Source organism: Roseateles oligotrophus (assembly GCF_025717515.1).
In the GTDB taxonomy this organism is placed as follows: Bacteria; Pseudomonadota; Gammaproteobacteria; order Burkholderiales; family Burkholderiaceae_C; genus Paucibacter_A; species Paucibacter_A oligotrophus.
Genome location: NZ_JAJIRN010000010.1, coordinates 171567 through 228975 on the forward strand (window position 1 = coordinate 171567; position 57409 = coordinate 228975).

At 62.6% G+C, this 57409-nt stretch carries 52 protein-coding genes (1 of these 52 running past the window's edge); 31 read left to right on the forward strand and 21 right to left on the reverse strand.

Features of this window, described 5'->3' with window-relative positions; all coding sequences use genetic code 11:
• The first annotated feature begins 436 nt into the window (after window positions 1–436).
• On the forward strand, window positions 437–1198 hold the full coding sequence (locus LNV07_RS21615; RefSeq protein WP_263573269.1) for a sulfite exporter TauE/SafE family protein: 762 nt from the start codon (window positions 437–439) through the stop codon (window positions 1196–1198).
• Between the two features lie 101 nt (window positions 1199–1299).
• Window positions 1300–2118, forward strand: coding sequence for an HDOD domain-containing protein (locus LNV07_RS21620; protein WP_263573270.1), 819 nt, complete (start codon window positions 1300–1302; stop codon window positions 2116–2118).
• A gap of 3 nt (window positions 2119–2121) precedes the next feature.
• Here the strand turns inward: LNV07_RS21620 and LNV07_RS21625 are convergent, their stop codons facing one another.
• The 14 genes from LNV07_RS21625 to LNV07_RS21690 all read right to left on the reverse strand — a co-directional run bounded on the left by LNV07_RS21625 (window position 2122) and on the right by LNV07_RS21690 (window position 16279).
• Entirely contained in the window at window positions 2122–3519 is a 1398-nt protein-coding gene (locus LNV07_RS21625) for a GGDEF domain-containing protein (RefSeq protein ID WP_263573271.1), read from the reverse strand.
• A 182-nt stretch (window positions 3520–3701) separates the two neighbouring features.
• A complete protein-coding gene (locus LNV07_RS21630; protein WP_263573272.1) occupies window positions 3702–4364 on the reverse strand; it encodes an FHA domain-containing protein in 663 nt (220 codons plus the stop codon).
• A 78-nt stretch (window positions 4365–4442) separates the two neighbouring features.
• Window positions 4443–5231 carry a Stp1/IreP family PP2C-type Ser/Thr phosphatase gene (locus LNV07_RS21635; protein ID WP_263573273.1) on the reverse strand — a complete coding sequence of 263 codons (789 nt, stop codon included), beginning with the start codon at window positions 5229–5231 and terminating at the stop codon, window positions 4443–4445.
• Window positions 5228–6313, reverse strand: a complete 1086-nt coding sequence (locus LNV07_RS21640) for a serine/threonine-protein kinase (RefSeq protein ID WP_263573274.1) — start codon at window positions 6311–6313, stop codon at window positions 5228–5230. Before LNV07_RS21640 ends, LNV07_RS21635 begins: the two co-directional genes overlap by 4 nt.
• 16 nt (window positions 6314–6329) lie before the next feature.
• Window positions 6330–7061 carry a TerC family protein gene (locus LNV07_RS21645; RefSeq protein WP_263573275.1) on the reverse strand — a complete coding sequence of 244 codons (732 nt, stop codon included), beginning with the start codon at window positions 7059–7061 and terminating at the stop codon, window positions 6330–6332.
• A 178-nt stretch (window positions 7062–7239) separates the two neighbouring features.
• Window positions 7240–8133 (reverse strand): succinate--CoA ligase subunit alpha, encoded by an 894-nt coding sequence (gene sucD / locus LNV07_RS21650; protein WP_263573276.1) that lies wholly within the window; start codon window positions 8131–8133, stop codon window positions 7240–7242.
• A gap of 21 nt (window positions 8134–8154) precedes the next feature.
• Entirely contained in the window at window positions 8155–9315 is a 1161-nt protein-coding gene (gene sucC, locus LNV07_RS21655; RefSeq protein ID WP_263573277.1) for an ADP-forming succinate--CoA ligase subunit beta, read from the reverse strand.
• 22 nt (window positions 9316–9337) lie between these two features.
• Entirely contained in the window at window positions 9338–9904 is a 567-nt protein-coding gene (locus LNV07_RS21660; RefSeq protein ID WP_263573278.1) for a DUF2889 domain-containing protein, read from the reverse strand.
• Between the two features lie 207 nt (window positions 9905–10111).
• Window positions 10112–10624, reverse strand: coding sequence for a RecX family transcriptional regulator (locus LNV07_RS21665; RefSeq protein ID WP_263573279.1), 513 nt, complete (start codon window positions 10622–10624; stop codon window positions 10112–10114).
• A 67-nt stretch (window positions 10625–10691) separates the two neighbouring features.
• Entirely contained in the window at window positions 10692–11165 is a 474-nt protein-coding gene (locus tag LNV07_RS21670) for a nuclear transport factor 2-like protein (protein WP_263573280.1), read from the reverse strand.
• Window positions 11166–11171: 6 nt separating this feature from the next.
• Window positions 11172–12212, reverse strand: coding sequence for a recombinase RecA (gene recA / locus LNV07_RS21675; protein ID WP_263573281.1), 1041 nt, complete (start codon window positions 12210–12212; stop codon window positions 11172–11174).
• 374 nt (window positions 12213–12586) lie between these two features.
• Window positions 12587–14284 (reverse strand): ABC transporter ATP-binding protein, encoded by a 1698-nt coding sequence (locus LNV07_RS21680; protein ID WP_263573282.1) that lies wholly within the window; start codon window positions 14282–14284, stop codon window positions 12587–12589.
• 7 nt (window positions 14285–14291) lie between these two features.
• Window positions 14292–15344 (reverse strand): ABC transporter permease, encoded by a 1053-nt coding sequence (locus LNV07_RS21685; RefSeq protein WP_263573283.1) that lies wholly within the window; start codon window positions 15342–15344, stop codon window positions 14292–14294.
• Window positions 15341–16279, reverse strand: coding sequence for an ABC transporter permease (locus tag LNV07_RS21690; protein WP_263573284.1), 939 nt, complete (start codon window positions 16277–16279; stop codon window positions 15341–15343). The genes LNV07_RS21685 and LNV07_RS21690 overlap by 4 nt, the downstream gene beginning before the upstream one ends.
• Before the next feature lie 310 nt (window positions 16280–16589).
• Between LNV07_RS21690 and LNV07_RS21695 the strand changes: the two genes are divergently transcribed.
• The 9 genes from LNV07_RS21695 to LNV07_RS21735 all read left to right on the forward strand — a co-directional run bounded on the left by LNV07_RS21695 (window position 16590) and on the right by LNV07_RS21735 (window position 31673).
• The gene (locus tag LNV07_RS21695; protein ID WP_263573285.1) at window positions 16590–18434 is read left to right on the forward strand and encodes an ABC transporter substrate-binding protein; all 1845 of its coding nucleotides are present in this window, start codon (window positions 16590–16592) and stop codon (window positions 18432–18434) included.
• Window positions 18435–18481: 47 nt separating this feature from the next.
• Window positions 18482–20041: a diguanylate cyclase domain-containing protein gene (locus tag LNV07_RS21700; protein ID WP_263573286.1), complete on the forward strand. Its 1560-nt coding sequence runs from the start codon at window positions 18482–18484 to the stop codon at window positions 20039–20041.
• 190 nt (window positions 20042–20231) lie between these two features.
• Window positions 20232–22073 carry an ABC transporter substrate-binding protein gene (locus LNV07_RS21705; protein ID WP_263573287.1) on the forward strand — a complete coding sequence of 614 codons (1842 nt, stop codon included), beginning with the start codon at window positions 20232–20234 and terminating at the stop codon, window positions 22071–22073.
• Between the two features lie 47 nt (window positions 22074–22120).
• Complete coding sequence (locus tag LNV07_RS21710) at window positions 22121–23941, forward strand: ABC transporter substrate-binding protein (protein ID WP_263573288.1); 1821 nt, start codon at window positions 22121–22123, stop codon at window positions 23939–23941.
• Window positions 23938–25743, forward strand: a complete 1806-nt coding sequence (locus tag LNV07_RS21715) for an ABC transporter substrate-binding protein (RefSeq protein ID WP_263573289.1) — start codon at window positions 23938–23940, stop codon at window positions 25741–25743. Before LNV07_RS21710 ends, LNV07_RS21715 begins: the two co-directional genes overlap by 4 nt.
• Window positions 25740–27536, forward strand: a complete 1797-nt coding sequence (locus LNV07_RS21720) for an ABC transporter substrate-binding protein (protein WP_263573290.1) — start codon at window positions 25740–25742, stop codon at window positions 27534–27536. Before LNV07_RS21715 ends, LNV07_RS21720 begins: the two co-directional genes overlap by 4 nt.
• Complete coding sequence (locus LNV07_RS21725; RefSeq protein ID WP_263573291.1) at window positions 27533–29341, forward strand: ABC transporter substrate-binding protein; 1809 nt, start codon at window positions 27533–27535, stop codon at window positions 29339–29341. The genes LNV07_RS21720 and LNV07_RS21725 overlap by 4 nt, the downstream gene beginning before the upstream one ends.
• On the forward strand, window positions 29338–31146 hold the full coding sequence (locus tag LNV07_RS21730) for an ABC transporter substrate-binding protein (RefSeq protein ID WP_263573292.1): 1809 nt from the start codon (window positions 29338–29340) through the stop codon (window positions 31144–31146). The genes LNV07_RS21725 and LNV07_RS21730 overlap by 4 nt, the downstream gene beginning before the upstream one ends.
• On the forward strand, window positions 31143–31673 hold the full coding sequence (locus LNV07_RS21735) for a GNAT family N-acetyltransferase (protein ID WP_263573293.1): 531 nt from the start codon (window positions 31143–31145) through the stop codon (window positions 31671–31673). The genes LNV07_RS21730 and LNV07_RS21735 overlap by 4 nt, the downstream gene beginning before the upstream one ends.
• Window positions 31674–31676: 3 nt before the next feature.
• Here the strand turns inward: LNV07_RS21735 and LNV07_RS21740 are convergent, their stop codons facing one another.
• Window positions 31677–32234, reverse strand: a complete 558-nt coding sequence (locus tag LNV07_RS21740) for a histidine phosphatase family protein (RefSeq protein WP_263573294.1) — start codon at window positions 32232–32234, stop codon at window positions 31677–31679.
• Between the two features lie 56 nt (window positions 32235–32290).
• Window positions 32291–33034 carry a type 2 periplasmic-binding domain-containing protein gene (locus LNV07_RS21745; RefSeq protein ID WP_263573295.1) on the reverse strand — a complete coding sequence of 248 codons (744 nt, stop codon included), beginning with the start codon at window positions 33032–33034 and terminating at the stop codon, window positions 32291–32293.
• A 262-nt stretch (window positions 33035–33296) separates the two neighbouring features.
• Here LNV07_RS21745 and LNV07_RS21750 point away from each other — a divergent pair, with 262 nt between their 5' ends.
• Genes LNV07_RS21750 through LNV07_RS21760 form a run of 3 tightly spaced genes read left to right on the forward strand, consistent with a single transcriptional unit; the run spans window position 33297 to window position 36644 of the window.
• Window positions 33297–34832, forward strand: coding sequence for a wax ester/triacylglycerol synthase family O-acyltransferase (locus tag LNV07_RS21750; protein ID WP_263573296.1), 1536 nt, complete (start codon window positions 33297–33299; stop codon window positions 34830–34832).
• Between the two features lie 36 nt (window positions 34833–34868).
• On the forward strand, window positions 34869–35735 hold the full coding sequence (locus LNV07_RS21755; RefSeq protein WP_263573297.1) for an esterase/lipase family protein: 867 nt from the start codon (window positions 34869–34871) through the stop codon (window positions 35733–35735).
• Between the two features lie 21 nt (window positions 35736–35756).
• The gene (locus LNV07_RS21760) at window positions 35757–36644 is read left to right on the forward strand and encodes an alpha/beta fold hydrolase (protein ID WP_263573298.1); all 888 of its coding nucleotides are present in this window, start codon (window positions 35757–35759) and stop codon (window positions 36642–36644) included.
• Between the two features lie 144 nt (window positions 36645–36788).
• Here LNV07_RS21760 and LNV07_RS25480 read toward each other — a convergent pair whose 3' ends face one another.
• Window positions 36789–37166 (reverse strand): pilin, encoded by a 378-nt coding sequence (locus LNV07_RS25480; RefSeq protein WP_397545590.1) that lies wholly within the window; start codon window positions 37164–37166, stop codon window positions 36789–36791.
• Between the two features lie 374 nt (window positions 37167–37540).
• The gene (locus tag LNV07_RS21770) at window positions 37541–38329 is read right to left on the reverse strand and encodes an MBL fold metallo-hydrolase (RefSeq protein ID WP_263573299.1); all 789 of its coding nucleotides are present in this window, start codon (window positions 38327–38329) and stop codon (window positions 37541–37543) included.
• A 234-nt stretch (window positions 38330–38563) separates the two neighbouring features.
• On the opposite strand from LNV07_RS21770, the gene LNV07_RS21775 reads away from it, so the two are divergent.
• Together LNV07_RS21775 and LNV07_RS21780 are read left to right on the forward strand one after the other, a co-directional pair.
• On the forward strand, window positions 38564–42757 hold the full coding sequence (locus tag LNV07_RS21775) for a DEAD/DEAH box helicase (protein ID WP_263573300.1): 4194 nt from the start codon (window positions 38564–38566) through the stop codon (window positions 42755–42757).
• A gap of 438 nt (window positions 42758–43195) precedes the next feature.
• On the forward strand, window positions 43196–43708 hold the full coding sequence (locus tag LNV07_RS21780) for a 6,7-dimethyl-8-ribityllumazine synthase (RefSeq protein ID WP_263573301.1): 513 nt from the start codon (window positions 43196–43198) through the stop codon (window positions 43706–43708).
• Here LNV07_RS21780 and LNV07_RS21785 read toward each other — a convergent pair.
• Genes LNV07_RS21785 through LNV07_RS21795 form a run of 3 tightly spaced genes read right to left on the reverse strand, consistent with a single transcriptional unit; the run spans window position 43705 to window position 46867 of the window.
• Entirely contained in the window at window positions 43705–44637 is a 933-nt protein-coding gene (locus LNV07_RS21785; protein ID WP_263573302.1) for a pseudouridine synthase, read from the reverse strand. The genes LNV07_RS21780 and LNV07_RS21785 overlap by 4 nt on opposite strands.
• Window positions 44634–45566, reverse strand: a complete 933-nt coding sequence (locus LNV07_RS21790; RefSeq protein WP_263573303.1) for a TIGR02285 family protein — start codon at window positions 45564–45566, stop codon at window positions 44634–44636. Before LNV07_RS21790 ends, LNV07_RS21785 begins: the two co-directional genes overlap by 4 nt.
• Window positions 45566–46867, reverse strand: coding sequence for a UDP-N-acetylglucosamine 1-carboxyvinyltransferase (locus LNV07_RS21795; protein ID WP_263573304.1), 1302 nt, complete (start codon window positions 46865–46867; stop codon window positions 45566–45568). The genes LNV07_RS21790 and LNV07_RS21795 overlap by 1 nt, the downstream gene beginning before the upstream one ends.
• Before the next feature lie 180 nt (window positions 46868–47047).
• Between LNV07_RS21795 and LNV07_RS21800 the strand changes: the two genes are divergently transcribed.
• The 15 genes from LNV07_RS21800 to LNV07_RS21870 all read left to right on the forward strand — a co-directional run.
• On the forward strand, window positions 47048–48133 hold the full coding sequence (locus LNV07_RS21800) for an extracellular solute-binding protein (RefSeq protein WP_263573305.1): 1086 nt from the start codon (window positions 47048–47050) through the stop codon (window positions 48131–48133).
• Window positions 48134–48191: 58 nt separating this feature from the next.
• A complete protein-coding gene (gene modA / locus LNV07_RS21805) occupies window positions 48192–48956 on the forward strand; it encodes a molybdate ABC transporter substrate-binding protein (protein ID WP_263573306.1) in 765 nt (254 codons plus the stop codon).
• A gap of 162 nt (window positions 48957–49118) precedes the next feature.
• The gene (gene modB / locus LNV07_RS21810) at window positions 49119–49778 is read left to right on the forward strand and encodes a molybdate ABC transporter permease subunit (protein ID WP_263573307.1); all 660 of its coding nucleotides are present in this window, start codon (window positions 49119–49121) and stop codon (window positions 49776–49778) included.
• A 4-nt stretch (window positions 49779–49782) separates the two neighbouring features.
• Entirely contained in the window at window positions 49783–50895 is a 1113-nt protein-coding gene (locus tag LNV07_RS21815) for an ABC transporter ATP-binding protein (RefSeq protein WP_263573308.1), read from the forward strand.
• Window positions 50896–50913: 18 nt separating this feature from the next.
• A complete protein-coding gene (locus tag LNV07_RS21820; protein ID WP_263573309.1) occupies window positions 50914–51243 on the forward strand; it encodes an ArsR/SmtB family transcription factor in 330 nt (109 codons plus the stop codon).
• Between the two features lie 33 nt (window positions 51244–51276).
• Window positions 51277–51780 (forward strand): arsenate reductase ArsC, encoded by a 504-nt coding sequence (locus LNV07_RS21825; protein ID WP_263573310.1) that lies wholly within the window; start codon window positions 51277–51279, stop codon window positions 51778–51780.
• Window positions 51777–52439 (forward strand): aquaporin, encoded by a 663-nt coding sequence (locus tag LNV07_RS21830; protein WP_263573311.1) that lies wholly within the window; start codon window positions 51777–51779, stop codon window positions 52437–52439. The genes LNV07_RS21825 and LNV07_RS21830 overlap by 4 nt, the downstream gene beginning before the upstream one ends.
• On the forward strand, window positions 52436–53149 hold the full coding sequence (gene arsH / locus LNV07_RS21835; RefSeq protein WP_263573312.1) for an arsenical resistance protein ArsH: 714 nt from the start codon (window positions 52436–52438) through the stop codon (window positions 53147–53149). The genes LNV07_RS21830 and arsH overlap by 4 nt, the downstream gene beginning before the upstream one ends.
• A gap of 78 nt (window positions 53150–53227) precedes the next feature.
• Window positions 53228–53818, forward strand: coding sequence for a helix-turn-helix domain-containing protein (locus LNV07_RS21840; protein ID WP_263573313.1), 591 nt, complete (start codon window positions 53228–53230; stop codon window positions 53816–53818).
• A gap of 7 nt (window positions 53819–53825) precedes the next feature.
• Window positions 53826–54368, forward strand: a complete 543-nt coding sequence (locus LNV07_RS21845) for a GNAT family N-acetyltransferase (protein ID WP_263573314.1) — start codon at window positions 53826–53828, stop codon at window positions 54366–54368.
• Window positions 54369–54629: 261 nt separating this feature from the next.
• A complete protein-coding gene (locus tag LNV07_RS21850) occupies window positions 54630–54806 on the forward strand; it encodes a hypothetical protein (RefSeq protein ID WP_263573315.1) in 177 nt (58 codons plus the stop codon).
• Window positions 54807–54917: 111 nt separating this feature from the next.
• On the forward strand, window positions 54918–55673 hold the full coding sequence (locus LNV07_RS21855; protein ID WP_263573316.1) for a PEP-CTERM sorting domain-containing protein: 756 nt from the start codon (window positions 54918–54920) through the stop codon (window positions 55671–55673).
• A 158-nt stretch (window positions 55674–55831) separates the two neighbouring features.
• The gene (locus LNV07_RS21860; protein WP_263573317.1) at window positions 55832–56653 is read left to right on the forward strand and encodes a cache domain-containing protein; all 822 of its coding nucleotides are present in this window, start codon (window positions 55832–55834) and stop codon (window positions 56651–56653) included.
• A 19-nt stretch (window positions 56654–56672) separates the two neighbouring features.
• Window positions 56673–57371 (forward strand): sensor histidine kinase, encoded by a 699-nt coding sequence (locus LNV07_RS21865; protein ID WP_263573318.1) that lies wholly within the window; start codon window positions 56673–56675, stop codon window positions 57369–57371.
• Window positions 57368–57409 carry the beginning of a LytR/AlgR family response regulator transcription factor gene (locus LNV07_RS21870; protein ID WP_263573319.1) on the forward strand. 807 nt of this gene lie beyond the right edge of the window, so 42 of the gene's 849 nt are visible here — the first part of the coding sequence; the start codon lies at window positions 57368–57370; its stop codon lies beyond the right edge, outside the window. The genes LNV07_RS21865 and LNV07_RS21870 overlap by 4 nt, the downstream gene beginning before the upstream one ends.

Consider the following 57409-nt stretch of genomic DNA (forward strand, 5'->3'; position numbering starts at 1 on the left):
GTTCTACCCATCCCGGTTCAGAAGTTGGCCCGTCGCAGCGCTTGATCGCGCCCTTTTTTGCAAAAACACCACAAATTTCGACCGAGTCAGGAACTCGCCGTTGTTCTAAAGAAGTGCATCGGGTTGCTGCCGATATGCCCTGTTTTATGGGTTACTTCAGAGTAGTAAGCACATGCACACATAACCAGTTCGGTGCACCTCAACCGTAAAAACCCCAAGTGCGGGCATGAGCTCCGAGCCCTACATTCGCTTCACTCGACGTGTCCTGCAAACGGGCGCTAGGGCGGCATGAGGAGACAATCTCAAGCAAAGCGGTACAAACAATAAAGTGACACTGTCACAATCAACAGGCACCTGAAATCCATTTCGGGTGCCTGTTTTTCTTTCTGGCGACAATTTGACGCCACCACCTTTTCGTAGATTTCCCCTCGTCCGCATGTTTGAACTTTTGACCGTCGCGCTGGCCTCATTGCTGGCCGGCTTCATTGACGCGGTAGTTGGGGGGGGTGGTTTGGTGCTGGTGCCCGCCTTGTTTGGCGTGTTTCCGCAAGCCGCACCCGCCACGTTGTTTGGCACCAATAAGGGCGCATCGATCTGGGGCACCGCCTGGGCCACGGCCCAATACGCGCGGCGCGTCTCACTGAACTGGCCGGCCCTGTTGCCGGCGGCTGGCATCGCGCTGCTGGGCAGTTTTGCTGGCGCCTGGACGGTCACGCTGGTCGACCCCGGTTTTTTACGCCGTGCCCTGCCGCTGATCTTGTTGCTGGTGTTGGCCTATACCTTGGCGCGCAAGGATTTGGGGCGGCAGCATGCGCCGCGTTTCAACGGTCGCGCCGAAACGCTGGTCGCCGGTGGCATCGGTTTGGGTGTCGGGTTTTATGACGGCTTCTTCGGTCCCGGCACCGGCAGCTTCTTCGTTTTTCTATTCGTGCGTTTATTGGGTTATGACTTCTTGCACGCCTCGGCCACGGCAAAGCTGATGAACACCGCCACCAACGCAGCGGCTATAGCGTTGTTCGCCTTCAAGGGCCATATCTGGTGGCATATCGCGGCGGTAATGGCCGTCACCAATGTGGCCGGCAGCTTGGTCGGCACGCGCATGGCGCTGGCACGAGGGGCCGGCTTTGTCCGCGGCATGTTCATTGTGGTCGTCAGTGGCCTGATCCTGAAGACCGGTTGGGATGCTTTTTTTCGCTAACTTTTGCTTACATCGGGTTCTTGAAAAGACTTGCTGCGCGGCCCCATCAAAAAAGCCGTTCTAAGCACTAAGATCGCAAGAGTTTCTGGAGGTTCTTAGCCATGCCCGTCGATCCAACATTGCGTTCACTTGACATCGAAATTCCGACCCAGCCCGAGGTCTTGGTCAAGCTGTCTTTGTTGATGGCGGCCGAAGACATTGATCTGCTGGCGATGTCCTCCTTGGTCGAGACCGATATGGCCCTGGCTGCGGCCGTGCTGAAAGCCGTCAACTCATCGCTGTACGGCCTGCGTGGCCGAGTGCAGACGGTGCATCAGGCATTGACCTATCTGGGCATGCGAGAAGTCGCCTCAATCACCTTCGAGATGGGCTTGCGGGCTGCCTTCCCGCCGGCTGCGGAGTTGGAGCCGGTCTGGAAGCGCGCCGCAGAGCGTGGCCTCTTGATGGGTCGGATGGGGCAGATGCTGGGCATTGACCCTTGGGCGGCCCACTCGGCGGGTTTATTCGAGGAATGTGGCAAAGCGGTCTTGTATCGCCACGCGCCGGCGCATTACCCGGCCATGCTGCGGGCGGCCGCCAGCGATGTCGAATTGGTACAACTGGAACACACGGCTTTTGGCGTTAGCCATGATGCACTGGGTGCGGCGCTGTGCGAAAGCTGGGGCTTGGCGCCGGCGGCGGTGGCCAGTGTTCGCCACCACGTCGAGGTGCAGGCCAATATGATCATGCCCGAGAGCCTGCAACGCCGTGGCGTTAGCGCCATTTCGACGATAGCTTGGGCGCTGCTGATGCACCCCGACCGATTGGATGAGGTCGCCAGCGCCATTGCGCCACAGGCTTCGCTCGATGAGGCCTTGGTGCTGCGCGCGGCGCGCCGCGTCAGCGATCAGATGCAACAAGCGCTGGAGCGAGATCGCTGATCTCTAGCCCTGGCGGGGCTCGGGATGCCCGCTGGATGCTGCCAAGCTGAGTCGGTCGCGGCCGGCATGCTTGGCGATATAGAGTGCCTCGTCGGCGGCCTGCATCAAGGCTTGCGGGCTCAGATAAGGGTGCGCCGGGCTATAGGCGGCCAGACCGATGCTGACGGTCAGCACTTGCCCATTCACACTGCCCTCATGCGGCAATTGCAACTCTCGCAAGTCCTCGCGAAGTTGCTCCAGCAAACCTTGGGTCACGCCCAGACCGAAACCTGGCAGCAAGGCGACAAACTCCTCGCCACCCAGCCGAGCCACTAGATCGGTATCGCGCTTGAAACGCACCGACAGCAACTGCGCAAAGCGCGTCAACACCGCGTCGCCGGCCGCCACGCCGTAGCGTTCATTGAAGCTCTTGAAGTGGTCCAGATCCAAAACCGCCAGGGCCAAATGGCCGCGCTGGCGCTGCGCGCGTTTGAACTCGCGCCTTAGGCCTTCGTCGAATTCGCGCCGGTTCGCCAGGCCCGTCAGCTCATCCACACGACTCAGGCGCCCCAGCTCCAGATTCTTTTGCGCCAAAGATTGTTCGGCCGACCGCAGCGCATCCTGCTGCCGACCGACCTCAAGCCGCAACAATTCGGCACGGCCTTGTTCTTCCTGAAGTTGCAGCCACAGACTTTGTTGCGCCCGCGTGATGGAATGCGAGATACGAGCCAACTCATTCGGCTGCTGCGGCTCAGGCTCAGGCGGCGGCAAGGTGGGGTCAAACGCATCGGCATGACTGGCCAAGCGGCGCAGCGCCTTCAGCGGCCGCAGCAACATGCGGTCCAGCACAATGACCAAGACCAGACTGAGCAGCAGGACCAAAATCAGATCACGCCACAAAACTGCGGGCAACTGCTCGCGCCAAAACATGTATTGCAAGGCTTCGGGTTGCGCCACTACGCGGACCAGGGCGCCATCAGCTGCGGGCGGGCCCAATTTGAAGTCGATCTGGCGCATATCTGCCCGCGATGCGGTGCTGAAGTCGCCCAGACTCAAGCGACTGCCGTTGCCCATATCCAGTTCCACGCCGATGATGCCTGGGCGGGCCTGCACCTTGCCGAGCAGTTGCCGGGTCGTGTCGCTTGGCTCGCTCGGCCCTGCATCGGATGAGGCGGCGTCCACCAAGCTGCGTGCCAGCGGCTGCGCATAGAGTTGCGGCAGCGCCCTCAAATCGGCATCAAAGGCCTGCAAGCGCTGCTGCAACTGATAGCGCAAGTGAAGCGCATCGGTGGCACCAACCAATAGCAGGCTGACGAACACAACGGCCACAGCCACCCGCACCCTGATCGAGCCGAGGCGTGAGGAGTGGATCGTTGCGGCGGTGGCTGCGGTGGTGGCAGTTGATAGAGGGCGCTGACTCACGTGTGCTCGGGCAAGGTGGTAGGTCTTGGCTGGCTTTAACATAAAGCCTAAGCGGTGACAGGGCTCGACCGCCATTGTGCATGGCAGCCCGGGCGCTGGAGGCGCCAAATCACCAGGGTATTCCCAGAGTCAGGGCCAGTTCGACGGTAAATCTCGCCCTTTGTTAAGGGCGGACAGCCGTATCAGCCGTTGACGAACTGCATCTGCGTGCCAGCCAGTTCGATCACATCGCCGTCCTTGAGGGCGATAGATTCTCCGGTCAATGGCGACCCATTGACGGACGGGCGGGCGGCCCCTTCAACATGGGCGAACACATAACCGCTCGGGCGCTTGGTAATCGAGGCGACTTGGACGCCGGGCTTGCCGACCGTCGTCACCACCTTGGTCAAACTCACCTCGCGGCCGGCCGCAGCGCCGGTCAAAACCTTGATCACGGCGGGTGAGGCATTTGCCGCCGGGGCAAGCATGCCGAAACCGGAAGCCGCGCCGACATGGCCGCCAACAGCGGGCAGCGCCGCACCCGGCTTCAAAATCATGGTCTTTTCGTAGTCGCCGCTGTCCTCAAGCAAGTATTTGATTTTGTACTTGCCGATTTCGACGATGTCGCTATTGACCAGCAACTGCTTCTTGATCGCTTTGCCGTTGATATAAGTGCCATTGGTCGAGTTCAGGTCCTCGATAAAGACATCGGCTCCAACCATTTGCAAGACGGCATGTTCCCCGCTGACGGCCAAGTTGTCGATCACGATGTCGTTATAGGGACGACGCCCAAGCGTGGTCTTGTCCTTGGTAATTTGGACATCCTTAATCACCACCCCGTCGAGCGAAACCACCAGTTTGCCCATGCTTTGACCTCAATCCTGTTGTCTTGTAGCTTGCGATGGCATTGTCTTTCAACGCCACTGATATCTTCTAAATTTGCTTCAGCGCCGTCCGAACGGCCACCAAGCCCTGCCCTCGGTCTTGACGCGGCCTTCGGCCCTGACCAGCACCAGCGCAATATTATCTCGGCCGCCCATGTCATTGGCCCCGTCTATCAAGGCTTGAGCCGCTTCAGACAAGGAAGGGTGGTTTAAGAGCAACTGGCAAATCGATGCATCATCCAGCATATCGGACAGACCATCCGAACAAAATAGGTAGACATCCCCAGCCTGAATTTCGTGAAGATGCAACTCCAGCATCACCGAATCTTCGACACCAACCGCCCGGGTGACCAAATTCTTGTTGTTCGATAGCGCCGCTTCTTCGGCCGTCAGCAGCCCCGCGTCGAGTTGTTCTTGCAGCAGCGAATGGTCACGTGTGATTTGGCTCAGATGTCCGCCGCGCAAGCGGTAAGCACGCGAGTCACCCACATGACCCATCAGCAAGCCTTCCTCGCGGAACACCCCGACCACCAAGGTCGTGCCCATACCGGCGTAGCGCGGATTGGTGTTGGCGGCATTGAAGATGGCACGGTTGGCGTTGTCGACGCAGATGTCCATGGCTCGCCGCACATCGGCCGCGCTGGCACTGCCGCCCGACTCCTTCAGCCAGCGGCCAAGCTCGGCGCGGATGAAGCTGGTGAGCATCTGACTGGCTACTTCACCGGCGTTGTAACCGCCCATGCCATCGGCCAGCACAGCCAAGCCGACGGCCTCATCCAAGGCCACCGAGTCTTCATTGTTGTCGCGTGCGCGGCCCACATCGGTGGCGCTGAAAAACTCCAGGGTCATGGCTTTGTCTTCGGTTGCAGTCCTGCGGGATTCTGCCCTGCTTCCAGCGTATTCAGACGGACTGTTTGTGCGAAAGAATCGGCAGAAATGGGCGAATCGGTGCCCATGTCGGAGATTGGAGGCGCGGCGACCGGCTCTTCTAAGCCCGGTTGCAGCAACACCGCCTCCAGATCCAGAGCCATCTGCTCGCCGCTTGCATAGCGCAACTCGGGGCGCTTTTCAAGAGCCAAGGCCAGGACCATGGCCAGCGCCTCCGGCAAACCCGGCCGGTAGTGGCGCACATCGGCCGGCGTCTGATTGGCGATCTGGTACATCAGTCTTGCCATCGAGTCTGACTGATGGGGCAGATGGCCGGTCAATAGTTGATAAATCATCGCGCCTAGCGAATACAGATCGCTGCGCCCATCGACCTTCAGTCCGGCCAATTGCTCGGGCGACATAAAAGACGGTGTGCCCAAGACCAGACCGGTGCGGGTGCGGCTGCCATCGGCAATGCGGGCGATGCCGAAATCCATGATCTTCAGCACATCGTTTGCCAAGTCCAACATCACATTGGCCGGTTTGATGTCGCGGTGGATAACACCTTGGCTGTGCGCATAGTGCAAGGCACGTGCCAGCCTTGCCCCGATCCGAACCACCTCGCGGACCGGCAGCAACTGATTGGCTCGCGTGTAATGGCTGAGGTCTTTGCCTTGCACGAATTCCATTGCGATCCATGCGTCTTCACCGGCCTCGCCGGCATCGAGAACCTGCAGGATATCCGGGTGCTGAAGGTGCCCGGCCGCGCGCGCCTCACGCATAAAGCGCTGGCGCACATCGGCCAGGTCCTCGGCGGCGAATTCGCGTTGCAGTGCCAGTCGCTTGATCGCCACCAGCTTATCGTTGCTGAGTTGGCGGGCAAGATGCACTACCGCCATAGCGCCACGACCGAGCTCCCGCTGCAATTCATAACCCTGCAAGCCGACGGCCGCCTTGGTCGCCTGAAGCGCCAGAATGGAGGCTCCGTCGGAGGCAGCAAGCGTCGACTCCGCCGCCACCGGGGGGCTTGATTTGCCAAGAATTCGCCGCCAGAAACCCGTCATTCGTGCGCCCTTTTACCTATTCGGTTTTGCCGCTTCGGGAAGCCATCAATTTGCCAGCGGCCAGCACAAACAATGCCCCCGCTATGCCACAGCCGTAATGCCAGACCGGCAAAACAAGTGAAGTACCGGGCTTGTCGCCGGGCATGGTCGGCACCCAGTCCTTCAAGGCCGGGTCACCGATGATCATGGTACCGGCGATCCAACCCAGCAGCATCGCGCCGACCGTGATGACTATAGGGAAGCGGTCCATCAGCTTGATGACCAACTGGCTACCCCAGACGATGATGGGAATCGACACCAGCAAGCCGAAAATCACCAAAGGCATCTGGTGATCACCACCCGCGCCTTGAGCCGCGCCGGCGATGGCAATCACATTGTCCAGACTCATCACAAAGTCGGCCACTATGACGGTCTTGACCGCAGCCCAAAGCTTGTCGCTGGCCTGGATGTTCGAGTGCTCGTCTTCACTCTCGGGGACCAAGAGCTTGACGCCGATCCAGACCAGCAGCAGGCCGCCGAGGATCTTCAGATAAGGCACTTGCAGCAAGGTCAGGGCAAAGAAAATCAGCACCACGCGCAGCACAATCGCGCCGGCCGTGCCCCAGATGATGCCTTTGGTGCGCTGGGCGGCCGGCAGTTTGCGGCATGCCAGCGCGATCACGACCGCGTTGTCGCCGCCGAGCAAGATGTCGATCATGATGATCTGGCCGACCGCCAACCAGAACTCGGGACTCAAAAAGGTATCCATTGATGTCTTCTAAGAAGGGATGCGATCTAGGCTCGCATTGGATTACATAGCCGCCGACTATAGCGAAGCACAGGAGAAGCGACGTTAGGAATGAAAAAAGGGGCTGACGCCCCTTTTTGCTCTAAGCGGAGACTGGGCGCCGGCGCTCAATGCCGATCACCCAATGATCTGCGCAGAATTACAGCAAGCCCTTCAGCAGCTTGGCCATTTCCGACGGGTTGCGCGTGATCGTGAAGCCGCAGGCTTCCATGATCGCGAGCTTGGCGTCGGCGGTGTCTTCTCCACCGGAGATCAAGGCACCGGCATGGCCCATGCGCTTGCCGGCAGGTGCGGTCACGCCAGCGATGAAGCCGACGATAGGCTTCTTCATATTGTCTTTGCACCAGCGCGCGGCTTCGGCTTCGTCGGGGCCGCCGATTTCGCCAATCATGATGACGGCGTCGGTGTCCGGGTCGTCATTGAAGGCCTTCATCACGTCGATGTGCTTCAGACCATTGATCGGGTCGCCACCGATGCCGACGGCGCTGGACTGACCCAGGCCGATTTCGGTCAGCTGAGCCACCGCTTCATAGGTCAGCGTGCCGGAGCGCGAGACCACGCCGATCCGACCCTTGCGGTGGATGTGGCCGGGCATGATGCCGATCTTGATTTCGTCCGGGGTGATCAGGCCTGGGCAGTTAGGTCCGAGCAGCAAAGTGCGCTTGCCGCCAGCGGCTTCCTTGGCGCGCATGCGGTTGCGGATCTCCAGCATGTCACGGACCGGGATGCCTTCGGTGATGCAGATGGCCAGATCCAGATCGGCCTCGACGGCTTCCCAGATCGCAGCGGCGGCGCCAGCAGGCGGCACATAGATCACCGACACGGTGGCGCCGGTCGCTTGTGCGGCTTCGCTCACATTGGCGTAAATCGGGATGCCTTCGAAGTCCTCACCGGCCTTCTTGGGGTTCACGCCGGCGACGAAGCAATTACGGCCATTGGCGTAATCGCGGCAGCCACGGGTGTGGAATTGACCGGTCTTGCCCGTGATGCCTTGGGTGATGACCTTGGTGTCTTTATTGATGTAAATGCTCATGACGTTCTTTCTAGCAAAGACTTAGGCTACGGCTGCAACAATCTTGGTGGCCGCTTCGGCCATCGAATCGGCGGCGATGATGGGCAGGCCAGACTCGGCCAGCATCTTCTTGCCCAGGTCTTCGTTGGTGCCCTTCATGCGCACCACCAATGGCACCGACAGATTGACCGCCTTGCAAGCGGCGATCACGCCTTCTGCAATGGTGTCGCACTTCATGATGCCGCCGAAGATGTTGACCAAGATGCCCTTGACTTCGGGGTTCTTCAGCATGATCTTGAAGGCTTCGGTGACCTTCTCTGCAGTCGCGCCGCCGCCCACGTCCAGGAAGTTGGCCGGCGATCCGCCGAACAACTTGATGGTGTCCATGGTGGCCATGGCCAAACCGGCGCCGTTCACCAAGCAGCCGATATTGCCGTCCAGGCTGATATAGGCCAGGTCGAACTTACTGGCTTCCACTTCGGCCGCGTCTTCTTCGTCGAGGTCGCGGTAGGCGACGATCTCGGGGTGACGGAACAGCGAGTTGGCGTCGAAGTCGAACTTCGCGTCCAGCGCCTTGATGCCACCGCCGCCTTCAAGAATCAGCGGGTTGATTTCGGCCAGCGACGCGTCGGTGGCCATATAGCACTTGTAGAGCTTTTGCAGCACGTCGCGCGCTTGCGCTTGCGAAGCTTCCGGGACGCCGATGCCGGCCACCAGGGTTTGCGCTTGCTCGTCGGTCAGGCCCAAGGCCGGGTCGATGATGACGCGCAGGATCTTCTCGGGCGTGGCGTGCGCCACTTCCTCGATGTCCATGCCGCCTTCGCTGGACGCCATCATCGCGACGCGCTGGGTGGCGCGGTCGGTCAGGGCGGCAACGTAGTATTCCTTCTTGATGTCGGCGCCTTCTTCAACCAGCAGGCGGCGCACTTTTTGACCGACCGGGCCAGTCTGGTGCGTGACGAGTTGCATGCCGAGAATTTCTTCGGCCAGGCTCTTGACCTCGTCCATCGAACGGCCAAGCTTGACGCCGCCGCCCTTGCCGCGTCCGCCGGCATGGATCTGGGCCTTGACGACCCAGACCGGGCCGCCCAATTTCTGAGCGGCTTCAACCGCTTCTTGCACCGTGAAAGCCGCATGGCCACGCGGCACAGGCACGCCGAATTGGCGCAGGATTTCCTTGGCCTGGTACTCGTGAATCTTCATAGGTGTCTCGCTTTTGGAAAGGTCAGGAAGAGGAGATAGCAGCGGGCGACGCCGCGGGCAAGGCCGTCGGGGCCTCCCCGTTGCGGAACCAGCGGGGGTAATGCGATTTCACTGTCGAGCCGTCGCTGCGCAGCGCATGGCAACGGTCAAGTTGAAATGGGGCCTGGTCAGAAGCACTGTCTTCGCGCGTATCGAGCACGATGCCAGCAAAGGCTTGGATGACCGCTGAGGGCAGCAACTGACACATCTCGGTCAGATGGGTACAGCCTTTGATACCGGCGAGCCGTTCTTTGACGCCGTGCCTGAAGCTTTGCATCAAATTCAAGCCAGCCAGGGCCGCATAAGCATCACCATGCTGGTCACATGCGCCGGGATAAGGCATCCAATTCGTTTGCGATGTCGCGGCCAGAATATTCGTCTGTGCGTCCACCACCAAGCGAAGCAGCATCGCGTGAATCGGCTCACCCGCCAGGCGTTTGCCACCGGCGACCGCCATGTCGCAGGTCTTGGTATCCGTCAAAGAAGCGTCGACGTCATACAGGCCGTCATTGCGTGCAAAGACCTGCACGTCAATGGCGCGACGATGCATCAAACGGCGCTCGGAGGAGGGATTGGATAAGGGCATGGCTGGAGAAACGGCTTCGCATAAAACACTGCCTGCGGTCTAAAAAACCAGCAGGCAAGGCTTACGCAGGGCGCCAATGTAGCATGCTGCGCCTCAGCGAGGCTTTCGCGAAACTGTCGAAGCGGGTAGAAATTCATGGCCGCGAGAGGCAGCAGGTGCTTTCGGGCCGTTTTAGTCCTCGTCGGAGTGCAGCAGTTTTCGAATCGTCTCGGCCGCATAGCCCCGGGCCATCAGGAAACGAATTTGTTTGGCCTTCCCTGGCCCATCATCGGCCATGACGCCACCAAATTTGCGCTGCCAAACGGCCTTGGCACGCTCGAACTCCTGGGACTTCAAGGTCGCCATCGCCTCTGCACTCAGGCTCAGACCATGTTGTGCCAGCTCCTGCTTGATGCGCAGGCTGCCGTAACGAGACGCCCGGGCATGGACGCGAGACTCGACAAATCGGGCGTCACTCAAATAGCCTTGAGCTTGCAAGCCGTCCAGCAAGGTCTCGATATCGGCCTCAAGGTTCGCGCCATCGGTTGGGGCCTCCTCATCGGCCTCCGCAAGCTGCGGAACGCCCGCCTTGGCCGCCATGCTGCGCTGAATCCGCAACAGCTTGCGACGCAACTCCGTCCGGCTATGCTCCCGCTGCGACAACAGCGCGATGGCGCGCATTTTCAAGGACAAGGGCTTCTTCATGACGGCAGGCGAAAGGGGCGATGACGTTGAAGGTGGGCGGTATGGGCCGCCTTAAAGTCGAGCCAAGTCAGGGCAGGTCAAGCTTGAGCGAGAGCCCCGCGCGATCGTCGGTGCTCATGCGTTTCAGGCCCGGCAGCGCACCGGGCTTGCGCCAGGCAGGCGCGGGCTGTGCGTCGGCCCAATATTCGTCAATCGCCACGATCAGGCCCTGCTCAATGCCAAAAAAACTATTGGCATAAAAGGCCTGTTCGGCCTGATCCACCCGCACCAAGCTATGAACCCGCCTTCTTGCCACCGGAGCGGCAGTGGCGTCACCCCCGCAGTCCAGCGCATTCAATTCCAGCAAATGAATGGTCCAACCCTCGGGGTAGACGGCGTTGACATGAACGATCGCCTCGGCGCCTTCAAAACGCTCCGATGTCGCCCACCATTGGCAAGCGGCCTGAGGGTGCAGCAAGGCCTGGGCCGCAGCCCATTGGCGCGCCTGGTACAGCGCCCAGAACCGCCGCACCAAGTTCAGATCTGAGGCAGAGCTGGACATGACTAATCAAGCCGCAGCGCTGCCCGCCAACAAGGGCACGCCCAGCGAGTCGCGCACCTTGTTCTCGATCTCATGCGCAATATCCGGGTTCTCGCGCAGGAACTCGCGCGCATTGTCTTTGCCCTGGCCGATTTTTTCGCCGTTGTAGGCGTACCAAGAGCCGGACTTTTCGACCACCTTGGCGATCACGCCCATGTCGATGATCTCGCCTTCGCGGCTGATGCCCTCGCCATAGAGAATGTCGAACTCGGCGGTCTTGAACGGCGGTGCGACCTTGTTCTTGACCACCTTGACCTTGGTCTCGCTGCCGATCACTTCATCACCCTTCTTGATCGAACCGATGCGGCGAATGTCCAGGCGCACCGAAGCGTAGAACTTCAAGGCATTGCCGCCGGTGGTGGTTTCGGGGCTGCCGAACATCACGCCGATCTTCATGCGGATCTGGTTGATGAAGATGACCATGCAATTGGCCTTCTTGATCGTGGCCGTCAGCTTGCGCAAGGCCTGGCTCATCAAGCGAGCTTGCAAGCCCGGCAGTGAGTCGCCCATTTCGCCTTCGAGCTCGGCCTTGGGTGTCAGCGCCGCGACCGAGTCGATCACGATCAGGTCAACCGCACCGGAGCGCACCAGCGCGTCGACGATTTCAAGCGCTTGTTCGCCGGTGTCCGGCTGGCTGATCAGCAAGTCTTGCAAGTTGACGCCAAGTTTTTGTGCGTACTGGATATCCAGCGCATGCTCGGCGTCGATGAAGGCGCAGACACCGCTGAGCTTTTGCATCTCGGCGATGACTTGCAGCGTCAGCGTGGTCTTGCCCGAAGATTCCGGGCCGTAAATTTCGACCACGCGGCCACGTGGCAAGCCGCCGACGCCCAGCGCAATGTCCAAGCCCAAGGAGCCGGTGGAGACGACCTGAATGTCCTCAATCACCTCGCCATCGGCCAGACGCATGATGGAGCCCTTGCCGAATTGTTTTTCGATTTGGCTGAGCGCGGCCTGCAAGGCCTTGGCCTTTTCGGTGTTGATGGCGGTTTTGACTGGGGCGTCCATGGAGTTCTCCTGAATGAGCTGGCCGAATTATGGCGCAATCTGTATATTTGTACAGTAGTTTGTGTGGAAAAAAGTTATGGGCTAGCCGGCGCATTCCATCTCGCCCTAGACCGCCCAAGCCTTTGCGACAGAAGCAAGCTCATCCTAGCGTCGAGCTAGCTCACTGGATGAGCCAGCCGTGCGGAACGGAGGAAATCAGCAAAAAAATGGTTGATTCATTTGCCCGAGAACAAATGAACCCATTTAGCGGCGCCCATTCGGTGGCTCCTGCGCATAGCGAGGATTTGAATGGGCGCATGGTCGTCAAGCGCTTCTGTCGTGAGGCCGGCGCTGCTCCCGCAGCGCCGGCAATGACCCGCGGCCGGTCAGCCGAATCAGGCCGCCGCAGCCGCTGCGTGCACCGGGCCTTGATAGCCTCTGGGCACAGCGCCCAGCAACTTGCGCGTGTACTCCTGCTTCGGATTCGCCAGCAAGGCTTGGGTCTCGCTTTGCTCGACCACATCGCCGTTCTGCATCACCAGCACTTCGTCGGAGATGAACTTAACCACCGCCAGGTCATGGCTGATGAAGACATAGCTGAGGCCGAACTCGTCCTGCAGATCCTTCAGCAGATTCAGCACCTGAGCCTGCACCGACACGTCCAGCGCCGACACCGCCTCGTCCAGCACCAGCACCTCTGGATTGAGCGTTAGGCAGCGCGCAATCGCGATCCGCTGGCGCTGGCCGCCGGAGAACTCATGCGGGTATTTATTCAGCACCGTGTCGTCCAGGCCGACCTTTTTCAACAGCGCGCTGGCGCGTGCCAGGCGTTCATCGTGATTGGCGCCGATATTGTGGATCTCCATCGGTTCGACCAGGGTCTGGCCGATGGTGAAGCGCGGGTTCAGCGAGGCATAGGGGTTCTGGAACACCACCTGAATGCGGCGGCGCATCTTCTGCCAGTCGTTGCCGCTCATCTTAAGCAGGTCCTTGCCCTCGAACAGCACCTCGCCACCGGTCGGCTCATGCAGGCGCAACAACGTCAGGCCCATCGTCGTCTTGCCGGAGCCCGACTCGCCCACCACGCCCAGCGTATAGCCCTTGCGCAGCTTGAAGTTGACTTCCTTGACGGCCTTGAATTCCTTCTGGCTGAACAGGCCGCTCTTGAAGAAGAAGCTCTTCTTCAAACCGCGCGCCTCCAGAATCACCGGCGCATTCGGGTCCTTGGCCTTGCCCTGACCGGCATTGACCGTCAGGCCGGCGATATGGTCATCGATGACCATCAGCCGCGCCGGGTTCTCGGTCAGCGAGGGCCGGCAGGCCAGCAAGGCCTTGGTGTAGCTGTCTTGCGGATTGCTGAAGATCTCGGCGACGGGCGCCTTTTCGCGGATCTGGCCATGGCGCATCACCACCACCTGGTCAGAGATTTCACCGACCACGCCGAGGTCATGCGAGATGAACAGAAGAGCCATCTTGTGCGTCTCTTTGAGCTTGGCCATCAGCTCCATCACCTGGCGCTGAATCGTCACGTCCAGCGCCGTGGTCGGCTCGTCGGCGATCAGCAACTTGGGGCTGCAGGCAAGGGCCACGGCAATCATCACGCGCTGCTGCTGGCCACCCGACATCTCATGCGGATAGTTGCCCAGGCGGCGCTTGGGCTCGGGGATGCCGACCTCATTCAGCAGCTCCTCGGCCCGCACCAGCGCCTGCTTCTTGCTCATGCCCATATGCTTGATCAGCGGCTCCATGATCTGCGCGGCGACGGTGAAGACCGGGTTCAGCGAGGTCATCGGGTCCTGGAATACGCAGGCAATATCACGGCCACGGATCGCCTGCAACTCGCGCAGCGTGCACTGGCGCAAATCCTGACCCTGGAACAGGATCTTGCCTTCGCGCTCGGCGTTATCCGGCAGCAGGTTGAGGATGGACATCGCCGTCACCGACTTGCCCGAGCCCGACTCGCCCACCAAGGCGACGGTCGAGTTCTCGGGGATGTCGAAGCTGATGCCTTTGACGGCCATCGTGCGCTGCATTTCGCCGTTGACACGGCCCATGCGGAAGGAGACCTTGAGGTCTTGAATACTCAGTAGCATTTTCAAATCACTCCAGGCCGCGCAGCTTCGGATCGAGCGCATCGCGCAGCGCATCGGTAAACAAGGCAAAGGCGGTCACAAAGATGGCCATCAAGCCGGTCACGGCCGCCAGCTGCCACCAATAGCCGAGGATCAACTCGCTCTGCGACTCGCTCAGCATCGTGCCCCAGGAGACCTGATCCACGCCGACACCCAGGCCCAGATAGGACAGGATCACTTCGCTCTTGATGAAGCCCACCACATGCAAGGACAGCTGCACCAGCGCCACATGCGAGACGTTGGGCAGGATGTGCTTGAACATGCGCGAGTAACGCGAAGCGCCGATGGCCTCCGCCGCGCGCACATATTCGCGCACCGAATGCTTCATGAACTCGGCGCGGATCAAACGGTAAATGCCGGGCCAGCCGGCCAGACCCAGAATCATCACCACCGACATCACGCCGCGCCCGAAGATCACCGCAAACGCGAAGATCAGCAAGATGCTCGGGATGGCGGTGAAGACGTTGTAAAGCCATTCCAGAAAGTCGCCCACGCGGCCGCCGAAAAAGCCCGACAGCGCACCGAGCACGACGCCGATGATGGTGGCCACGACAGCCGCCAACACGCCGACCAGAATCGACACCTCGGCGCCCTTGATTGCCTTGGACATCACATCGCGACCCAGCCGGTCACCGCCCATCGGCAGCGTCTCGGCCTTGACCGTCACCTCGGTCTTGTAAGTCTTGGCGCGCTCTTCCCATTCCTTGTAGCGGGGAGCCAGCGGATCGATATCGCTGAGGTCCACATTCGGACCCTTGGGCGTTTGAATAGCACCGGTTGCCTCGGCCGGAGCCGGGCCAACAAAGGTCGGCGGCGCGTTCGGCACGCCGACTTCTTTTTGCCAGTTCTTGGCGATCAGGCCGCTGCTGGAGGCCGCCACCATCAAGAGGAAGAAGGCCACGATCACCATGGACACCATGCCCACCTTGTCGGTGCGCAAGCGGCGCCAGGAAGCCGCCCAGACGCCCTCTGATTTGCCACCCTTGGCGGGCACACTTGAACTCGAAATCACTGCACTCATTTCAGCACCACCCGCGGATCCACCAGCTTGTAGAGCAGGTCGGTAATCAAATTCACCACCATGGTCAGGAAGGCGATATAGATCGCAAAGGCCTGAATGACCGGGTAGTCGCTGCGGTTCACGGCCAACAGAATCTCGCGACCCAGGCCAGGGATCGAGAAGAACACCTCGAGCAAGAAGCTGCCGACGAAGACGCCCGGCAGCGCCACCGAGATATTCGTCATGATCGGGATCATCGCGTTGCGCAACACATGCTTGAGCAGAATCGTGCCCTCGGTCATGCCCTTGGCGCGCGCTGTGCGCACATAGTCATGGCCGATCTCGTCGAGGAAGAAGGTCCGGTACAAGCGCGTGTACGGCGCAATCGCCACGGCAACGGCCACCATCACCGGCAGCGGCGCATAGGTGGTCAGGTTGGTCCAGACGCTGTCGGTCCAGCCCTGCACCGGGAACCAGCCCAGGCGGAAGGCGAACACATATTGGCCGACGATCACATAGACCAGCAGCGAGATCGACACCGCCACCGTGCTCAGAATCATCACCGTGCGGTCGGTCAGGCTGCCGCGCACCGAGGCGACGGCCAAGGCAAAGGGGATCGCCAACAAAATCTCCAGAAACAGAATCGGCAGCATCACGGTCAGCGTGGCCGGCAAGCGGCTGCTGAAGAGGCTGGCCACCGACTCATTGGTCGCCCAGCTCTTGCCCCAGTCGAAGGTGATGATCTGCTTGATGAAGATCCACAGCTGCTCCAGCACCGGCTTGTTCAGGCCGAGCTGCTCGCGGATCGCGTCAATCTGTTCGGCACTGGCGTTCAGGCCACCGAGGATTTCGGCGGGATCACCACCGAAGAACTTGAAGAGAAAAAACACCAGCAGCACGACGCCGAGCAAGGTCGGGATCATTTGCCACAAGCGTCTGAATAGGTAGGCCAGCATCGCTGTTGGTTCTCCGTAAAGATAGACGTCGCAGATTCGACAAAAATGCTGCCCGGCGGGCTGATGGCCCGCAAGGCTTGCGAAAAGAAAAACTGGCGCGAGTCTAGTCGCTTTGGACCCCCTTGCTTACCGGGTTTTGCCCTTGGCTGCCACCCAATTGAGGGGCGGATTCGAGTAAAACTGACTCACACTTCGAGAATTCATGGGGCTTCTAGCCCATGTCGCCTAAGCCAATGCAATTTGGGCATAAGCCCGGCAAGACGCAGGCACTAGACTGCGCCCCTCCCCGTGGAAGTGAAGAAAATAAGCGATGCGATCGACCCTGATACGAGCCGCCACATACCTGATTGGCCTGCTCGGCTTGACCAGCCTGCCTTTGCTGGCCCAAGAAACGAACAGTACTTCCGAGACCAAGGTACTGCCGAAAGTTCTTCGTTACGCCTTCCGCGCCTCCGAGACCGGCTTCGATCCGGCACAGATCTCCGACAGTTATTCCAAGGCGGTGGCGGCCGGCATCTTCGATGCGCCGCTGGAGTTTGAATACCACCGCCGCCCGGCCAAGCTGCGCCCGAATACCTTGGTGGCCATGCCCGAGGTGTCGGCCGATTTCAAGACCCTGACCTTCGAGCTCAAGCCCGGCATCTTCTTCGGTGACGACCCCGCCTTCGGCGGCAAGAAGCGCGAACTGGTCGCCGCCGATTACATCTACTCGATCAAGCGCCATTACGACCCGCAGTGGAAGAGCCCCAATCTCTACCTGCTGGAGAACGTCAAGATTCTGGGCGCATCGGAGTTGCGCCGCGAGCTGATGGCGGCGAAGAAGCCGTTTGACTACGACCGCCCGTTGGAAGGCCTGCAAGTTCTGAGTCGCTATAAGTTCCAACTCAAACTCGGCGTCGGCGACCCGCGCTTCATCAACCAGTTTGCCGACGCGGGCTTCCTCGGCGCGGTGGCGCGCGAGGTGGTGGAGATGTATGGCGACAAGATCATGGAACACCCGGTCGGCACCAATGCATGGCGCCTGGGCGAATGGCGCCGCAGCTCGCAGATCGTGCTGGAGAAGAACCCCAATTTCCGCGAAGTTCGTTATGCCGAGAGCCCGCCCGCCGACAACCCGGCCCTGGCCGCTCAGGTCGCCATGCTGCAGGGCCGGCGCCTGCCGATGGTGGACCGCGTCGTGATCGCCATCATCGAGGAGCCGCAGCCGCGCTGGCTGTCCTTCCTGAATGGCGAAAAGGATGTGATCGAGGAGGTGCCGGCCGACTTCGCCACCATCGCGATGCCGAACAACAAGTTGGCACCGAATCTGGCCAAGCGCGGCATCCAGATGACCCGCTACCCGCGCGCCGATGTGGCCTTCACCTATTTCAATATGGAAGATCCGGTGGTGGGCGGCTACACGCCGGAAAAGATCGCGCTGCGCCGCGCAATCTCGCTGGGTTCCGACATCGACAAGCAAATCCGCCTGGCGCGCCGTGGCCAGGCCGTGCCTTCGAATGGCCCGATCGCGCCGGGCACCTTTGGCTTCGATGCCAATTTCAAATCCGAGATGGGCGAGTACAACCTGGCCAAGGCCAAGAGCCTGCTCGACCTCTACGGCTATGTCGACCAAGACGGCGACGGCTGGCGCGACCAGCCCGATGGCTCGGCGTTAAAGCTGGAATATGCGACCCAGCCCGACAGCACCAACCGCCAGCTTAATGAGCAATGGCAGCAGACCATGAATGGGCTGAAGATCCGCATCAAGTTCAAGACCGCCAAATGGCCGGAAAACCTGAAGTCTGCCAACGCCGGCAAGCTGCAGATGTGGGGGGTGTCCTGGGTTGCCACCGCGCCGGACGGTGACACCTTCCTGGCGCTCGGTGACGGCGGCGCCAAGGGCAAGGCCAACAAGGCACGCTTCGACCTGCCGGCCTTCAATGCGCTGTACAACAAACAAAAAGCATTGCCCGATGGACCCGAGCGCGAGGCGGTGATGGCCGAGGCGCAAAAGCTCTTGGTGGCCTATATGCCTTACAAGATGGAGGTGCACCGCGTCTTCACCGACATGGCCCAACCCTGGGTGATGGGCTACAACCGCAACGTTTTCGTGCGCGACTTCTGGAAGTATATTGATGTCGATCGGGACACCTTGGACCGATTGTCGAAGAACTAAACACAGGCCCGGGCTTCGCTTGCCGAGCCGGCGATCGGGAGCCAGGCGTGGGAATTCGGTTCAAGTTGTTGCTGACCTTTGTTCTGAGCTTTGGCCTGCTGGGGCTGATCAGCCTTGGCTTGCTGCAGCGCAGCCTGAATGCCAGTTACGCCACGATCGAACGCAACGAGCTGGCCTCGCATATGAGCCGCATCGTGCAGAGCATCGAGGCCGAGCTCGAACATCTGAACAGCCTGACGCGCGACTGGGCGGTCTGGACCGAGATGTACCGCCATGTCATGCAACCCGATGCCGCCTGGGAGTCCGACAACATCGGGCCACTGGCGCTGGACACGGCCGGTCTGGCGCTGGTGATGGTGTACGACCAACAAGGGCAATTGGTGTCATTCAGCAGCAGCGCCAAATCAGCCTCGCCCGCCAGCGGCCCGCCTCTGGCGCGCCTGCAATCCAGCCCCTATGCCGCCTTGGCCGGCGGCGCCAAGCTCGACCCCGGCTGCGGCTTGATGAGAAGCGAGGCCGGCCTGATGCTGACCTGTTTGGCCCGCATCAGCCGCAGCGACTCCAGCGGAGACTTCGCCGGCAACTTGATACTGGCAAGAATGTTTGACGACGCGATGCTCACCAAGCTGAGGCATCAGACCCAGTTGGCCATCAAGCTGATAGCTCGCAGCGAAGCGACGCCGGGCATGGAATTCTGGCCGGACTTTCTGCCGGACAGCAAGCTGGGGCCGGGGAATGTCTGGCATACCCAAGAGCCCAAGCTCTACCATCTCGAGTTCCTCGCGCAGGATAGGCTCAAGCGCAACGTCGCCCTGCTGGGCGTTTCGGTCTCCCGCGATGTGCATGAGCAGGGCATCTTGGTCTTTCAGCAGGTGCGCCGCCAACTGATCTGGGCGGGCGCGTTCACGGCCAGCCTGCTGGCTCTGGCCGTTCACCTGCTACTGGTTCGGCGATTGCGCCGCTTCACCCGGCAGTTGGTCGAGTTGGCCGACGCGCAAACCTGGAATACCCGCATCAAGGTCAAGGGCAAGGATGAACTCGGCCTCTTGTCGGGCCATGTCAATCACCTGCTTAGTCTGATCGAAACCCAGGTTCAGGCCTTGCAGCGCTTGAGCCTGACCGACGCCCTGACCGGCCTGAGCAACCGACGCGGCTTTGACGAACGGATCGCCCAGGAACTCGCGACCAAGAGCCGTGGTGAGCGCAAGCTGGCTCTGCTGACCATCGATGTGGACTGCTTCAAGCGCTACAACGACCGCTACGGCCACCCCGCCGGCGACAGGGCATTGGCAGCGGTGGCGCAGGTGCTTGGATCGGCGCGCGGCCGGGAGGGCGACATGGCGGCTCGCATCGGCGGCGAGGAATTTGCCCTGCTGCTGCCGGAGACCGATGCGGCGGGCGCCTTGGTGATGGCAGAGCGCATCCGCAGCCTGATGCACGAACTGGCTTTGCCGCATGAAGATTCGCCGATTGCGCCCATCCTCACCTTGAGCATAGGCATTGCCATTGCGGCCGCCGACACGCCGTCGACCTTGATCGCCCGGGCCGACCAGGCGCTCTACCAAGCCAAGGAGCAGGGGCGAGACCGCGCCGTCCTGCTCGCTTGATGCGCCCAGGGTCGAGCAAAGATCCCCGACCTGGGGTTCGACTGCATGGCGGCGAGGCAGTGCAGGCCGTAGACTCCGTACCTGCGTCTTGCTGTCAGCGATCTGAACGGCAAGACCTGTCCAAATTTCTGTCGCGCCGGGGCCAAAAGCCTGCAGGCGCGTTTGTTTGTTCAAACAAGGATGTGCGATCTTGCTGCGAGCCCGGATCAAAGCCCTGCTGCTGATATCTGCCGCGCTGGCCATGCTGCAGGCGGCGGGCTTGGCGCGTGCCGACGAGGCCGCCCAGTCGCAGTCTGGGGCCAAGCCCAAGGTGCTGCGCTACGCCTTTCGGATCGCCGAGACCGGCTTCGACCCGGCGCAGATCTCCGATCTCTATTCGCGCATCATTGCCGCCGGCATCTTTGAAGCGCCGCTGCAATTCGAGTACCTGGCCCGCCCGGTACGGCTGCGTGCGGCCACGGCCGACGCGCTGCCCGAGGTCTCGGCCGACTTCAAGACGCTGACCTTCACCATCAAGCCCGGTATCTACTTCAATGATGATCCGGCCTTCGAAGGCAAAAAGCGCGAACTCACCGCCGCCGACTATGTCTATTCGCTGAAACGCCATTTCGACCCGCGCTGGAAGAGCCCCAATCTCTATCTGTTCGAGAACGCCCGCATTCCCGGGCTGAACGAGTTGCGCCGCGAAGCCCTCAAGAACAAGACCGCATTTGATTACAAGCGCCCTGTCGCCGGACTGACTGCGCTGGATCGTTACCGCTTCCAGGTCCGCACCGAGGCCGGCGACCCTCGCTTCGTCAATCATTTTGCCGACCCCTCCACCATGGGTGCCGTCGCGCATGAGGTGGTCGAGCGCTATGGCGACAAGATCATGGACCATCCGGTCGGCACCGGGGCCTGGGCCTTGACCGAATGGCGGCGCAGCTCGCGCATGGTGTTGGAGAAGAACCCGAATTTCCGCGATCTGCGTTACGACGAGCAGCCGCCCGCCGACAACGCCCGCCTGGTGGCGCAGGCGGCGCAGCTGCAGGGCCGCAAGCTGCCGATGCTGGACCGGGTCGAGATCGCCATCATCGAAGAGAACCAGCCGCGCTGGCTGTCGTTTTTGCAGCGCGAGGCCGATATGGTCGAAGAGGTGCCGGCCGAGTACGCGCCGATTGCCTTCCCGAACAACAAGCTGGCGCCCAATCTGGCCAAGATGGGCCTGCAAATGGTGCGTTATGCACGTGCAGACGTGGCGATCTCCTACTTCAATATGGAGGACCCGGTAGTCGGCGGCTACACGCCGAACAAGATTGCGCTGCGCCGCGCGATCGCGCTGGCCATCGATGTCGACAAGGAAATCCGCTTGCCAAGGCGCGGTCAGGCTGTCCCTGCGCAAGGCCCAATCAGCCCCGGCGTGTTTGGCTTCGAGCCGACCTTGAAAACGACCATGAGCGAACACGACATTGCTCGCGCCAAGGCCCTCCTTGATCTGTATGGCTATGTCGATGCCGATGGCGACGGCTGGCGCGATCAGCCGGACGGCAGCCCGCTGACGATCGAATACGCGACCGAGCAAGACGGCGAGAAGCGCGCGCTGGCCGAGCTGTGGCAAAAGGCAATGGATTCGATCAATGTGCGCATCAAGTTCCGCCACGCCAAATGGCCGGAGAACCTGAAGGCCTCTACCGCCGGCAAGCTGATGATGTGGGGTGTCGGCTGGAGCGCGGCCGCACCCGATGGCGACACCTTTTTGGCCTTGGGCTATGGGCCCAACAAGGGCCAGTCCAACAAGGCCCGCTTTGACCTGCCGGCCTACAACGCCTTGTACGAAGCCCAGAAAAAACTGCCCAATGGCCCCGAACGATTGGAGCTGATGACCGAAGCACAGAAGCTGCTCGTCGCCTATATGCCGATCAAGCTGCATGTGCACCGCGTCTACACCGACATCGCCCAGCCCTGGGTATTGGGCTATGGGCGCAACACCTTTGTGCGCGACTTCTGGAAATACATCGACATCGACCCCGAGGTCTTGGACGCGACCAAATAGACAACCAAGCCATCCAAGCCCACCCAGCTTCTTGTTTCTTCCTTCCTATGAACGCATATTTCTCCTTTCGTCGCCGAGCCTTGCTGCTGCTATGCCTGCTGAGCAGCGCAAGTCTCGCGGCGCCTGAAGCCGGTGACGCCAACCCCAAGGTCTTGCGCTATGCCTTTCGCGTCGCCGAGACCGGCTTTGATCCGGCCAAGATCACCGACCTCTATTCGCGCATCATCACCTCGCATATCTTCGAGGGCCTCTACACCTATGACCATCTGGCACGGCCGGCCAAGCTCAAGCCCTTGACGGCGGCCGCGCTGCCCGAGGTCAGCGCCGACTTCAAGACCTGGACGATCCGCATCCAACCCGGCATCTACTTTGCCGACGACCCGGCCTTCAAGGGCAAGCGCCGCGAGTTGACCGCCGCCGACTATGTCTATTCCTTCAAGCGCTTTGCCGACCCGCTGACCAATAGCCCGACCTGGGACGGGCTGGAGGAGAACCATCTGCTCGGTCTGAACGAATACCGGGCCGAGATCCAGAAGAGCAAGAAGCCCTTTGATTACGACAAAACTATCGAAGGCCTGCGCGCGCTGGATCGCTACACGCTGCAAATCAAACTCGGCAAATCCCGGCCGCGCTTTGACCAGAGCCTGGCCGACGGCAGCTTGCTCGGCGCGGTCGCGCGTGAGGTGATCGAGGCCTACCCGGAGCGCAGCACCGAGCACCCGGTCGGCACCGGGCCATTCAAGCTCGCCACTTGGCGGCGCAGCTCGCAAATCAATCTGGAGAAAAACCCCGACTATCGGGAGCGTTATTACGACGCAGAGCCCAACGCCGACGATGCCGAGGGTCAGGCCTTGCTGGCGAACTTCAAGAGCCGGCGCATCCCGATGATTGACCGGGTCGAAATCTCCATCATCGAAGAAAACCAGCCGCGCTGGCTGTCCTTCCTGGATGGCCAATTTGATCTGCTGGACCGCACGCCGGAAGACTTCATCAACCAGGCCATGCCGGGCGGCAAGCTGGCTCCCAACCTCGCCAAGATGGGCTTGCGCGCCTTTCGCGTCGTGACCTCGGATGTCTTGTTCACCGTCTTCAATCTGGAAGACCCGGTGATTGGCGGCTATACGCCGGAGCGCATCGCGCTGCGCCGCGCGATCTCGCTGGGCACCGACTCGGCGCGTGAAATCCGCATCGTGCGGCGCGGCCAGGCGATCAGCGCGCAGTCCATCATGCTGCCGCACACGACCGGCTATGACGCCAATTTCAAAAGCGAAAGTGGCGAATACGACCCTGCCAAGGCCAAGGCCTTGCTCGACCTGTACGGCTATATCGACCGCGACGGTGACGGCTTTCGCGAGCAGCCCGACGGCAGCCCGCTGGTGCTGGAAAGCCTGACCACGCCCGAGCAGTTCCAGCGCCAGATCGACGAAATCTGGCAAAAGGCGCAAGCCGCGATCGGCATCAAGGTGCAGTTCAAGACCGCCAAATGGCCGGAGAACCTCAAGTCCATGCGCGCCGGCAAGTTCCAGATCTGGTCCTTGGCCAGTTCGGCGTCGGCGCCGGACGGGCAGGATGCGCTGGGCTTCTTCTACAGCGAGCGCATCGGCGGGCAGAACTACGCGCGCGTCAATTTGAAGGCCTTCGATGAGCTGTACGAGCGCACCAACGCCTTGCCCGATGGCCCGGAGCGCTTAGGCCTGTTCACCGAACTCAAGCGCCTGGGCGCGGCCTACGCGCCTTACCGCCCACGCGGCCATCGCATCATTACCGACCTTGCCCATGCGCAACTGCTCGGCTATAGGCGGCCGCAGTTTTGGCTGAATTTTTGGGAATATGTGGATATCGACGAGAGCCGTCGCTTGAACAAATGAAGAAGAAACTACTCAGCCTTTTATTCAGCGGCTTGCTGGCCTTGTCAGCGCAAGCCGAAACCGACGCGGTGCAGCCGAAAGTGCTGCGCTACGCGTTTCCGGTTGCCGAGACCAATTTTGATCCGAGCCAGATCAATGACCTCTATTCGCGCACCATCACCGGCGCGATCTTCGAAGCGCTATACCGTTACGACCACCTGGCCCGGCCGGTGCAAATCAAGCCGCTGATCGCCGCTGCGATGCCGGAGGTTTCGCCCGACTCTCGCCAGTTCACGATCAAGATCCAGCCCGGCATTTACTTTGCCGATGACCCCGCCTTCAAAGGTAAAAAGCGCGAGCTGACCGCGGCCGATTTCGTCTATATGTATAAACGCTTCGCCGACCCCGCGCTGAAAAGCCCCGGCTGGAGCAGCATGGAAGAAGCCGGCGTGATCGGGCTCTTGGCCTTGCGCAAGCAGGGCCTGGCGAACAAGAAGCCCTTCGATTACGACCAGGAAATTGAAGGTCTGCGTGCGCTCGACCGCTATACCTTGCAGATCAAGCTGGAGCAGTCGCGCCCGCGCTTGCTTGAAAAAATCCTCACCGGCAGCGATTTGTACGGGCCCTTGGCACGCGAGGTGGTTGAACATTACGGCGCCAAGGTCGGCGAACATCCGGTCGGCACCGGACCGTTCAAGCTGGCGGCCTGGCGGCGCAGCTCGCAGATCGTGCTGGAGAAAAACCCCGATTATCGTGAGCGTTACTACGACGCCGAGGCGCTGCCCGGGGACGCCGAAGGATTGGCCTTGCAGTCGCGCTTCAAAGGCCGCCGCATCCCGATGATCGATAGGATCGAGGTCGCCATCATCGAGGAGGCGCAGCCGCGCTGGCTGTCTTTTCTGAACGGCGAAAAGGACTTTGCCGAGCGGGTGCCGGCCGAGTTCATCAGCCAGGCGATGCCCAATGGCCATGTCGCGCCCAATCTGGCCAAGAAAGGGATTCAAGGCTTTCGAACCTTGGCGCCCGATGCGGCCATCACGGTCTACAACATGGAAGACCCGGTGATTGGCGGCATGGAGCCGGCCAAGATTGCGCTGCGTCGCGCGGTCGGTCTGGCCATCGATGTGCAGCGCGAGATTCGCTTGGCCCGGCGTGGCCAGGCGGTGCAGGCGCAGAGCCCGCTGGTGCCACACACGACCGGCTATGACGCCGAATTCAAGTCTGAAATCGGCGACTACGATCTGGCTCGTGCCAAGGCCTTGCTTGATCTCTATGGCTATGTCGACCAAGACGGTGACGGCTGGCGCGATCAACCCGACGGCAGCCCCTTGATCTTGGTTCGCAAGACCCAGCCGGACAGCGTCAACCGCCAACTTGATGAGTTGTGGCAAAAGAATTTGACTGCCCTCGGCATCAAGATCGAAATCCAGACCGCCAAATGGCCGGAGAACATGAAGAGCGTGCGCGGCGGCAAATTCATGATCTGGGGCGTTGGCTCCTCGGCCTCCGATCCCGATGGACAGGGCTCTTTGCAGCGTTTGTACGGCCCATCGATCGGTGGACAGAACCTGGCGCGGTTTCGGCTGCCGGCCTATGACAAGCTCTACGACCAACTGTCCATGCTGCCCGATGGCCCCGAGCGCGAGGCACTTTTCCTGGAGGCCAAACGCCTCGCGACCGTCTACAGCCCTTACAAACAACATGTGCACCGCATCATCACCGACCTCGCCCAGCCCTGGCTGATCGGCTATAGACGCGCGCTGTTCTGGCAGGACTGGTGGCAGTATGTCGACATTGACGAGAGCAAGAGGCCAGGGCGATGAAATCAGCTCGCTTGGTTTTAGCGCTTTGCTTGAGCTTGCAGGCGGCGCTGGCTCCGGCAGCAGAGCCCGCCAAGGTGCTGCGTTATGCCTTCCCGATCGCCGAGACCGGCTTTGACCCGGCGCAAATCGACGACATCTATTCCCGCACCATCACGGCGGCCATCTTCGAGTCGCTGTATCGCTATGACCATCTGGCCAGGCCGGTCAAGGTGTTGCCGCTGGTGGCCGCAGCAATGCCGGAGGTGGCCAGCGATTTCAAGACCTTCACGGTGCGCATCAAGCCCGGCATTTACTTCGCCGCCGACCCCGCCTTCAAAGACAAGAAGCGTGAGTTGACCGCCGCTGATTTCGTCTACAGCTACAAGCGTTTTGCCGACCCGGCCATCAAAAGCCCTGGCTGGAGCACTTTCGAGGAGGCTGGCCTCTTAGGGTTGGCGGCGCAACGCAACTTGGCGCTGAAGGGCAAGAAGCCGTTTGATTACGAGCATGAGGTCGAGGGCCTGCGCGCGCTCGACCGCTACACGATCCAATTCAAGGTCGAGCAGGCCAGGCCGCGCCTGGTCGAGATGATCATGACCGGCAACGACATCGTTGGCGCGGTCGCGCGCGAGGTGGTCGAGGCCTATGGTGACAAATTGAATGAACACCCGGTCGGCACCGGCCCGTTCAAATTGGGCGTTTGGCGGCGCAGCTCCAAAATCGAGCTGTTGCGCAACCCCGACTACCGCGAGCGTTTTTACGATGCCGAGCCTGGCGCCGAAGACAAAGAGGCGCAGGCTTTGCTGGCACATTTCAAGGGCCGGCGTCTGCCGATGCTGGACCGCGTCGAGGTCGACATCATCGAAGAGGTGCAGCCGCGCTGGTTGGCTTTTCTGAACGCCGAACATGATTTATTGGAGCGCGTGCCGCCGGACTTCATCAGCCAGGCAATGCCCAATGGCAAGCTGGCACCCAATCTGGCCAAACGGGGCGTGCAGGCCTTTCGCACCATCGGGCCGGATGCTTCCTTGACCGTCTTCAATATGGAAGACCCTGTCATCGGCGGCATGGCGCCCGAGAAGATCGCCTTGCGCCGCGCCATCAGCTTGGGGATAGATGTACCGCGCGAGATCAACCTGGTGCGCCGAGGCCAGGCGGTGCCCGCACAAAGCCAGGTGGTGCCACATACCACCGGCTACAGGGCCGAATTCAAGTCCGAGATGGGCGATTACGACCCGGTGCGTGCCAAGGCCTTGCTCGATCTCTATGGCTATATCGACCGCGACGGCGATGGCTGGCGCGAGCAGCCCGATGGTCAGAAATTGGTGCTGGTGCGCAATACCGAGCCGACCAATGCGAGTCGGCAGATGGATGAATTGCTGTTGAAAAACATGAGCGCCATCGGCCTCAAGATCGAGTTCAAGACCGCCAAATGGCCGGAGAACATGAAGAGCGCCCGCGGCGGCAAATACATGATCTGGTTTTTCGGCTCCAGCGCCTCCGACCCTGACGGCCTGGGCGCTTTGCAGCGTCTGTACGGCCCCGCCATCGACGGGCAAAACCTGTCCCGCTTCAAGAGCCCCGAGTTCGACCGGCTCTATGACCAGATGCAAGGCATGGCCGACGGCCCCGAACGCGAGGCCTTGCTCTTGCAGGCCAAGCGTCTGGCCGTCTCCTATATGCCCAGCAAGGCCCATGTCCACCGTATCTATACAGACCTGGCACAGCCCTGGCTGATTGGCTACCGGCGTGCGCTGTTCTGGCAGGACTGGTGGCAGTATGTGGACATTGACGAGAGTAAAAAGCCGAAGTGAAGACAATAGTCCATTTCTTACTCCAAGCCGCACTGCTGATGATTTGCTTGCCGCTGCAAGCAAGCCAAAGCGCCGCGCCTCCCAAGGTACTCAAATACGCTTTCCTGGTGGCCGAGACCGGCTTCGACCCGGCCCAGACCAGTGACACCTATTCGCAGACCGTCACCGCGCATATCTTCGAGGCGCTCTATGCCTATGACTATCTGGCCGAGCCGGCCAAGGTCAGGCCGCTGACCGCAGCCGCCATGCCTGAGGTGTCGGCCGACTTCAAGACATGGACGGTCAAAATCAAGCCGGGCATCTTTTTCACCGCTGACCCCGCCTTCATGAGCAAGCCGCGCGAGTTGGTCGCGGCCGACTATGTCTACACCTTCAAGCGCTTTGCCGACCCGGCAACCAAGAGCCCGACCTGGAATGCGATCGAAGAGATGGGGCTGGTGGGCTTGAAGGAGTTGCGCGAACAAGCGCTCAAGTCGAAAAAGCCGTTTGATTACGGGCACGAGATCGAAGGGCTGCGTGCGCTCGACCGCTACACGATTCAGTTCAAACTCAAGCACAGCCGGCCACGCTTTGTGTATGGCCTGGCGCAAAGTGCCCGTTCCGGTGCGGTGGCGCGCGAGGTGATGGAGGCCTACGCCGGCAACACCATGGCGCACCCGGTCGGCACCGGCCCTTTTGTGCTGAAGGACTGGCGCCGCAGCTCGCGCATCGTGCTGGAGAAGAACCCCGCTTACCGCGAGCGTTACTACGAGGCCGAGCCAGCAGCGGAAGATGCCGAGGGTCAGGCCTTGCTGGCGCGCTTCAAGGGCCAGCGCATCCCGATGATTGACCGGGTCGAGATCGCCATCATCGAAGAATCGCAGCCGCGTTGGCTGAGCTTTGTCGGCGGCGAGCATGACTTTCTCGACCGCGTGCCGCCCGACTTTGTCAACGTTGCGCTGCCCAAGGGCCGGGTCGCGCCCAATCTGGCCAAGCAGGGCATTCAGCTTTTCCGCGTGATGGGCGCCGAGAGCGCCTTCACTTTTTTCAATATGGAGGACAAGACGCTTGGCGGCTATGGCGCCGACAAGGTCGCGCTGCGCCGCGCGATCTCTCTGGCCACCGACATCAAGCGCGAGATCAGCAGCGTACGGCGCGGCCAAGCGGTGCCGGCGCAGTCGATGATAGTGCCGCACACCTCGGGTTTTGATGCAAGCTACAAGAGCACGAACAGCGATTTCGACCTGCCGCGCGCGCTGGCCCTGCTCGACCTTTACGGCTATGTGGACAAGGACGGTGATGGCTGGCGCGATATGCCCGATGGTTCGCCCTTGGTGATCGAGATAGCGAATCAACCGGATGCCTTGTCACGTCAATATGACGAGTTATGGCAGCGCAACCTCAACAGCATGAAGATCCGCAGCAGATTCGTCCACGGCCAATGGCCGGAGCAATTGAAGCAGGCGCGCGCCGGCAAGCTGATGCTGTGGACGCTGGCCGACACCGCCAACTCGCCCGATGGCATCGACCAGATGCTGCGTTTCTACAGCCCGGCCATCGGGGCGCGCAATTACGCGCGCTTCCGGTCGGCCGAGTTCGACGCGATCTACGATCAATTGCAGATCTTGCCCGATGGCCCAGAGCGTGAGGCCTTGTTCCTGCAAGCCAAACGCATTCAAGCGGCCATCGTGCCGGAAAAAACCACTGTGCACCGCATCGTCAATGACATGGCTCAGCCCTGGTTGATCGGTTATCGCCGGCCGCTGTTCCGTTACGAGTTCTGGCATTTTGTGGACATTGACGAGAGTCTGAGGAAGCAGCGATGAGAGCCAAGCAACGGCGTGCCTTCTTGACCCGGGCTGCGGCCATGGCCGGGGCTTGTTGGCTGCACGCGCCGGCGCAAGCCGCCACTGCTGGCCGCAAGAAAGTTCTGCGGACCGCCTTTGCAACGGCCGAGGTCGGGTTTGATTTGCCGCAGGTATCGGACCAGACCTCGGTCGTGGTGGCGTCGAACATTTTTGAGCCGCTGCTGAGCTATGACTATCTGGCCCGGCCGGCGGTACTGATACCGTTGACCGCTGCCGGCCTGCCCGAGGTTTCAGCCGACTTCAAGCATTTCGTCTTCACGCTTCGGCCCGGCATTTTCTTCGCTGACGATGGCGCCTTCAAGGGCAGGAAGCGCGAACTGGTCGCCGAAGACTATGTCTACAGCATCAAACGCTATTACGACCCGCGCATCAAGACCGAGCATCTCTATCAGTTCGAGACCGCCAAGGTTCTGGGCCTCTCGGAGCTGCGCAACGAGGCGCTGAAGAGCAAACAACCGTTCAACTACGATAAGCCGGCCGCCGGTTTGCGCGCGCTCGATCGCTACCGCTTCGAGGTCCGCCTGGCCGAGCCGGACCCGCGCTTTCCGCATCTCTTTGCCAACGCCAACTACAGCGCCGCAGTGGCCCGCGAAGTGATCGAGGCCTATGGCGATGACATCTCGGCCCACCCAGTGGGAACGGGGCCGTTTCGGCTCAAAAGCTGGCGGCGCAGTTCGCAGATCGTGCTGGAACGCAATCCGAACTTTCGCGAACAGGTTTTCGAGAGCCTGGGCGCGGCGGCAGGCCATACTCAAGCCGAGGAAGTGGGGCGTTACCTTACCGGCAAGAAGCTGCCACTGCTGGACGAAGTGCACATCAGCATCATCACCGAAAGCCAGCCGCGCTGGTTGGCGTTTGCCGGCGGCGACCTCGATCTGGTGGAGATGCCCACCGCAGTCGCGCGCCTGGCCGTGCCGAACGGCCGGCTGGCACCGAACCTGAAAAAGCAGGGCGTGCAAGTCTTCCAGTCGCATGGCTCCGACATCACCTTCAGCTACTTCAATCTGGAGGATGCGCAAGTCGGCGGCTACTCGCCCGAACGAGTGGCATTGCGGCGCGCCATCGTGCTGGCCTATGACAACGCCGAAGAAACGCGGCTTGTCTACCAGGGTCAAGCCTTGCCTGCGCAGTCCATGCTGCCGTCGCTGATCTATGGCCATGAAGCGGATTTGCGCAGCGAAGCGGGCCAGCCCGATCTGGCGCGCGCCCAGGCACTGCTGGACCTGTATGGCTATGACAAGCGCGATGCCGAGGGCTACCGCCTGCACCCGGATGGCAGCGCCTTGAGGCTGAGGCGCGCCGGCGGCGAAACCGCGCGCGAACGCCAAATTCAGGAGCTTTGGAAAAAGCGCATGGACGCGGTCGGCCTGCGCATGGAGTTCGAGACCGCCACCTTCGGCGAGCTGATCAAAAAGGCCTTGGCCGGGCAGCTGATGATCTGGGGCTATGTGTGGGATCTGGGCTCACCCGACGGCGACTTTTTGCTCGGCATGGGCTATGGGCCGAACGCCGGCCAGTCCAACGACGCGCGCTTCCAGCTGGCCGCTTTTGACCGCTTGTACGAGCGTCAGCGCTTGCTGCCCGATGGCCCCGAGCGTCTGGCCTTGATGCACCAAGCCACCCGCTTGATGTTGGCCTATCTGCCCTACCATCCGCACAACTATCCGATCCGGATTGATATGAGCAGCGCCCGGGTGCGCGGCTTTTTGCGCCACCCGTTCACGCGTGACCGCTGGCGCTATTTGGACATGGACGAAAAATGACTCCCACTCAAAAGCGGGTGCGCCTGCGCCACGTCACCGAGGCCGACCTGCCACTCTTGTGCCTGCGGGCCGCAGCGATGGAACAGCGCGGCGAGTTCGAGTCGACGCGCATGAGCAGCCCGAAGTCGATCCACAAGCGTTTTGCCGAGGACGATTTCTCCAGCGATGACTCGGAACGCCTGCTGGTCTGCGCCGAGGGTGGCGAGGTGATCGGCGATGTATCGCATTTCCTCGCCCACCGCTATGCCACCGCGCGCGAGCTCGGCTGGAGCATCTTTGACCCGGCCCTGCGCGGCCAAGGTTTCGGCACGGCGGCCGCACAGGCGCTCGTCAACTACCTGTTCAATAACTTCAACATCAACCGGGTTTGTTGCAGCGTGTCTCCCGGCAATATCGCCTCGCGCCGCATCGCCGAGAAAGCGGGCCTGCGCTACGAGGGCTGTTTGCGCGGGGTGGTCTTCATTCGCGGCGAATATGTGGACAGCGAGGTGTTTGGTCTGCTGCGCGCCGACTGGCAGCGCGGCTAAAACCTACTGGCAGTTCGCCGTCGCACCAGCGCCGGGCACTTCATCGGCCGCCCCATAGCGCAGGCGCAGCAGCTGCGCCGATTCCTCCTGCGCCTGCGGACGAAGCACCCACAAATGGTTGAAGCTGCTTTCGCAAAAATCCTGCAGGCGCGGTGCGCCCAAGGCGGCGGCAATCGCCGGCACGGTATTGCTGTGGCCCACCACCAAGACCACGCCGTTGTGCCGGCGCACGGCTGCGGCAACTGCGGCGATATGCGCGACCGTGTCGCTGCCGCGAGCGGCAATCACCTCGGGCGCCAGACCCAAAGCTTGCGCAGACGGGGCGGCGGTTTCGGCACTGCGTTTGAACTCGGTGGTGATGATGGCCGTGACCCCGGCATGCGCGAGCGCTGCCGCCAAGGCTCGGGCACGCAGCTGGCCGGCCGGGCTGAGGGCGGGATCGCCGACGGGCTCCGCGGCCCGCTCGGCATGCCTGACCAGCAGCACCTGCGCCGGCTCGGCGAGCGCGGCCGTCAGCGTCGACAAGCTCAACGCGGCAAGCAGAAATAGGCTCTTGCTCATGGATTCAACTCTCGAAAACTTATCCAAGCGCCGGGGTGAAGCGCAGTTTTGTGACGCTATTTCAGCTCGCGGACAACTTGCAAAATGGCTTTATCGAGGCGCGCCATGGTGTCGGGCCCGACCCGCTTGCTGCACATCAGGTAACGCTTTAGCCCCGCAGGCATGTCGGCAAACTCGAATGGTGTCATTTCTTCTGCATCCAGCTCGCCTTTCTGATTCAGGAATTCGTAATCCTCCTGGTCTATCAGCATGTAGTCGGCGCGCTGGCGTTTGATCATTTTGGCGAGCAACACCGGCGTGACAGTCGGATCGATCGGTGTTTGAGCGGCACGGCTGATCAAGGCGTCAAGGTCTGCTCCATAGGACACACCGGACACTTTGCCGAGTTTCAACTCGGGATCGGCGAGCAGCGCCCGCAAGGTCTTTATGGTTCTTACCTTGTTCACCGCGTGCATACCGACCAACACCAGATGCGGCTTGTCTTCATGGATGGGCAGCGAGAAGCGGGCATACAGCTCACGCTCCGGCAGCTTGTACCAGCTCGGCGAGCAGATCGGACTCAGGTCGGACTGGATGTCGCGAAGAATGCGTTTGAGCGGGATCTCTTCGTAAATCGCGTTGACCTTGGCCAGCCTGAAGATCTCGATGGTGCGTTCGATCAAGAAACCGCTCGGCCGCCCTTCCTTGGTGTAGCTATAGGGCGGTTTGTCGCGGTACTCGACCATCACAGTAGGTTCGTCGGCCCAGGCCACTCCAGTTAGCAAAATTGATCCGACCAGGCTCAGCAGCCTTGATTTCATCATTGATTTCCCCGAGCGGTCGGCACCACCCGAAAGAGATCCGGCGCACCGACTTATTGACTGAATTGTTGCCGCGCAGAATACGCTAATTCGTGAGCCGAAGCGGCCAATGCTGAGCGTTCTCAGTCTTTACGCAGTCGCTGTAGTTGCGCAGCGTCGGCAACATCATCATCGGACGCCAGCGCAAGGACGCGAGTATGCTTTCATTCGTCAGGTTTGAAGCAGCGCATGAACATCAATCAGCACGCAAGGACTGCCGCCAATGAAACAACTCGCCGGCCTCGACGCCGCCTTCTTGCATCTGGAAACCGCCGAGATGCCTATGCATGTCGGCGCCCTGCATCTGCTGGAGCTACCGGCCCATTACAGCGGTGACTATCTGCAGGACCTGCGCTCCCATATGGCCAGCCGTTTGCCCTTGGCGCCGGTCTTGCGCCGGCGCTTGGAGAACGTGCCGCTGAACCTCGCCAACCCGACTTGGGTCGAGGCGGAGCCGGACCTGGATCTGCATATCGTCGGCTACGACATGCCGCCAGGTAGCGGCTTGGCGGCGCTGGAGAGCCAAGTTGGCCTGCTGCATCCGCAACTGTTGGACCGCAGCCTGCCGCTGTGGAAGTTCCACGTCTTTCTGGGGCTGGAGCCGGGGCCAGAGGGGCAACAGCAAGTGGGGCTTTATTCGCAACTGCACCATGCGGCCGTGGATGGGCAAGCGGCGGTGGCGCTGGCCGCAGTAATTCTGGATCTGAGCCCGCAGCCGCAGCAGCGCCTGCTGCCAGCGGCGCGCGCGCGGCGGGTGCAGTTAGGCGCGGCCGGCATGCTGCGCGGAGCGATCGCTCATCAGTGGCAGCAGACCGTCAAATTGGCGAAGGCTCTGCCCGGCGCGGCCGGCACGCTCAGCATGATGGCCGCGCGGACCGCCGTGGAGGCCGCCGGCAGCAGCCTTAAAAACTGGCTGAGCAGTGAAGGCGAGGCGACCGAGCGGGTCAGCAACTTAGGCCTGGCGCCGCGCACGCGGCTCAACACCAGCTTGTCGGCGGAGCGCAGCTTTTCGACCGTCAGCCTGCCGCTGCTGGCGCTGAACCGAACGCGGCGCCTGCACGGTGCCAGCCTCAATGATGCCGTCCTGTTCATCTGCGGCGGGGCGCTGCGGCGCCTGTTTGCCAAGCATGGGCCGCTGCCGCGCAAGTCGCTGGTGGCGGCGGTGCCGGTGTCGATGCGGGCCGGCGGCGACACCACGGCCAATACGCAGGCCACGATGAGCCTGGTCAGCCTGGGCACCCATCTGGCCGAACCGGCCAAGCGCCTGGCTCATGTGCTGGCGGCAACTGCCGCGATGAAGGGCGAGCTGGACCGGGTCAAGGACCTGATGCCGAGCGACTACCCCTCGCTGGGTGTGCCCTGGCTGATGCAGGCCGGCGCGCTGCTCTATGGCCGGCTGCGCGCAGCCGACAAGCTGCCGGTGCTGGCCAATCTGGTGATCTCCAATGTGCCGGGGCCTACCGTACCGCTGTATCTGGCCGGCGCCCGCATGTTGACCAATTACCCGGCCTCCATCATCGTGCACGGCATGGCGCTGAACATCACCGTGCAGACCTTTGACGCCTCGCTGGACATCGGCATCATGGCCTGCGGCCAGGCGCTGCCCGAGACCGCCGCGCTGGCGGCCTATATCGAGACCGCCTTCATGGAATTTTTGGCGCTGCCGGTGGCCGAAGAACCGGAGCCCGCCGTGAAAAAGTCAAAACAAGCGGCCAAACCAAGGGCAAGTTCGCGTAAACGCGCCGCGGCGAGTCGCTAATATCTGCCTTGGTCTTATCAAGTTTTCGGCCTCTGCATGCGATCCACTAACCGCCCCGCCTCCAAGAAATCTGCGCCAGCACGCGCCTCAACGGAATCCGCTCCGGAAACAGCCGAAGCCGCCGAGCCGAGCTACAGCCTGCCCGACTTCCCAGCCCCGAACGCCTTCTTGATGATGCTGGAAGGGCGCGCGCCCTGGGAATACGCGGCGCTGCTGGCGGCCACGCCCTGGCTGCGCAAGCTGCCGCGCGGGGACGGCCACCCGGTCATCGTCTTCCCCGGCCTGGGCGCCAATGATGTGACGACGCAGCCGCTGCGGCGCTTTCTCGACGGTCTCGGCTACGAAACCCACCCCTGGCACCAAGGCTTCAACTTCGGCCCGCGCCAAGGCGTGCTGGAGCAATGCAGCGCCGACGTCAAAGCGCTGTTCAAGCGCCATGCGCGGCCGGTCAGCCTGGTCGGCTGGAGCTTGGGCGGCATCTATGCACGCGAGTTGGCCAAGGAGTTGCCCGATCACACCCGCTGCGTGGTCACGCTGGGCACGCCGTTCACCGGCCACCCCCGGGCGACCAATGCCTGGCGCTTTTTCGAGCTGATGAATGGCCGCCATGTCGGTGACCCCACGATGCTGGCGCAGATCCGCCAAACGCCGCCGGTGCCGACCACCTCGATCTACTCGCGCACCGACGGCATCGTCTCCTGGCGCTGCAGCGTGATCGAGCCCGACCCACAAATTGGTCACAGCGAAAACATCGAGGTCCATGCCAGCCATCTCGGCCTGGGGCTGAACCCGCTGGCGCTGTATGCGCTGGCCGACCGGCTGACGCAAGACCCGCAGCAATGGGCGCCGTTCGACCCGCAGGGCGCGAAGCGCTGGTTCTTCCGCACGCCGGTCATGATCTGAGCGGCGGGCCCAAAGCTTCACATGCAAATTTCCGCCAATGGCCTCGCCATCGAGATAGACGATCAGGGGCCAGCTAACGCCGAGCCGCTGCTGATGATCATGGGTCTGGGCATGCAGCTGATTGCCTGGCCCGACGGCTTGGTGCAGCGCTTGCTGGCGGAGGGCTTCCGGGTCATACGCTTTGACAACCGCGATGCCGGCCTGAGCCAGCAATTCGACCATTTGGGCGTGCCCAATATCGCCCTCGCCTCGGTCCAGCATCTGCTGCATCTGCCGGTGCGCAGCCCCTACAGCTTGGCCGATATGGCGCGCGATGCGCTCGGCGTACTGGATGCCTTGGGCCTGCAGCGCGCCCATATTTGCGGCGCGTCCATGGGTGGCATGATCGCCCAACAGCTGGCGCTGCAGGCGCCCGAGCGGGTCAAGAGCCTGACTCTGATCATGACCAGCAGCGGCAGCCGCCGGTTGCCCGGCCCGGCGATGCGGGTGCGCAGCGCCTTGCTCAGCCGGCCCGCTGATCCGCATGATTTCGCGGCCTTGGCCGAGCGCAATTACAAACTATTCCGCCTGATCGGCAGCCCCGCCTACCCGGCCCCCGAGGCGGAACTGCGGCAGCGCATCGCGGCCTCGCTGCGGCGCAGCAATCGACCGCAGGGCGTGCTGCGCCAACTCGCGGCCATAGCCGCCGACAACCGCCGCGCCGGCCAGCTCGGCCGCATCAAGGCGCCGACGCTGATTCAACATGGCGACCAAGACCCCCTGATCCCGGTCGCCGCCGCCCATGATCTGGCGCGGCGAATTCCCGGCGCCCATTTAGACATCATCAAAGGCATGGGGCATGACTTGCCCGAGCAGTTGTGGCCGAGGTTTGTGGCGGGGATCAAAAGCGTGGCGGAGCTGGGCGTTTGAGGGCATTTATTGGCCCACTTATTTATTCATTCCTTCATTCATTCGCCCAATAGAAAAAAGCGCCGGTGAAGGCGCTTTTCGGGGTTTGGCTTGGCTCGGTGAAGCGGTTGGAGTTCGTTACCTCACTCCATACCTACCCTGTTTTTATGGGGCGGCGGTTTCGCAACCGGTAATACTGATGCCGTTAGCTCCACTTGCCACGCAAACCCAAGTAATTCCAGTTGCAGCCGCCGTTGGGGTGATGGTAGCAGTAGCACCGTCGTAAGTGAACGTAAGAGCGGCTGTATCCGCATCGCATCTAGCTGCCGGAATTTCACCGCACCCTAGTGCGCCGGTTGTGCTGTAAATCTCGGCTACCTTAATCTTTTCGCCCGCGAGAGACGCAACAGCATTTGCTGTCTTCGCCTTCTTGGTGTAATTCGAATACGCCGGCAGCGCCACCGCCGCCAAAATACCAATGATCGCCACGACGATCATCAGTTCGATCAGGGTGAAACCTTGTTGTGCGCGCTTCATGTTCATGATGAGACTCCTGGAGGGGGTAAATAAAGGGTAGAGGCACCCCCCCTGAATGCAGGGGTCGTGCCAGGTACTTTTACCCGAATTTCCGTGCGCTTTCTCACACTTGACCCGTCAAGCCCGACCAGAGCTGACAAAAATTGTCACTTCGATGGGCGCGATTCGGTCGGCGGGTTTGTGATGTGACCATTTTTGTCGGATCAGGCGTTTCGCTATCTGAATTCTTCCAAACGGTCCGCCAAGGCATTGGAAGCATTCAGTGGGGTCCGAAGTAGGCCTGTCCCCCGGTTCCCTCCCAGCAAAGAAAAAGCGCCAATCAAGGCGCTCATTGCTTTGTGGCCGGGCTCATTTCCCTGCCTCTACCGCTCGATCGGCTCCTAAAACACCATCTCATCCCCCGCCCGCAGCGCGCTGATGCGGTGCGGCGTGATCAGCGCGGCGACGGCGCCCATCACCGCTTCGTCTTCACCCGGCTTGATATGCGTGATGCGGACCTCGACGCTGCCGCCGAGTTGGGCCAGCTCCAGGCTCAGCGCCGATGGGCAGAGATGGCGGCTGACATGGGCGAGGCGCTGTTCGTCATCGCCAAAGGCGGTTTCGATCACCAGATGCGCGAGCGGCATGTCGGCCAAGCGCTTCCAGAGCAGCGGGTTCGGGCCGGTGTCACCGGTGAAAACCCAATTACCCTCGGCCCCGCTTACCGCGAAACCCACCGCCGGCACCGTGTGGGCCGCCGTGATGACCTCAATTTCTCGCGTTTGTTGATCCGCACCGACCAAGCGCAGGCGCTGACCCAGCTCGAACGGGTGCAGGCTGAGCACCGGATGCGCGGCGCTGGGCAGGCGGGTGAAGTCCGGCCAGATGATGCCGTTGAAGATGTGCTGGCGCAGCGCCTGCAGCGTCTCGGGCAGCGCATGGACCTGGATCGGCGGCCGCCCGGCCACTTCGCGCATGCGCAACACGGCATCGGCCAGCAGCGGGATCGCCAGGATGTGATCCAGATGGGAATGGCTGACCAGGATATGGTCGATGCGCGCCATTGCCTCCAGCGGCAAATCGCCAACGCCTGTGCCGGCGTCGATCAAGATGTCGTCGTCGAGCAAAAAGGCGGTGGTCTTGTAGCCGGACGCGATCGCACCGGAACAACCAAGGACGCGTATTTTCATGGGCGGGTCGAATATTGATTTTGCACTGCGGGGATGATGAAGAAAACGGTCGCAGCGCCTGACTGCAATGTACGGTGCCCAGCGACCAAAGCAAGTGAGCATTACCGGCTTTGTGCATGCAATTGATGCTAGAGCGCGACGACTGGAATCCCCCGTGACTTGCATCACGCGGCAAAGCAGACCAAATAAACCCGCGCGTATAGGCATACTGCGCGCTTCAACCTCCCAAGCATCATGAACAAGAAGATTCCGCCGCCGCTGCATGCCGACGATGAACAACAGGTGTTCGACGCCTTGCTGCTGAGCGGTGGCACGCGCGGGGCACAAGGCGTACAGCAATGGTTGAATGCCAGCGGCGCGGTGGATCGCGCCTGCGGCCAGCCGTTCGAGCCGGCGCAGTTGGGGCTGTGTCTTCAATCGCTGCAGCGGCGCGGGCTGATTGAATTGCTGCCTGGGCGCGGCTACGTGATCGACCTGCTGGCGCATGGCGATCGCCTGCAAAGTTTGCTGCTGAAGCCTGAGGCCAAACAATATTGGCGTTGGCTGGCCTGGGTGTTTGGCGGCGGCTATGGTGATGTGAAGCGCGAGATCGCCTGGATCAGCTTTCGCAACCGGATCGAAATGCAGACGCTGCTGCGCCTGTTTATCTACTCCGGGATTAGCCGGGCAGACTTCGAAAAAAGCCTCAATGGCGCGCTGATGGAACTGCGCGACCCGATTCTTTTGATGGAAGCCTTGACACTGCCCTGGATGCCGCAGGCGCTGGGCAATATGGCGCCCGAGCTGCGTGGCAGCTTGCTGAGTCAGGCGCTGGCCGTCTTGCCCAACATCGACCCGCGCGCGAAGTTGATGGCGCAATGGTTGGAGGCGCGCTTCAAAGCGGAGCCGCTGTCGGTGGCGCCGGAGCTGCGCGCGCAACTGGCATCGGCTCGCGTTCAAGCGCTGGACTTTGCGGGCATGCGCGAACTTTTGAGCGGTCTGTCCGGCCCCAGCATGCCGATGTTTGACGCGGCCGAGTTGGCGGCGCGCGGCGATTGGGCGCCGGCCGCCGCCGCTTTCGAGGCCGCGATGAAGGAGATCCGCAAGGCCACCGGCGCACGCCGTGACGCCTTGCAGCCGGACATGGCGCGCATCTATGTGATGTGCTTGCTGGCGCAAGACGAGCCCAAGGCCTGGAGCGCGGCGCGCAAGTTCTGTATCGCCGAATCGGGCTCGCGCAGCCCCTCGCCCTACGAGGGCTGGGGCCGCTGGGCCCATGTGATCGGCACTCGCTTGGGTGAAGACAGTCTGGACGAAAACTGCCTGGCCTATCTGCCCGCCCTGGAGTCGCGCGAGCACAGCCTCGGCCCCGCCAGCGAGCGCCTGCTGCTGGCGGCCTGGGCCGGCAAACCGGCGCCGGAATGGCAGGTGCCCGCCGTGCAAGCGATCGTGCAACGCCTGCAGAGCAGCGGCCAGCTCTGGTTGGCGGCCTGGGTGGCGGCGGCGGCCGAGCGGCTGGAGCTGGGCACCATAACGGTTAACCTGCAGGGGCAAAAAGCGCCGGCCAGTTTCATCGGCGCGCCGCGCGAGGCCTGGCGCGATGCGCTAGCCGCCATAGCGTCGCTGGGCGACGAAAAAGCCGCCACCAAGCCGGCCGGCAGCACGACCGAGCTGGCTTGGCAGCTCACGCTGGACGCGCAAGGCCGGGTCCAGGATGTGGAGCCGCTGGAACGCAGCGTCAGCGCGCGCGGTGTGGCCAAGCTCAAGCCCATCACCCTGACCAAGCTGAAGAAGAACGGTGCGGCGGACGCCCGCGACAACGCGGTGCTGCGCCATATCGAGCGCAGCGTCTACGGCGGCGCCAACAGCTTTCAGATTGACGGCCCGCAAGCGGCGGTGGCCTTGATCGGCCACCCGGCGCTGATGTTTGCCGACGCCCCCGGCCAATGGGTAGAGCTGGTCGAGGCGCAGCCCGAGCTGGAAGTGCTGAAGCGCCCGCGCAAAGACGCAGCGGGCAAGGAAACCGGCGAGCAGCAATTCGAATTCCGCATTCACCCGGCCTTGGTCGGCATCGAGCCGCCCCGCTTGTTTGGCTGGTTTGGCAGCAACCATGAGGCCGAAGCCGCGCGCCGCGATTCGCTGCGGATTCTGCGTGACGGCCCGCAGCGCGCACGGCTGATCCGCATCAGCAGCGCGCAGCGTCGTGTCGCCGAGTTGGTGGCGCAGGGCTGGACGGTGCCGGTCAGCGCGACAGCCGAGTTAGGCGCCGCCTTGCAGGTCTTGAGCGGCCTGTTCCAACTGCACAGCGACGCCGAGGCCGGCCAGATGGTGACCGGCGACAGTCGCCTGCACGCCCGCCTGTTCCCGCTCGGCGATGGCCTGCAGCTGCAATTGGTCGCGCAACCGTTCGGTGGCTTCGGCCCCGCCGTCACCCCGGGCCAGGGGCGCGGCCGCCTGATGTGCATGCATGAGGGCGTTAGCCTGGCGACCGAGCGCGACCTCGGCGCCGAGCATGCGGCCCGATTGGCGGTGCTGGAGGCGCTGCCCTTCCTCGACCCCGAGCTGGGCCCGGAGTCGCCCTGGATGCTGACCGATGCGGAAGAAGCGCTGCGCGCCGTCGAGGTTTTGCCCGGCCTGCCCGGCATTGCTGCGCTCGATTGGCCCAAAGGCAAACCGCTGCGCGTGACGCCGGTGGCCAGCCAGAGCCTGACCGTGCAGGTCAGCAGCGGCCGTGACTGGCTCGCACTGAACGGCGAGGCGCAATTGGATGAGGGCCGCGTGATCGGCCTGCAAGAATTGCTGACGCTGGCGCGCGCCTCGCGCAGCCGCTTTGTGCGCCTGGGCGAGGGAGAGTACCTGGCGCTGAGCGAGCAATTGCGCCAACAGCTGCGCGATCTCGACGCGCTCGGCCAGGTCAAGAAAGACCAGCTGCAACTGCCGCACGCGGTGGCCAGTTGGCTGGATGACACCTTGATCGATATGGCGGTCGACGGCGACAAGTCCTGGCATACGCGCATGGACGCGCTGGCCGGCGCAGCCGCCTTGCAACCCGCTTTGCCGGCGGGTCTGCGGGCCGAGCTGCGCGGCTACCAGATGGAAGGTTTTGTCTGGATGACGCGGCTGGCGCAGGCCGGCCTGGGCGCTTGTTTGGCCGACGATATGGGCTTGGGCAAGACGGTGCAGACGCTGGCGCTGCTCATAGACCGCGCCGAGCTGGGGCCGGCGCTGGTGCTGGCGCCGACCTCGGTTTGTGGCAACTGGCTGGAGGAAACGGCGACCTTCGCACCCGGCCTGCGCGCCACCATCTACGGTGAAGACGCCGACCGCGCCGGCCTGATCGCAGCGGCCGGCCCTGGCGACGTCTTGGTGGTCAGTTATGCCTTGGCGCAAATCGACGCCGAGTTATTCGCCGACAAGCCATGGGCGACGCTGGTGATGGACGAGGCGCAGGCGCTGAAGAATGCGGCCACCAAGCGAGCGAAGTCGGTGGCCGAGTTCAAGGCCGATTTCCGGCTGGCACTATCGGGCACGCCGGTCGAGAACCGGCTGGCCGATCTGTGGTCCATCATGAATCTGATCAATCCCGGGCTTTTGGGCAGCGCGGCGCAGTTCGGCGAGCGCTTCGCCACGCCGATCGAGAAGCATCAGGACGCGCCGGCCCGCCAGCGCCTGCGCCGCCTGGTCTCGCCGTTTTTGCTGCGCCGGACCAAGACGCAAGTGCTGCAAGACCTGCCCCCGCGCACCGAAATCGTCCATCTGGTCCAGCCGAGCAGCGAGGAAAAGAGTTTTCTCGAAGCGCTGCGCCGCTCGGCGCAAGAGGCGGTGGCCAGCGCCGCCAAAAACGGCCAGGCCGCGCCAATGCAGGTCTTGGCCGAGCTGATGCGGCTGCGCCGTGCCGCTTGTGACCCGCGCCTAGTGGCACCCGAACTCGGGCTGGTGGGCTCGAAGTTAGGCGAGTTCGAACGCATCGTGCGCGAGTTGGTCGATGGCTCGCACAAGGCCTTGGTGTTCAGCCAGTTCACCGATTTTTTGAAGCTGCTGGCCGAGCGCCTCGACAGCATGGGGGTCAAGTACCAGTACCTGGACGGCGGCACGCCGGCGGCGGAGCGCACGAAACGCGTGGCGGCCTTCCAGCGCGGCGAGGGCGAGGTCTTTTTGATCAGCCTGAAGGCGGGTGGATTTGGCCTCAATCTGACCATGGCCGACTATGTCTTGATCGTCGACCCCTGGTGGAACCCGGCCGCCGAAGACCAGGCCACCGGCCGCGCCCACCGGATGGGTCAAAAGCGCCCGGTGACCGTCTACCGACTGGTGACAGCCGGCTCGGTCGAGGAGCGCATCATCGACCTGCACCGTGACAAACGCGGCCTCGCCGATGGCATTCTGGAAGGGCAGGAAGAAGCGACGGTGCTGGACGCGCAGGCGCTGGCTGCACTCTTGCGCGGCTAGAATCGCCCGGCCCTCACCGCAAGGCGGGGGCAGCGTTCTCAGGGCGGGGTGTAATTCCCCACCGGCGGTATATGGGCTTAGGCCCATGAGCCCGCGAGCAACCGCAACAATTTTTGTGCGGGGTTTGAGGCTTAGAACTTTTGTAGCGAGCGGCCGTCAGGCTAGGCGGACGGAGCGCAGAAACCGGAACGTACTTCCTGTACGTGAGGATTTCGAGCATCCGGCCAACGACGCATGGCGGTTGCGCAGTAAAAAGTTCTCAGCCTCTCAGCAGATCTGGTGCGATGCCAGGGCCGACGGTCATAGTCCGGATGAAAGAGATCGCGATGAACTCGGCAACGCCGTTGTGACTTTTTTTCGAAAAGGCCGCAGCGGCGCCGCTGCGTTCGCCTTCGCGCGCTTGCCCTGATTTATGTGTCCAACCTATCGAGGTCCACCATGAATCAGCGATTCAACAGCAATACCCGCAACACCATCCCGGCGCAACTTTTGCCGACTCTCCGAGTCGCCCTTGTTTCGGCGGGCTGGCATGCCGACATCGTCGGCCAATCCCGCGAGGCCTGCCTGGTCGAGCTGCAAGCCCATGGCCTGCCACCCGACCGGATCGAATGCTTCGAGGTGCCCGGCGCTTTCGAAATTCCGCTGCACGCGCAGACGCTGGCCACCAGCGGGCGCTTTGATGCGATCCTGGCCTGCGCCCTGGTCGTCGACGGCGGGATCTACCGGCATGACTTTGTCGCTACGGCCGTCATCGACGGCCTGATGCGCGTACAACTTGACAGCGGCGTGCCGGTGTTCTCGGCCGTGCTGACGCCGCATCACTTTCATGAGCACGATGAACACAGTCGTTACTTCAGCGAGCATTTCGTCAAGAAGGGTCGTGAGCTGGCGCAGGCCTGTCTGCAGACGCTGGGCGCCAGACTGGCGCTGAAGGACTTGCTGGCCGCTTAAACGCCCGCAGCAACGCTCAGCCGCAGCCCGCTCTCGAAGTGGCGCGGCTGACCGCTCAGTGGGTCAACGAAGCGCAGCTCGCGCGCCAGCAATTGCAGCGGCCGGCCAAAATCGGCCTCGTCTTGATGGGGCAATAGCTCCGGGTAGATGCTGTCGCCCACAATCGGCAGGCCCAGCGCGTTCATATGCACACGCAGCTGATGGCGCTGGCCGGTGCTGGGGTGCAAGGCATAACGCGCCAAATTGGCGTCACTGACCAAGCGCTCCAGCAGCTCGATACGGGTTTCCGCGTTGACCTCGCCGGCCACCTCGATCGACTGCATAAAAGCCGCCGCGCTCTCTTGCATGCGGCTGCGGCGGATCAAGGGCAGCTGCAGATCGGGGCGAAACGGCGCGACCGCTTCGTAGACCTTGCTGACCTGCCGGTCGCGAAACAGGTTCTGATAGAGGCCTCGATGCTGCGGCTGCAGCGTGAACATCACCAGCCCGGCGGTCTCGCGGTCGATGCGGTGGACCGGGCTCAAATCATGCAATCCGGTACGCTGCTTGAGCCTGGTCAGCAAGGTCTCCCGGACATAGCGTCCGCCGGGCGTGACCGGCAGAAAATGCGGTTTGTCGGCGATCAGGAGCCGATCGTCCTGAAACAAAATTTGCTCGGTGAAGGGGATAGCGCTTTCAGCGGCCAGCTCGCGGTAATAGAACATCCGCCCGCCGCCCTGATAGCGTGCATCTGCTGGCAAGGCCTGACCCTGTTCGCCAAAAACGCTGGCGCTCTCCATCCGGGCCAGCCAGACGGCGCGTGTCACCTGCGGCATGCGCTGGTCCAGAAAATCCAGCATCAGCGGCCAAGGCCCGCTCTGTGGCAGGGCCACGGCGCTGGCGCAGACGCCCTCGCGCAAGGGCAAGTCCGGCATCCGGGCACGGCTCATTCGATCTGCGCGCCGCCCTTGGCGCGTTCGTCCATATAGCGTTTCAAACGCAAGCGCTCCTGCGCGTCCTGTTCGCCACGCCAGGCGCGTATCCAGGCCTCGCGCTGCGGGTCTTGCGCCAGCTTGCGTACGGCCTGATCAATCGCTTCGATCAGCTTGCGGCCCTGCGGGTTGCGGCTGCAGGCAAAGGTGGCCTGATTGGCGCTGCGGCTCTCGGCCACCGGCAGCTTGACGAAGTCCTGCTTGCTGCCGGTGCTGCGCAGATACTCGTCCACGGTGGACGGGTACTCCAGCGTGTAATCCATGCGGCCGGCACCCAGCATCGCCAGCAAATGCATATTGCGGCCGGTGACGATGGTCTTGGGGGCCAAGTCGCCACGCTCTTTCAGCAAGGGGTCGATCTTGACGCCAAAGGAGCGATCCCGAGGCAGCAACCCGATCAGGTCATTGCGCTGCAAGACCTCGGCCAAGGCCGGCACCGCGCCGAAGGACTCGAACTTTGCCAGCGATTCACGCCGCACGATCAGGTGAACCTGACGCGACAGCAGCGGCGGATGCACATGGGTGAAGTAGAGCCATTCCAGGCGCTCGGGTGTGACCACATGCAGGGGCGAGCAGAGCGCCTGGCCTTGATGCACCAGCGCCTCGAAGCGCGGAAAACCGGCGTCAAGGAACTCATGCCGGTACTGCGGCAACTGCTTGATCAACTGGCGCAAGAAGCCATCGATCTCGCCGTTAGCCAGGTCCTCGGGGCGCTGTGGTGCTTTTCCGCCGGGGTAGCTGAAATAGGGCGGCACGTCACGAACCAGCCAGGTCAGGACCTCGGGCCTGGCTTCGGGCACAGGCTGCGCTCTCGCCGCGCCCGCCAGCAAGGCCAGACCGAGCAAGGCAGTAGCCCGCCACCCCAACGCCCGCCACATCGGCTTCATCAGTCGCCTTCGACCCACTCGATACGAGCGCCCAAGCCGCAGATGTTTTCGACAAAGCGCGGATGCGCGCGGCGGATCGGCGTCGCGTTGCGAATCACCGAGCGGCCGGGAATGCTGGCCGCCACCATCAGCAAAGCGATCGCCACCCGGATGATGTAGGGGCTCTCGACCTCGGCCGCGTGCAGCGGCTTGCCGCCGAAGGTGACCATGCGGTGCGGGTCGGACAAAAACGCATGGCCGCCGAACTTGCTCAGCTCCGAGGTCCAGCCCATCGCGCCGTCATAGATCTTGTTCCAGAACATCACGCTGCCCTCGGCGCGCACGCCCAGCGCGACGAAGATCGGCAACAGATCAACCGGCAGATAGGGCCAGGGCGCCGCCTCGACCTTTTGCAGGATGTTGCGGGTGAACGGCTCTTTGACCTTCAGCGGGCCATGGGTGACCGAGCGCGACCAGCCGTTTTCGTGAATGATCTGCACGCCGAATTTCGCGAAGGTGCGGTCGATCAGCGGAAACTGCTCGGGCACCGAGTTACGTACCTCGACCTGGCCGCCGGTGATGGCGCCCAGCGCCAAAAAGGTGACGATCTCGTGGAAGTCTTCGGCAAAGGTGAACTCGCCGCCGCCCAGGCGCTCGACGCCGTGAATCGTCAGTTTGGACGTGCCCTGGCCTTCGATCTTGGCGCCCAGCATTTGCAAAAAGGCACAGAACTCCTGCACATGCGGCTCGGAGGCGGCGTTCATCAGCGTCGAGCGGCCATTCGCCAGCGCCGCGCAGAGCACGAAGTTCTCGGTCGTGGTGACGGAGGCGTAATCGGTCCAATGGTCATTGGCCTGCAGTTGGCCGTCGACCTTGAGCACCAGGCCGTCGCTGTGGCGTTCGACCGCAGCACCGAAGCGCTGGAACACCTCCACATGCGGGTCGATCTCGCGCACGCCCAGCGTGCAGCCGGTCACATCGTCTTCAATGCGGGCCGCGCCGAAGCGTGCCATCAGGCCCGGCACCAGCATGATGCTGGAGCGCATCTCCTCGGGCAATCTGTCCTTGGCCGCGTCGAAACAGGTGGCTCGGTGGTGCACATCCAGCACGCCGGTCGCATAGTCGATCTCGACCGAACTGCCCAGGTTGCGGAAGACCTCGAGGATTTTCTTCACGTCGGTGATCTCGGTGACGCCGCGCAGCCGCACCGGCTCGGCCGTCAACAAGGTAGCGCACAAAATCGGCAGAACAGCGTTCTTGTTGGCGGACGGAATGATGCGACCCGCCAAAGGCGTGCCACCGTGAACAATCAGATTCGACATGGGCTGGAGAGCAAGAATGCGTGTGCGCGAGATGAGAGGACGGAGAGGACGCGGGAAAGAAAGCGGTGATTATCGACGCTGGCGTGGCTTTGCCCGGCGATCAGGGAAAAAGCCCTGCGCCGCCGGCACCCGAACTGCTAACCTCAGCCACTTCTCGGGACCCGCTGCGCCACCACACCCATGAGTACGCTTTGCCGCCTGCTGATTTCGATGAGCTTGCTCAGTTGGCAAGCCGCTTTCGCTGCCGATGCGGTGCCGCTCGCGACCATCAGCGAAGACGCAAGGCTGGCTGCGGCGGCCCGCAAAGAAGCAAAGCTTCAGAGCGCCGGCATGCCCGACCATTGGGCCAATTGGCAAGCCACCTGGGCCGATCTCAAGAGGCTACACGGCATTGCCCATGTGGACGAAAGCATGAATAGCGCGGAAATCATCGAGCGGATGGCTGCCGAAGGCGCGCAGGCCAGCCTGGACATCGGTGACGTGGGCTTCGAATGGGGCGCCATCGCCCGCGGGCGCGCTGTCAGCCGGCCGCACAAGCCCGCCACTTGGGCGCAAATCCCCGCCTGGGCCAAGGATGAAGAAGGTTACTGGGCATTGGCCTATACCGGCACCATCGCCTTCCTGGTCAACACCGGCCGCACAGGCGGGCGAATCCCGCAGAGCTGGAAGGACTTGTTTGCCGGCGGCTACAAGGTCGGTATCGGCGAGGTCGGCTCTGCGGCGCAGTCCAGCGCCAGCGTCTTGGCAGCGGCCATCGCACTGGGTGGCGACGAGTCCAATCTGCAGCCGGCCTTGCTGCAGTTTGCGCAGCTGGCCAAGCAAGGGCGCCTGGTGTTCAAGAACCCGGGGCCGGCCAAAGCCGAGCAGGCCAGCGTCGATGTGTTCTTGATGTGGGACTTTTTGGCGCTGTCGCAGCGCAGCAGGCTGCCCAATTCGGCCCAGTACCGGGTCTTGATCCCGTCCGACGGCTCGGTCACCAGCGGCTACACCACCATCATCAACCGCCATGCACCCCACCCCCATGCGGCCGAGTTGGTGCGCGAATTCATCTTCAGCGATGCCGGCCAGCTGAATCTGGCCCATGGCTTCGCACGGCCGATCCGGATCGATCATCTGCACCTGCCGGACGCCCTGCGGCAGCGGCTTTTGGATGGCGCCCAGTACAAGAACGCACGCGTGATCAAGCCTTTTGTCTGGGCCTGGGAGGTCAAGAAGCTGCCTCTGGTCTGGCAGCGCGAGGTGCTGCAGCGAGCCGCCGCACCTTGATCAAGCTACTATCTACGCCTGTCATTTTTCATGCCCTCTCGCCTCCATGGTCAAAGCCTTGTTTGCAGCTCTGTTGCTGGCCCTGTTCGGAGGGGCTGGCGCGCAAACAAACCAAGAGGCGCCCGCCATTGCCGCCGCTTCCGACCTCAAGTTCGCGCTTGACGAGGCGGCAAGGGCCTTCAAGCAGCAGACCGGCCTGGGCCTGCGCCTCAGTTACGGCTCCTCGGGCAATTTCTACGCCCAAATCGCGCAAGGCGCGCCGTTCCAGCTATTTTTATCGGCCGATGAAGGCCTTGTGTTCAAGCTGGCCGAGCAAGGCCTGACCCTCGACCGTGGCCAGCTCTATGGCCTCGGTCGGCTGGTGCTGTTTGCGCCCAGCGACTCCAAGCTCAAACCCGATGCCGAGTTGGCGGATCTGCGCCTGGCGCTGAATGACGGGCGCCTGCGCAAGCTGGCCATCGCCAACCCGGAGCATGCGCCCTATGGCCGGGCCGCCAAACAAGCGCTGCAAAGCGCCGGCCTGTGGGCCGCCCTGGCGCCCAAGCTGGTGCTGGGCGAGAACGTGTCGCAGGCGGCGCAATTCGCGGTTTCCGGCTCGACCCAGGGCGGACTGTTTGCCTATTCGCTGGCCTTGGCGCCTCAGTTCGCCCAGGCCGGCCGCTATGTCTTGATCCCCGAGGCCCTGCATGAGCCGCTGCGCCAGCGCATGGTTTTGACCCAAAAAGCCGGCCCGGCGGCGCGCCAGTTCTATGCCTATTTGCAAGCGCCGGCCGGGCGGGCGATTTTGCAGCGCCATGGCTTTGACTTGCCGGCAGGGCCTTGAACCTAAATCCGGCAGTTGACCACTCGCCAATGCCCACAAACATCGATGAATGCTGAAAACTGTCGCATCGACGAACTTCACCAAACGGGTGAGAACGCTTCACGCCCGCCTGAGCTTCCCCGAGGCTCAGGCGGGCGCGTTCAACTGCCGGATCTAGGTTGAATGGACTGGACCGCCTTGCGCCTGTCGGCCTTGCTGGCCGTCGCCACCGCGCTGCTTTTGTTGCCGCTGGGCATTTTTGCGGGCCGCTGGCTGGCGCGCAGCCGGCACCCGCTGCGCCCCGTGGCCGAAGCCGCGCTGGCGCTGCCGCTGGTCTTGCCGCCGACCGTCTTGGGGTTTTATCTGCTGATCTGGATGGGCGGCGGGTCGGCCTTGGGCGCCTGGTACCAGGGTTTGAGCGGGCGCAGCCTGGCCTTCTCATTCGAGGGTCTGCTGCTGGCCAGCTTGATCTTCAACATCCCGTTCGCGGTGATGCCGATGCAGCGCGCCTTCGAGGCGATACCGGCCGAGCTGTTCGACGCCGCCCGCACCTGCGGGCTGTCGAGTTGGCGCACCTTGTGGCTGATCGAACTGCCGCTGGCCTGGCGCGGCATCTTGAGCGGCCTGATCATGACGGCGGCGCACACGCTGGGCGAGTTCGGCGTGGTGCTGATGGTGGGCGGCAATATCGTCGGCGAGACGCAGACGATCTCGATTGCCATCTATGACCGGGTGCAGGCCTTTGATATGCAGGCGGCGGGCGCGATGTCAGCGACGCTGTTGGCGGTGGCTATGTTGACCTTGTTGGCCAGCAGCTGGCTGAGCCGATCGAAGCGAGGCTGAGCCTATGCTGCAAGCGAGTCTGCATCAGACCGGGCCGATTCCATTGGCGCTGGACCTGCGCTGCGCGAATGGCGAGTTACTTGCGCTGGTCGGCCCCTCGGGCAGCGGCAAGACCAGCGTGTTGCGCAGCTTGGCCGGCTTGTTGAGGGTGAGCCGCGGCCGCATCACGCTGAATGAAGAGCTCTGGTTCGACAGCGAGCAAGGCATCAATGTGGCGGCCGAGCGGCGCGGCGTCGGCATGGTGTTTCAGCATTACGCCTTGTTCCCGCATTTGAGCGCTTTGGACAATGTCGGCCTGGCCATTCCCGGCGGCAGCAAGCTGCAGCGCCGCGAGCAAGCGCAGCAATTGCTGGCGGACATGCAGCTTGACGGCTTGGCCACGCGCCGGCCTGAGCAGCTGTCCGGCGGCCAGCGCCAGCGCGTGGCCTTGGCGCGAGCGCTGGCCCGCAGCCCCAAATTGCTGCTGCTGGATGAGGCCTTTTCCGCCGTCGATCAACCGACCCGCTACGCCTTGTGGGAGGAGCTGGTGAAGCTGCGCGAGCGCCTGACCTTGCCCATCATCATGGTCACGCATGATTTGCGCGAGGCCCGCATGCTGGCCGACCGCCTGTGCATTCTTGAGGCCGGTACGGCCCTGCAGGACGGCCCGCCCGAACGAGTCTTGGCAAGGCCGCGCAATGCGCGCGTGGCGGCGCTGGTGGGGCTGCGCGACATCCACTGCGGCGTTTTCCGCAAGAGCGACATTGGGGCGCTGCTGCAATGGGGCGAGGGTGAATCGGCGGTGCTGCTGCAGATCATCGACAAGGGCCGCATCGAAGACGGCACGCCGGTGCGCTGGGTCATCAGTGGTGAATATATTCAATGCCATAGCCAAGCACCTTCATCCGGCGCCATCAATCTGATCGCCGCCGAACTGCTTGAACTGCGCAGCCTGGGTGAAACGTCCACGCTCAAGCTAGCCATCCAGGGCGCGGCGGGCGCCCAAGTCCATCTGGACATCGGCACCCGTCAGCTCAAGCAGTCGGACTGGCGCAAGGGTCAGGTCTTGCTGCTGGAGCTGGACCCGGCCGGCATTCATGTGATGCCGGTGCGAAGCTCAATTCGAACAAATCCATAATTCCACTAGAATGGAAATATGGATGAACAACAAATCGTCAAGGCCTTGGCGGCGCTGGCGCAGACGGCTAGGTTGCAATTGTTCCGCACCTTGGTCGTTGCGGGGCCGCTAGGGCTGACGCCGAGCGCTTTGGCGCAGGCCTTGGGCGTGCCGGCCTCGACGCTGTCATTCCATTTGAAAGAACTGTTCAATGCCGGGCTGGTCAGTCAGGAGCGCGACGGCCGCAACCTGATCTACCGCGCCGCCTTCGCGCAGATGAATGACTTGTTGGCCTATCTGACCGCCAATTGCTGCCAGGGCGAGGCCTGCTTGATGACGGCCGCTGCCCCGGCTTGCGCAAACTGCTGACCCCCTTTTTTTGACCCCAGCGATAGCTCCCCCATGACCACCCATGTCCTGATTCTTTGCACCCATAACTCGGCCCGCAGTGTCTTGTCCGAGGGCATGCTGAACCATCTCGCCGCAAAGCTGGGCAAGGATGTACGCGCCCATAGCGCCGGCAGTGCGCCGAGCGGGCGGCTCAACCCGTTCGCACTGGCGGCCTTGACGAACGCCGGCGTCGATGTGGCCGGCTATCGCAGCAAGAGCTGGGATGAATTCACCGGATCTGACGCACCGCCACTGTCCATCGTCATCACCGTCTGCGACAGCGCGGCGGCCGAGACTTGTCCGGTCTTCTTCGGCGGCCCGAATCAGCCGGTCAAGGTCCATTGGGGCTACCCCGACCCCAGCAATGCCGAGGGCGGCGATGAAGGCAAACGCCGCGCCTTCGAGCTAACGCGCCAAGCCATTGGCTACCGGATGTTGCAGTTGCTGGCCTTGCCGCTGCAGACCATGACGGCGGATCAGCTGCGGGCCGCGCTGACGGACATCGGCCGCTCATGAGCGGTCAATCGGTGACGCTGCGCCAGCGCCTGCTGGCCGAGGGTCTGGGCACCGCCCTACTGCTGGCGATCGTGGTCGGGTCCGGCATCATGGCCGAGCGCCTGAGCGGCGGCAATGTGGCCGTCGCCCTGCTCGCCAACACCCTCGCCACCGTCTGGGGCCTGTATGTGCTGATCGAGATCTTCGGTCCCTTGAGCGGCGCGCATTTCAACCCGGCGGTCAGCCTGGCGATGACGGCGCGCGGCGAGTTGGCGCCGTCGCTGGCCTTGCCCTATATCGCCGCGCAACTGCTGGGCGCCCTGCTCGGGGCCTGGCTTGCTAACGCGATGTTCGAGCTGCCGCTGCTGCAATATTCGACCAAGCTGCGCGGCGGCACGGGCCAGTACTTGGCCGAAGGTGTCGCCACCGCCGGCCTGCTTTTGGTGATTTTGCGCGCCCCGGCCGGCCGGGCCAGCAGCTTGGTGGCGAGCTATATCGGTGCCGCTTATTGGTTCACCTCATCGACCTCGTTTGCCAATCCGGCGGCCGTTTTTGGCCGCATGTTCAGCGACTCCTTTGCCGGCATTGCGCCACTCAGTGCGGCCGGTTTTGTGATCGCACAACTGCTCGGCGCGGCGGCCGGTTTGGGCTTGCATCAACTATTGGGACGAAGCAAATGACAGCTCTTCCGAACTTGGACGCCGCGCTGTTCAAGCGCCCCCTAACTCGCGACTTCGCCGCCATCGGCAGCCAAATCACCCACCCGCCGCGCGTGCTGCTGCTGTACGGCTCGCTGCGCGAACGCAGCTATAGCAAGCTCTGCACGCTGGAGGCCGAGCGGCTATTGCAAGCGATGGGGGCCGAGACGCGAGTCTTCAACCCGAGCGGCCTGCCGCTGGTCGACGACGCGCCGGAAAGCCACCCCAAGGTGCAAGAGCTGCGCGAGCTGGTGCAATGGTCGGAGGCGATGGTCTGGTGCTCGCCCGAGCGGCATGGCGCGATGACGGGCTTGATGAAGACGCAGATCGACTGGATCCCGCTCAGCGTCGGCGCGGTGCGGCCGACCCAGGGCAAGACGCTGGCCGTGATGCAGGTGTCGGGCGGCTCGCAGTCCTTCAATGCGGTCAACCAGATGCGCATCCTGGGCCGCTGGATGCGCATGCTGACGATCCCGAATCAAAGCTCGGTGGCCAAGGCCTTTCTGGAATTCGACGAAGCTGGCCGCATGAAGCCGTCGAGCTACTACGACCGCATCGTCGATGTGATGGAAGAGCTGATCAAGTTCACGCTACTAACGCGCAATTCAGCCGCCTACCTGGTCGACCGCTACAGCGAGCGCAAGGAAAGCGCAGCCGAGCTGAGCCGCAGGGTGAATCAGGCGGGCATTTAGAGGCTGCTATTTGCAGCGGGCAGCCTCGGATTCATGCTCATCTAGCTTAGTGGAATATTTTCCAGTAAACTGGACGACATGGAATCAAACCCGGTCAATCAACACATCGCCAGCCGCGTGCGGGCCTTGCGAGCCGCCTGCGGCTTGTCGCTTGAGGCCTTGGCCTTGAAAACAGGCGTCAGCCGGTCGACGCTGTCGCTGATCGAACGGGCGGAAACCAGCCCCACGGCGGCCTTGCTCGACAAGCTTGCCGCCGGCCTGGGTGTCACTCTGTCGTCCTTGTTTGAGGACCCGGCCCGCCGGGCTTCAGCGCCCCAGCCCTTGGCGCGTTTGGCCGAGCAGCCGATTTGGGTTGACCCGCTCAGCGGCTACCGGCGCCGCAGCGTCTCGCCCGCCGGCGCGGATTCGCCCTTGCAGATCGTCGAGGTGGACTTCCCGCCCGGCGCAAGGGTGCTGATGGAAAACCCGCCGCGCGACTTTGTTCAGCACCAGCAGATTTGGCTGCTGGCCGGTGCTATGGACATCGGGGTGGGGGCCCAGACCTACCGCTTGCAGGCCGGTGACTGCCTAGCCTTTCGGCTCGATCAGCCGACCCAGTTCCACAACCCCGGCAGCGAGCCCGCCCGTTATGCGGTGATGGTCGTGGCCGAAGCGTTCTTCAGGAGATGAAAGAGCCATGAGCGCAACCAATTTTGAACGCAGCCCAATGCCGACGATTCGCCGTCTAAGCAGTCTGGATGAGGCCCAGATCGCCGGCCTGGCCAATTTGCTGATCGACTGCGTCGAAGGCGGCGCCTCGGTTGGCTTCATGCTGCCACTGACGCAAGAACAGGCCCTGGCTTTCTGGCGGCGCATTGGCGAGGGCGTTCATGAAGGTGAGCGCACACTACTTATCGCCGAAGACGAGCAAGGCATCGTCGGCACCGTGCACTTGCTGCTGGCCCAGCCAGACAATCAGCCGCACCGGGCCGATCTTTCCAAAATGCTGGTGCACCGGCGCGCCCGCCGCCTGGGGCTGGGCGCCGCCCTGATGCTGGCCGCCGAAGATCTGGGCCGCGCTTGCGGCAAAACCCTGGCGGTGCTCGACACCGCCACCGGCGGTGACGCCGAGCGGCTTTACGCCCGTTTGGGCTGGACGCCGGTCGGACAGATTCCCGACTACGCGCTCTGGCCGCAGGGCGGCTATTGCAGCACCAGCCTGTTTTACAAGGCGCTTTGAGCTTTCCCAAGGTTGCATGTCCGGTCCTCCGCCCGCCGATTTCGATGCATGCGGGAACGGTTTGACGACCCGATTCTCCCGTTTCGCCGCATGCCAATTGTTTCCAGGCGGGCCAGACCACAAACTGGCGGCGCTGGACAACAAAGGCCGAAGCAGGCGGATGTCGTCAGCACGCAAGATCATCCAAAGCCCACCGCCTCGCGGCGTCCCGGTGACTGCTTGTGAGCCTCTTGCCTACCCAACCCAAATTCAGGAATTTCCATGTTCAAGATTGCCAAAGCACCGTTCCAAGCCAGTCAGTTGGTCCTCGCCGCCGCCCTGGCGTTCGCCAGCCTCGGCGCACAAGCGGAGGTGACGGTTGAGTCGGTCGAGGTGCAGGGCTCCTACAAGCTGGGTGCGCAAGCGGTACAGAGCTTGAGCAGCAGCAATCGGCAATGAGGTGTTGTACAAAACTTCTCCAATGAAGGCTCGAACAGCACCGGCCCGAACACCTGGGGCTCGGGCTATGGCTATTTCGGCAGCCGCTCCTCGGGCGCCGGTGTCTACGATGTGCAGGGCAGTTTCCGCATCACCGAGACCATCTTGAACGACGGCCCGACGGCCCAGAACGCCAGCTTCAACTTCTATATCGCGCCGGGCTTTATCGACAATGTGATCGCCACGCCATTGACGGGCAGCAACTTCGTCAGCGCCGGCCTCAATTTCGACATCCGGCGCAACGGCAGCACGGTCTGGGGCAGTTCGGCCAGCTTGAGCAGCGATGTGACCGGGACGAGCTATGCCGCCAGCGGCGACACCGCGCTGTATGTCGGCACGGACGCTTATCGCGCCGTGCCGGGTGGCTACCGCTCGGTCGATCTGGGTCTGATCCAAGCCGGCGAATCCATCACGCTGAGCTACGAAATGTCCAGCTTCGCCCGCGGCAGCAGCAGCGCAGGCGCGGGGCGCTGGGTGGCCGAGACGAATAACTATGTGCCGGGTCAGTGGATTGATCTGTGTTCGGGCGAATGCGGCACGCCCAATATGTACTTCTCCGCCGGACATACGGTGACCGTGCCGGCCCACTTCGTCGAGGGCGGCGTGAGCCGCTCGCACGCCAGTTCCGGCGACCCCTTCGAGATCGACCTTGGCTACAACGGCGGCAACCCCTATTTCACCGGCGTGCGTGCGCTGCCCGATGACTTTGCCGCCAGCGTGACGTTCACGACGGCCGTGCCCGAACCCAAGACCAACGCGCTGTTGCTGGCCGGTCTGGCGCTGATGGGCGCATTCGTACGGCGCCGGCAGGCACATATCGGCCGCTAGGAGCCTGGGCGCGGGCCGAAGGGCGCTGCAGAATGGGGCGCCCGTTGAAGATATCGTGCTACATTTTTCCGCGGTTGCGAAGCCATGATGGCAAGCGCGATTCAACGGTATCGTGCGGCGCCCCCGCCCGTCCGAAGCGGGAGCGGTTAATAGCGAAAATGAGGTACCACATCAGCGTGTCGCCGTTGGTGGCGCAGGGGCTGCTGGTGCTGGGTTTGGTGTTCTTGATCGGCCTTTGGTCCGTCGGCAGCAGCAGGACGGAAGAGACCTTCACCGATGACATCGGGCTCAGGTTGATTGCGGCCTCGAATGTCATCGCCACGCGCATTGCCGACTGGGATGACACCAATATCCGGGTGCTCAACCAGGTCGTGCGTCTGCCCGATATGGTGTCGATGGAGGGGCCGCGTCAAGTGCCCTTGCTCAAATCGATCAGCGACAGCTACGACTGGATCTTTCTGTCATTGACCACCACGCCCACTGGCGAGAACGTGGCGCGCAACGATGGCCAGCCGCTGCGCCCCTACGACGACAGGGCCTGGTTCCAAAGCGTGATCGGCGGCGCCCCGTTTGCCCGCCAGCTCCTGATCAGCAAGACCACCGGCAAACCCGCCTTGGTGCTCGCGCGCCCCATCCGCGACGGCGCGGGCCGGCTGATCGGTGTGGTCTGCATCAGCATGTTCCTGACCGAGATTTCAAAGGCGATCTCGACCGCCAAGATCGGCGAGACCGGCTATGCGGTCTTGCTGGATGAGAAGAATATGGTGATCGCCCACGGCAATCCGGCCAATGTGCGGGCCGCGCTGGAAGACTTCGGCGACCATCCCGCCCTCGCCGCGGTCGGCGCCGATGCGCGGCCCGCCGTCTACAGCCTGGCCGACAAGAAGGTCGTGGCCTTTGCCCGCAAGCGGCCACAAGGCTGGAGCCTGCTGGTGGAGCAGGACTACCAGGAGGCGTTTTCCCCAGCTCGAGGTGGTTGAAACCAACGCCCGCACGCTGATGCTGATTTCCGTCGTGCTGTTCATTGCCATCGGGTTTTTCTACAAGCGCGGCAAGATCGCCTTTCTTGGCGAGCAGGCCGCGCGTGCGTCGGCGCGGGCCGAAGCGGTCAAGCGGCAGGCGATGCAGGCGCAAATCGAACCGCACATGATGTTCAACACCCTGGCCAACCTGAAGTCCTTGATTCGCTTCGACCCGGCCGAAGCGGGCCGCATGCTCGACCTCTTCATCGTCTACCTGAGAGCCACGCTGAGTTCCTCGCGAGCCGAAACAACCACGCTGGAGCATGAGTTCGCGCTGCTCAAAGCCTACCTCGGCCTGACGCAGGTGCGGATGGCCGACCGACTGAGCTTCGCGCTCGAGTTGCCGGCCGCATTGCGCGAGACGGTCGTGCCGCCGATGCTGCTGCAACCGCTGGTAGAGAACGCAATCGTGCATGGGCTGGAGTCCAAGCTTGAGGGCAGGCGGATCGACGTCAGCGCGAGTTGCGAAGGCGGCTTCCTGACCCTGATCGTTGCCGACGATGGCCTGGGCCTGGACCGACCCGATGCCGAGCCGGGCGCTCGTCTGGCGCTCGGCAATATTCGTGCGCGGCTGGCATCGCTGTATGGCGAGGCGGCCTCGCTCACGCTGACGCCACACCAGCCACATGGTGCCTTGGCCCGCATCGTGCTGCCGCTCGCAGCAGCAGCAACATGAGCAGCATTGCGCCGAAACGGCCACGCGCCCTGATCGCC

Bases quoted from the DNA above. Each gene is read 5' to 3' on its own strand.
- LNV07_RS21665 (WP_263573279.1), bottom strand. From the start codon at position 10,624: ATGAAGAAGCCCTTGTCCTTGAAAATGCGCGCCATCGCGCTGTTGTCG.
- LNV07_RS21795 (WP_263573304.1), bottom strand. From the start codon at position 46,867: ATGTCGAATCTGATTGTTCACGGTGGCACGCCTTTGGCGGGTCGCATC.
- arsH (WP_263573312.1), top strand. From the start codon at position 52,436: ATGACAGCTCTTCCGAACTTGGACGCCGCGCTGTTCAAGCGCCCCCTA.
- sucC (WP_263573277.1), bottom strand. From the start codon at position 9,315: ATGAAGATTCACGAGTACCAGGCCAAGGAAATCCTGCGCCAATTCGGC.
- LNV07_RS21615 (WP_263573269.1), top strand. From the start codon at position 437: ATGTTTGAACTTTTGACCGTCGCGCTGGCCTCATTGCTGGCCGGCTTC.
- LNV07_RS21760 (WP_263573298.1), top strand. From the start codon at position 35,757: ATGCAAATTTCCGCCAATGGCCTCGCCATCGAGATAGACGATCAGGGG.
- LNV07_RS21770 (WP_263573299.1), bottom strand. From the start codon at position 38,329: ATGAAAATACGCGTCCTTGGTTGTTCCGGTGCGATCGCGTCCGGCTAC.
- LNV07_RS21750 (WP_263573296.1), top strand. From the start codon at position 33,297: ATGAAACAACTCGCCGGCCTCGACGCCGCCTTCTTGCATCTGGAAACC.
- LNV07_RS21840 (WP_263573313.1), top strand. From the start codon at position 53,228: ATGGAATCAAACCCGGTCAATCAACACATCGCCAGCCGCGTGCGGGCC.
- LNV07_RS21720 (WP_263573290.1), top strand. From the start codon at position 25,740: ATGAAATCAGCTCGCTTGGTTTTAGCGCTTTGCTTGAGCTTGCAGGCG.
- LNV07_RS21740 (WP_263573294.1), bottom strand. From the start codon at position 32,234: ATGAGCAAGAGCCTATTTCTGCTTGCCGCGTTGAGCTTGTCGACGCTG.
- LNV07_RS21635 (WP_263573273.1), bottom strand. From the start codon at position 5,231: ATGACCCTGGAGTTTTTCAGCGCCACCGATGTGGGCCGCGCACGCGAC.
- LNV07_RS21735 (WP_263573293.1), top strand. From the start codon at position 31,143: ATGACTCCCACTCAAAAGCGGGTGCGCCTGCGCCACGTCACCGAGGCC.
- LNV07_RS21630 (WP_263573272.1), bottom strand. From the start codon at position 4,364: ATGGGCAAACTGGTGGTTTCGCTCGACGGGGTGGTGATTAAGGATGTC.
- LNV07_RS21730 (WP_263573292.1), top strand. From the start codon at position 29,338: ATGAGAGCCAAGCAACGGCGTGCCTTCTTGACCCGGGCTGCGGCCATG.
- LNV07_RS25480 (WP_397545590.1), bottom strand. From the start codon at position 37,166: ATGAACATGAAGCGCGCACAACAAGGTTTCACCCTGATCGAACTGATG.
- LNV07_RS21680 (WP_263573282.1), bottom strand. From the start codon at position 14,284: ATGCTACTGAGTATTCAAGACCTCAAGGTCTCCTTCCGCATGGGCCGT.
- LNV07_RS21660 (WP_263573278.1), bottom strand. From the start codon at position 9,904: ATGCATCGTCGCGCCATTGACGTGCAGGTCTTTGCACGCAATGACGGC.
- LNV07_RS21695 (WP_263573285.1), top strand. From the start codon at position 16,590: ATGCGATCGACCCTGATACGAGCCGCCACATACCTGATTGGCCTGCTC.
- LNV07_RS21860 (WP_263573317.1), top strand. From the start codon at position 55,832: ATGAGGTACCACATCAGCGTGTCGCCGTTGGTGGCGCAGGGGCTGCTG.
- LNV07_RS21620 (WP_263573270.1), top strand. From the start codon at position 1,300: ATGCCCGTCGATCCAACATTGCGTTCACTTGACATCGAAATTCCGACC.
- LNV07_RS21780 (WP_263573301.1), top strand. From the start codon at position 43,196: ATGAATCAGCGATTCAACAGCAATACCCGCAACACCATCCCGGCGCAA.
- LNV07_RS21850 (WP_263573315.1), top strand. From the start codon at position 54,630: ATGTTCAAGATTGCCAAAGCACCGTTCCAAGCCAGTCAGTTGGTCCTC.
- LNV07_RS21710 (WP_263573288.1), top strand. From the start codon at position 22,121: ATGAACGCATATTTCTCCTTTCGTCGCCGAGCCTTGCTGCTGCTATGC.
- LNV07_RS21690 (WP_263573284.1), bottom strand. From the start codon at position 16,279: ATGCTGGCCTACCTATTCAGACGCTTGTGGCAAATGATCCCGACCTTG.
- LNV07_RS21815 (WP_263573308.1), top strand. From the start codon at position 49,783: ATGCTGCAAGCGAGTCTGCATCAGACCGGGCCGATTCCATTGGCGCTG.
- LNV07_RS21775 (WP_263573300.1), top strand. From the start codon at position 38,564: ATGAACAAGAAGATTCCGCCGCCGCTGCATGCCGACGATGAACAACAG.
- LNV07_RS21825 (WP_263573310.1), top strand. From the start codon at position 51,277: ATGACCACCCATGTCCTGATTCTTTGCACCCATAACTCGGCCCGCAGT.
- LNV07_RS21785 (WP_263573302.1), bottom strand. From the start codon at position 44,637: ATGAGCCGTGCCCGGATGCCGGACTTGCCCTTGCGCGAGGGCGTCTGC.
- LNV07_RS21715 (WP_263573289.1), top strand. From the start codon at position 23,938: ATGAAGAAGAAACTACTCAGCCTTTTATTCAGCGGCTTGCTGGCCTTG.
- recA (WP_263573281.1), bottom strand. From the start codon at position 12,212: ATGGACGCCCCAGTCAAAACCGCCATCAACACCGAAAAGGCCAAGGCC.
- LNV07_RS21820 (WP_263573309.1), top strand. From the start codon at position 50,914: ATGGATGAACAACAAATCGTCAAGGCCTTGGCGGCGCTGGCGCAGACG.
- LNV07_RS21640 (WP_263573274.1), bottom strand. From the start codon at position 6,313: ATGACGGGTTTCTGGCGGCGAATTCTTGGCAAATCAAGCCCCCCGGTG.
- LNV07_RS21645 (WP_263573275.1), bottom strand. From the start codon at position 7,061: ATGGATACCTTTTTGAGTCCCGAGTTCTGGTTGGCGGTCGGCCAGATC.
- modB (WP_263573307.1), top strand. From the start codon at position 49,119: ATGGACTGGACCGCCTTGCGCCTGTCGGCCTTGCTGGCCGTCGCCACC.
- LNV07_RS21830 (WP_263573311.1), top strand. From the start codon at position 51,777: ATGAGCGGTCAATCGGTGACGCTGCGCCAGCGCCTGCTGGCCGAGGGT.
- LNV07_RS21865 (WP_263573318.1), top strand. From the start codon at position 56,673: ATGCTGATTTCCGTCGTGCTGTTCATTGCCATCGGGTTTTTCTACAAG.
- LNV07_RS21670 (WP_263573280.1), bottom strand. From the start codon at position 11,165: ATGTCCAGCTCTGCCTCAGATCTGAACTTGGTGCGGCGGTTCTGGGCG.
- LNV07_RS21755 (WP_263573297.1), top strand. From the start codon at position 34,869: ATGCGATCCACTAACCGCCCCGCCTCCAAGAAATCTGCGCCAGCACGC.
- LNV07_RS21790 (WP_263573303.1), bottom strand. From the start codon at position 45,566: ATGAAGCCGATGTGGCGGGCGTTGGGGTGGCGGGCTACTGCCTTGCTC.
- LNV07_RS21800 (WP_263573305.1), top strand. From the start codon at position 47,048: ATGAGTACGCTTTGCCGCCTGCTGATTTCGATGAGCTTGCTCAGTTGG.
- LNV07_RS21745 (WP_263573295.1), bottom strand. From the start codon at position 33,034: ATGAAATCAAGGCTGCTGAGCCTGGTCGGATCAATTTTGCTAACTGGA.
- LNV07_RS21685 (WP_263573283.1), bottom strand. From the start codon at position 15,344: ATGAGTGCAGTGATTTCGAGTTCAAGTGTGCCCGCCAAGGGTGGCAAA.
- sucD (WP_263573276.1), bottom strand. From the start codon at position 8,133: ATGAGCATTTACATCAATAAAGACACCAAGGTCATCACCCAAGGCATC.
- LNV07_RS21845 (WP_263573314.1), top strand. From the start codon at position 53,826: ATGAGCGCAACCAATTTTGAACGCAGCCCAATGCCGACGATTCGCCGT.